Genomic DNA, 57,671 nt, shown 5'->3' on the forward strand with positions numbered 1-57,671 from the left:
ATGGCCGCCGTATTGCTTTGTGCCGGGCATGAGGGAAAACGAAGTGGATTGACCCATTCACGGGTAATGATACATCAACCCCTTTCTGGAGCACAAGGCCAGGCCAGCGATATTGAAATTGCGGCCAAAGAGGTACTTAAGATAAAAGAGGAGTTATATCAGATCATATCCAAACATTCCGGTCAGTCTTACGACAAAGTATACGAAGACAGTGACCGAGACTACTGGATGAAGGCGGAAGAAGCCAAAAAATACGGTATGATCGATGAAATTTTGGTTAGGGAAAAACCTTAATCTTAGTACAATTAACAAGGTATCAACTACTGGTAATTAGACCAAATTCGTTTTTTTTGCGTTATTAGTGGTTGAAGAATCATGAGTTAGAGATATATGGCAAAGGAAAACTTGGAATGTTCATTTTGTGGAAGAAAGAAGCCAGAGACCAATTTATTGATTGCAGGCCTTGATGCCCACATCTGTGACAGATGTATAGAGCAAGCCCACAGTATTGTTGCGGAAGAGTCCAAACAATCTAAAAATCAAGATCTTTCATCGGAATTGGTCCTCAAAAAGCCTGTGGAAATCCGGGATTTCTTGGACACTTTTGTCATAGGACAAGAACGCACCAAAAAGGTGATGTCCGTAGCAGTGTACAATCACTACAAAAGACTTCTACAGCCCAAAAGCAAGGAGGATGATGTAGAGATTCAAAAAAGTAACATTGTCATGGTTGGGCAAACAGGCACAGGTAAGACTTTGATTGCCAAAACTATAGCCAGAATGCTCAACGTACCACTTGCCATTGTTGATGCTACCGTACTTACCGAAGCTGGTTATGTTGGGGAAGATGTGGAAAGTATCCTAACACGATTGTTACAAGCTGCTGACTACAATCTTGAAAAAGCCGAAAGGGGGATTGTTTTTATTGATGAAATCGATAAGATTGCCCGTAAAAGCGACAATCCATCCATTACCCGTGATGTATCCGGTGAAGGTGTACAACAAGGCCTTTTAAAACTTTTGGAAGGAACCACAGTAAATGTTCCACCCAAAGGCGGCCGTAAGCATCCCGATCAAAAATTCATCGAGGTCAATACAGAAAATATTCTTTTTGTGGCCGGAGGTGCCTTTGACGGCATTGAACGTATCATAACCAAACGTTTGAACATGCAGGCCGTAGGATACGCCGCCTCAAAAGCTGAGGATAAACTGGACAACCAGAACATTCTTCAGTATATCATTCCAAAAGACTTAAAGGAGTTCGGATTGATTCCCGAAATCATCGGTAGACTCCCGGTACTCACCCACATGAATCCTTTGGATGCCAAAACTTTGCGCGCAATCCTTACGGAGCCTAAAAATGCCATCATAAAACAATACGAAAAGCTTTTTGCCATGGACGGTATCACGTTTACCATTACCGAACAGGCTTTAAACTTTATCGTGGAGAAAGCAGTGGAGTATAAATTGGGTGCCCGAGGGCTTCGTTCGCTTTGTGAAGCAGTTTTCACCGATGCGATGTTCGAACTGCCCAGCAGCGACGAGAACGAATTCAAGGTTACCAAGGCCTATGCCGAAGAAAAACTCTCCTACGAGACCATCAAAAAATTAAAAGTGGTATCCTAAAGTTTACACTGCTTTTTTGGTGACTTTTTCCAAAAGACCTAAGCATACTTGAGAAATAATTTTCTCGTCAGTGTACAAATGGTGACCAAAATTAGGGACAATATTCAAGTCGACGCCTAAAGATTTTGCCCATTCCATTTCTGGTTTAAACGTATCGTGCTCACCGTAAATTAACTTTAATGGGATGTTGGGCTTTTGATCTTCCAAACGTATTCTTGTTGAAGATACAGCGGTTAAAGATTTCGCGGGAAGGCCCTTTAAAGCAGCTTTATAAGCAACTGTTCCACCTGTGCTAAAAGCCAGATAGTGGCTAGGTTTTTTTTCTATTTTGAGCAAATGGGCCACAGCAGTATCAATACCTCCATTTACAAAGGCATTATGAATATTTTCCTCAGTGGAAACAGGTACGTCCACATTGCCCAATTGTTGGCAATCGTAAAAAGCGATGTCATAGTATTGCTGTAAGTACCCAAAGTAAGACGCAATCCAGAGACCTTTCTTAACGCCCCACATGTCTGAGATAACAACTAATTTTTCTGCCATTGTTTATTGGTTTAGTGTTTATTAAAAGATTTGATGAGGGAAATTTCAGTATTAAAGCCGGAACTACAACTTTTTTTTTGTTTAAAAGAAACGTTTGTTCGATAAAGCGTTCAAACCTACGAAAACGTTTTCGTTAAATTTTGTTCAATTGTACAAAATGCACAATAATCCTTATAAATGGTTGATTTGTAAGGTGTAACAAACACACTAGTTTAGTGCTAATTCATTTGAAGAAGTTCATCGATATAGTCTCGATTATTGGACAATCTTGGGATTTTATGCTGCCCGCCCAATTTGTTCTTGGACTTTAACCAATCATGAAAAAGATTTTTCCGGGCCACATGTACTTTAGGCATCTTTAGGGTGATATTATTATAACGCTTCGCCTCATAATCAGAGTTGAGCGATTTTAAGGCATTGTCCAAAAACTCCGTAAAATAGGCCACATCCTCGGGTGGCTTCCTAAATTCTATAATCCACTCGTGCCCTCCTTTTTCGCTCCCGTTCATAAAAATGGGTGCCGCTGTATAGTCCATAATCTCTGCATCGGTCTTTTGGCAAATCTGTTTTAAGGCTTCCTCCGCATTTTCAATAATCAGCTCTTCGCCAAAAACATTGATATGGTGTTTGGTCCTTCCCGTAATCCGAATTCTATAAGGGTCTTTTGAGGTAAAACGGATGGTATCCCCAATCTTATACCGCCACAAACCAGCGTTGGTGGTGATTACCATGGCATAATTAACACCGGTCTGCACATCCCAAAGTGGAATGGCTTGTTGTTCCTCATCTTCTGCATCCATCGGGATGAACTCATAAAAAATACCATAGTCCAACATCAACAAGAGCTCATCTGAATCATTCCGATCCTGAATACCAAAAAATCCTTCGGAGGCGTTGTAGGTCTCGTAGTAATTGAACCGTTTTCTGGGCAACAACTTTTTATACTGATTTTTATAGGGTGTAAAGCTCACCCCTCCGTGAAAATAGACCTCCAAATTCTCCCAAATCTCAAAAAGGTGATTCTTTCCTGTTTTCTCCAACACTTGGTTTAGCAAAACCAACATCCATGAAGGCACTCCTGCTAAACTGGTCACATTCTCACGAATACTTTCCTCAATGATGGCCTCCAATTTGGACTCCCATTCACTCATTAAAGAGACTTTGTTACTGGGTGTACTGCTATATTCGGCCCAAAGCGGCATATTATCAATTAAAATGGCAGAAAGGTCTCCGAAAAAAGTACCATTGTCCTCATAAAGCTCTTTACTCCCCCCCAACCGAAGGCTCTTGCCCGTAAACAATTGCGAATTCTCATTGTTGTTCAGGTAAAGACACAACAAATCCTTACTGGATTTGTAATGGCAGTCCTCCAACGCCTCCATACTCACAGGAATGAACTTGCTCTTTGCATTGGTGGTTCCGCTACTTTTGGCAAACCATTTTATAGCGGTGGGCCAAAATAGGTTCTGCTCACCCCTACGGGTACGCTCTATAAGGGGTGCAATATCTTCATAGCTTACAATGGGCACACGGTTTCGGAATTCTTCGTATTTGGGAACATCATGAAATCCGTATTGTTTACCGATCATGGTGTCCTTGGAAAAATCAATCAAATGCCGCAATACCTCATCCTGAACATCCAACGGATACTTCAAAAAGAGCTCAATTTGATGATACCGCTTTCGTAAAAGCCAAGAAGCGATGGAGTTGAATAATGGTATTGGCATTTTAGGTATATTTAACCAAGAAATTTAGTTGGGTGTTATAGCTAAAATAGCTTTTCTCGCATTCATTTTCAAATCCATAAAAAACAATAATTCCAATATGCTTTACGAAGGAGTACTGCGCAAGATGCAAACTGAAAATGGCAATCCCATTCAGTATTTTATGATTTTTGACAACGGCTTTTTGAATGTCAACCAAGCTCTGAACAAGGAACTCCATATCGATTTCATTAAATACCAATGTCTTAATTGTGGTCAAGACAGACCCATTTATCGACAAGGATTTTGTAAAACTTGCTTCTATGAAACGCCACACGCGGGTGATTGGATCATGAAACCTGAATTGAGTACCGCCCATTTGGACAAGGAAGACCGGGATTTAGAGTATGAAAAGAAGATGCAGCTACAACCCCATATTGTATATTTGGCCAATTCCAGCAATGTAAAGGTGGGGGTTACCCGAAAATCACAGGTCCCAACCCGATGGATAGACCAAGGAGCCCACGAAGCCATTGAAATTGTGGAAGTGCCCAATCGCTATTTGGCGGGAATTACCGAAGTAGCCCTAAAAGAGCATGTAAGTGATAAGACCAGCTGGCAAAAAATGCTCAAAAATGATATTGAGGACCTAGATCTCACCGAATGGAGAGCCAAACTAAAACCTTACATCCCTGACGAAGCAGCCCAATATTTTATAGAGAATAATACCGAGACCAATTTGGAATTCCCGGTATTGCAATATCCAGAGAAAGTTAAAAGCCTTAATTTGGAAAAAATTCCAAGTTACAAGGGAGTACTTAAAGGGATAAAAGGACAGTATTTGATTTTTGAGGACAATACGGTTTTTAATGTTCGTGGCAGCGAAGGCTATTACGTTGGGGTAAACGTGCAATAAAGGTCTTAGTCAATTTATTGTAACCAACTCTTATGTTAAAACTCTTTAGAAAAGTCAGAAAACAACTGATCGCCGAGAAAAAATTCAGCAACTACCTCATTTACGCCATCGGTGAAATTTTTTTGGTGGTCATCGGTATATTGATTGCCTTGGCCATTGATAATGCCAACGACAACCGCATCAAACGAGAGAAAGAGCAAGTGTATCTGAAGGGCTTAAAGGAAGAATTTGATATCAGTAAAATAAAGCTGGAGGAACTCATTAAGGTCAACCGGAAAAGTTACGAAGCTGCTCAAGAGATTGTTTTGTTGATGGACAAAAAAAGTTTTCCTTCTGAAGAAAAGTTTTCGCAACTGTTCGCCACAGCCTTTAATTACGATATCTTCTTCAATCCCAACAATTCCTTGTTGAATGAAATGATAAACTCGGGCAGCTTAAAAGATATTTCCAACGACACGCTACGGATTCGGCTCACCAATTGGATATCCACCATAGATGATATTGCCAACCAGGAAAAAATGCTCGGTGAGGAGCGAAATAACACCGTCAATATTTTTAGAAGTGAGGGTTATAGCATACGAACGCTCTTGGACAACACAGGTATGTCCAAAGAAGTGGGCATCCCTAACAATCAAAACCCAGTGAGTAATTTAGGCGCATTGGAATCCTTAGCCTTTGAGAACAACATCTTGTTGTTTATCATAACTAGCCAGTCTACCGAAACTGAACATTATGCCCCTTTGATGATGAGCTTGAATTCTATTTTGGAAACCATCAATAATGAGTTGGAGCAATAAAAAAGAGGTTGTCTGAAAAGTGTTGGAATACGTCATTCTGAATTCATTTCAGAATCCCACAACAATTAAAACAAAGGATTATGGGAACCTGAAACTAGTTCAGGTTGACGTAAATCATCTTTTTAGACACTCCTTATTTTTCAGTTTACCGTGTCCTTCTTCTTGTTCAACAAGCCCCCCAGAATTTTTTTCGCGGCGCTTTTTACGGGTTCATCCTCGGTTTTGGTGGCCGTGGTATCCTTCTTCTTATCACCACCCAACAAACCACCTATCGTTTCTTTTACCCCATCAGATTTTGTGGACGTTGAATCTTTTTCATCCTTCTTGAAAACATCAGACAACAAGTCCTTGGCCTTATCCTTGCCTTGGTTGACCAATTTTTGCTTTTGGATCTCGACCAACTGGGTGGTCAATTTCTTTACGCCTGAGGTTAAATCCGTAGTCACGGTAGGGTTGGTATAATTGCCCCCAATGTTTGCGATAACAGGAATAGTAAGATCTTTTATGCTATCATCGTTCATTTGGGCGATAAGTTTATTTACCTCAGTTCCCAAATATTTCGCAGGCACATCCAACGTGGCACTATATTGTAGTTGCTTGTCAAACGTGTGACTCCCATCTACGTTTATGGCGATGTCCTTGTACTTTAATGTAAAAGGTTTCACTTTAACAGCACCATTATCAAAGGTCAACGCAGTCTTAAGGTCTTCCAAATTGATGTCTTTGCTATCCAAAAAATTCAATTTACTGTCTAAAGCAGAAAGCAAAGGGGCCTTTTCTGTGTTCACTTTAGTGGAGAGCAGTTCGGCCAACAAGTTTCCGGAAATTGTGGCCAGATTTGGCGTGAAGTCATCCTTCAGGTTCCCTGAAATCTTGACAGTGGAATTTAATTTCCCTTGCAATGCATTTGCCAATGGCGCCAAGGCCTGAAACATATCCAAAGCCGCAAAGGATTCACTGATGCCAAAATTGCTCATCCCCAAATCCATATCAAAAGTGGAAGCTTCGTCTTTAGTGGAAACTGAACCTGTTAGACCAAGGGTGCCCCCAAAAAGGTCAGAGGTCAGGTTTTTCACCGTAGCTGTTTCATCTTTTATGGTCAAGGTACCCTTTACATTCTTTAAAGTTAGATTATCATACAAAACGGTACCAGCTGCTGCTTCAATGGTACAATCCAAAAAAGATGGAATCTTGATACGTTCTTCCCCTCCAGAAGTTTGGGTTTGAGTCTCATCATCTACAGTTTCTGGAGTCTCCTCCATCATAAAGTCATTCAGCGCAAAGGTGTTGGATGTCAGTGTAAATCTACCTTCCACATTTTCTTTGTTGAACATGAACCCAAGCAAGTTGGTCAAGGTGCCCTTGGCATCAAAATCGGTATTTCCGGTTTTTCCCTTAAACGAATCCAAGGTGACTGTGTTGGGGTTGAACGATACCGCAGCTGTATTAATGGCAACGGGATTTTTCAGTTCTTCCGAAGCATATTCAAACCCAGAAACGGATGCTTTACCCGTAGTTTTGGTATTTTGGTACTGCTTTTTCTCCAACGATTCCATATCGAAGGAAGTGGTGATATCGGCATTCAAAATTCCTTTTAGGTTATAATCGGCGGGTACGGGATAGGCTTGTGAAATATTGGCCAGATTAATTCGACCATCCATATCGGCATCCACTTTGGTATTGCCCATCAAATCCCGTATTCTAGACGTAAGGTTGAATTTATCTTGATCAATGGTAAACGACAGTCGTTTGATGTCCACAAAAGTGTCTTCTGTAATTCCTGTAGTGTTTTTGATTTCAGTGTCTATGAACACATTTTGCACCGATTTGGGTAGATCAGGATACTTAAAGGAAGCATTCTCGGAGTTGATGGCAATGTGGAACGTTGGGATGTGCTCCTCATCCACAATGCCCTTAAACTCGCCACTGACCTCAAAATTACCAGTGGTCTGAACGGTTTCAATATTTTTGGAATAGACTTCGGGAATCACGGCCAAAAAGTTCTTGAAGTCTGATGAAGGTGTCTTAAAAGTAATATCCACTTCCTGATTATCCTCGTTGACCTTTACAAATCCATCAAAAACCAAGGGCAATTGATTGATCAGTGCCCTGTTTTCCAAAAAAGTGTATTTATTCTCCTTCAGGTCGATACCTATCAGGGCATCCAAGGAAATTTTGTTGTTGTTCAGATATTTGGTGCTGTCCATCTCAAAGGAAATCATGGCATCGGTCAATGTCTTTAGCTCTGATTGCTCCAAGGAAAGGTCACCCGTACCGGAGTGGTTCATTTCCGACAGGACCAAATGCATGCCACTCGATATATCATCATAGATGATTTCCGAATTGGTAATAGCATAGGAATCCATGTTGAGCGTGAAATTGTCGTTGGATGCCTCCACAGTTTCCGTAGTGGTAGTCTCATCTTCCTTGGCAATGTCGTAATTGGCATTCTCATTTTCATCGACCAAGACGTGCAGTTTGGCCTTGTCAATATTCAACCGTTGGATCACAATGGGCTCATCGGCGGATTTAAAAAGCTCCTTGATGGACATGGTCAATTCAATATCCGAAGAAGAAAACAAGGTATCTCCCTCAAAAGGGGCCTTGTTCACCAAGGATAGTTTTGTGAGCTTTACATTGGCATTGGGAAAACTTTTGAGCAAGCTTAGGTCAACATCCTCAAAATCCAATGTGGCATTGATGCTGTTGTTCACCTTGTTTTTAATGATCTCTTCAATTTTACCTTGAAGGAACAAGGGTATGGCAATCAGCAGGCCAATTAGTACAAGTAGGGTTATTCCAGTAATCTTTAGGACTTTTCTCTTCATAAATAGATGTTTTACAACAAATTAAAGGAGAAGTCATCAATCCAAAGCTATCTCTTCCCCTATTTTTAAGTTAAATCTTTTACGTATTATATATACGAAAAGATAGAGCAAAGGGGTGTCAAAAAGTGCTATAATTATCTTAAAAATAAAGCCACTGATAACCAATCCGTAGAATTTATCCCAAGGTAGTACGCCAAAAATACACAACAGCCCCACCACGGTAAAGGTGTCCACAAACTGCGAGGAAAAGGTAGAAAAATTGTTTCGGAGCCAAAGCATTTTGCCTTTGGTTACCCGTTTCCAAAAGTGGTAAATGGAAATATCAATATACTGTGCAGCCAAATACGCCAACATGGAAGCGAGCACGCCCAAAGGAAATAGCCCAAAGACGTTGGTGAACAGAACATCGTCCACCGGCGAGGTAGGTATGGCCGGCGCATAATTGGCCACCAAAATGATTCCCATGGAGAAAAAAGAGGCAAAAATACCTGCGGTAACGACTTGGTTGGCTTTTTTCTTTCCATAGATTTCCGAAATGAGGTCGGTGACCAAAAAGGTAATGGGATAGGGCAAAATACCCACAGAAAGTTCAAACAACGGTGCTCCAAAAACGGTGACTTCCCCAAAGGGTTCCCAATAAAAGAATTTCTGAAAGATAAGATTGGACACCACCAGCGAGGTGATGAACAAGGCGCCCATGTAGAGATACAGGGAAAACGCTTTTTTCCTATCGTTCTGCGTCATTCTTATTTAATATTTAGACTAAAGGGCATCTTGGCTTGAATTCCCTTTTGTTCGGAAAGCTTTTTGAACTCGGAAAATACTTGATAGGCTTCCGTACCTAGTTGTTCCTTGATGGCCTCTTCTCCTATTTTAGACTTTACACCTCCCAAATCTTCCATAAATCGCTCAAAATCCGATTTGTATTTCGGGTATTTTCGGATACTGTACTCGTCCAAACCTGCCATTTCAGCAGCTGCTTCGATGGCATCGTCCAAGTTACCGAGTTCATCCACCAAACCGTTTGCCTTGGCATCCACACCGCTCCATACCCTTCCTTGGGCGAGGGCATCCACTTGGTCAATCGTCATATTTCGGCCTGCGGCAACGCGTTCCAGAAAAATCTGGTAGGTGTCTTCAATTCCTTCCTGGATGGTACTTCTAAATGTATCGTCCAAGGGTTCAAACAAAGAGTAATCCACCGAATTTTTGTTGGTACCCACTTGTTCTGCATTAACACCGATGTTTCCGGCCAGTTCGTGCACATTGGGAATGGTTCCAAAAACCCCGATAGAGCCCGTGATAGTGGTAGGTTCTGCAAAGATTTTATCGCCTCCTACTCCAATGTAATAACCTCCAGATGCCGCCACATTTCCAAAGGAAACCACCACGGGTTTTTCTTCCTTGGTCAGTTCAATTTCCCGCCAAATAATGTCCGAAACCAAGGCACTCCCTCCGGGAGAATCTACCCGCAACACAATGGCTTTTATGTTTTCATCATCTTTGGCTTTGCGCAATGCATCCACCATAACGCCCTGTCCGATAAAATCTTTGCCACCCTCTCCATAGAAAATTTCACCTTGGGCATAAATCACAGCGATTTTGTCCGCACCCGTATGTATTTTCTTCCGATTTGCACTAAAGGCATAATCTTCAAAACTGATGTAATTGAGGTCATCATCCGTACCTACCCCCATTTTATCCTTTAAAAGCGCTTCGTACTGATCAAAATGCAGGTTTCCATCCACTAGTCCAGATGCCAACGCATATTTTGGGGTTCGTCCACCAAGCGTATCGGCAATTACATTCAAATGCTCCGCGCTAATGCTTCGTGATTGGGAAATATCGTCAATAATCACATTCCAAATAGACGAAATCAATTCCTGTATCTGCAACCGATTTTCATCGCTCATGGTATTGGAAAGAAATGGTTCCACGGCACTTTTGTACTTTCCATGGCGAATTACTTCCATTTTTACCCCTGTTTTTTCCTGAAAATCCTTGAAGTAGAGTATTTCGGTGGAAAGTCCCTTAAAATCCAAAGCTCCCACAGGGTTCAAATAGACCTCATCGGCCACGCTGGCGAGATAATAGTCTTTCTGGGAGAAAAAATCGGAATACGCATAAACAAACTTTCCCGAAGATTTAAAATCCAGCAGCGCTTCCCTTATTTCCCGGGTCTGCGCTATTCCAGCCTGAAGAAAATTGGTGGTCAAGCTAATCCCCTCAATATTGGTATCTGTTTTGGCAATTGCAATGGCATGTAAAATCTCATCCAAACCAATTTCATTGTTCCACAACCCCAAAAACGGGTCGGTATCATCCTTGCCCGTATAATCCTTTACCGGTGCCATAAATCCAAACTCCAAAACGGAGTTACGCTTCACCACCACTCCATCATCCACATTACTGACAAGGGCAATGAAGATAAAGAACATGCCCATCAGTATTCCAAAGGCTACAAGAGACCCCAAGATAGAGGCCAGTAGGTTTCTCAAAAAGTTCATTCAATAAAAATTAATTCGACTTCAAAGATAACCATTGTTGCATTGTTTTGTTACTTTGTTCTTTTCATCATGAGCCAATCTCAACACGTATATCTTTCACTGGGGAGCAATTTGGGGAATCGGTATGCCACGCTCCAAAAGGCTATTCTTCATATTGAAAAAAAGGTAGGGAAGGTTTTAATGGTTTCCGCAGTATATGAAAACCCGGCTGTGGGTTTTGAGGGCGATGACTTTTTGAATATCTGTTTGGCAACCCTGACCAAGCTATCACCAACGGATTTGCTTGAGGCAATTCTTGAAATTGAACGCCATTTTGGTCGAGATCGCTCTGGAGGTGAAGGCTACAGATCCCGTACCCTTGATATTGACATCATTTTCTATGGAAAAGAAATAATAGACCTACCCCTTTTAAAGATTCCACATCCTCACATGCAGGATCGGAATTTTGTACTAAAACCCTTGGCCAATATTGCGCCACAGTTTTACCATCCGGTGTTCAACAAAGACATCCGAAACCTACTGCAAGAATGCAAGGACCGTAGCAATATGAAAAAAACAACCTATACGTTGTTTCGAAACCGAACCGAGCTTTTCGCCAAGTTGCAGTTCATTGCCATTGAGGGCAACATTGGTGCGGGAAAAACCACGTTATCCAAAATGATTGCGGAGGAGTTCAATGCCAAATTGGTATTGGAACGCTTTGCGGACAACCCCTTTCTACCGAAATTCTATGAGGACCAGTCCCGCTACGCCTTTCCACTCGAAATGTCCTTTTTGGCAGACCGTTACCAACAATTTACTGACGATACCTCCCAGTTTGACCTGTTCAAAAACTTTATGGTGAGCGATTATGACATTTTTAAATCGCTGATCTTTGCCAAGGTCACCCTTCAGAAAGATGAGTTTAATTTGTACCGAAAGGTTTTCAATTTCATGTACAAAGAGGTGAAAAAGCCTGAAATTTATCTGTACCTCTATCAAAATACAGAGCGATTACTTGAGAACATCAAGAAACGGGGAAGGGATTATGAGCAAAAAATACCGCCTGAATATTTGGAGAAAATCAACCGCGGTTATTTGGATTTCATCAAGGATCATCCTGAGCAAAACAGCTTGATTCTGGATATGAGCGAATTGGATTTTGTAAATAATCCAAAGGATTACGAAACCATTTTAGAGCGATTGGAAAACACGATTATTTCAACCAGTATTTAAGAGAATTTTCACAAAATGTTTGGATATAACGAATGGTTTTATTTTATTAGAGCCCTCTAATGGAGGAACTAACTAACTCAAACTATATATCCAGCCCTGTTTTTACAGGGCTTTTTTAGTTTTTAGGGTTCAATTTCGTCCAGATATCCCAGACCACTACCCCCGCACTTACTGAGATATTTAACGAATGTTTGGTTCCAAATTGGGGAATTTCCACAACTGCATCACTGGCCGAAACAACCTCTTGGGAAACGCCTTTTACCTCGTTACCAAAAATTAAAGCGATGGTTTCTTTGGGGTCGGTGATAAAATCGTTGAGCATAACAGCATTTTCCGCCTGTTCCACAGAAACAGTTCTTACACCAGCTTTTTTCAATTCCTCCAAGAGTTCCAATGTATCTTTTCGGTATTCCCATGCCACACTTTCGGTGGCGCCCAAAGCAGTTTTCCGGATGTCTTTGTGTGGTGGGGTGGCCGTAATACCACAGAGATAAATTTTCTGAATTAAAAAAGCATCTGCGGTACGGAACACGGAACCTATATTGTTCAGGCTACGGATGTTATCCAAAATGATGATAATGGGCGATTTTTCGGTCTGCTTGAACGCTTCCACATCCAATCGCTCCAATTCGCTGTTTTCCAGTTTCCGGTTCATTTTTTTAACCATTGGGCCTAAAATATCAACAATCGTTCTGCGTGTATGGGGAAAACAATATATTCGTCTTCCTCCCATTTTGGGACAAAAGTAAAAGATTAATTCGCCTAATGATTGTCATTCCTGTGAAAAAAGGAATCCACTCAGGTAAGATTAGATAGATTCCGCATCAAGTGCGGAATGACAAACTGTTCTAAACTTTTGTTTGAACGCAATTATGCAATTGATTTTGGAACTTATAATTTTCAAATAAATCGCTTTGGCAGCCAATAAAAAGACAAAGAAGGTAACTCCGTTGATGCAACAGTACAATACCATCAAGACCAAGCATCCTGATGCTTTGTTGCTCTTCCGTGTGGGGGATTTTTACGAAACCTTCGGAGACGATGCCGTCAAGGCAGCCAAAATTCTGGGCATTATCCTTACCCACCGAAATAATGGAGGCGATAAGACGGAACTGGCGGGATTTCCACATCATTCCCTAAACACCTATTTGCCAAAATTGGTCAAGGCCGGTCAACGGGTGGCCATTTGCGACCAGTTGGAAGACCCAAAACAGACCAAGAGCATTGTGAAACGTGGGGTAACAGAACTGGTAACCCCCGGGGTGGCTCTAAACGATGATATCCTTTCCGCCAAGAGCAATAATTTTTTGTGTGCTGTCCATTTTGGGCGAAACAAACTGGGAATTTCCTTTTTGGACATTTCCACGGGTGAGTTTTTGACTTCGGAAGGTTCGTCGGAACAAATCGATAAGCTGCTCCAAAATTTTGCGCCGAATGAGGTGTTGGTCTCTAAAAGTCATCGGAAAGAATTTATTGAGCTTTTTGGCAACCAATTCCATAGTTTCTTTTTGGAAGATTGGATTTTTCAGGAAGACTATGCCGATGAAAGCTTGAATAACCATTTTAGCACCAAAACCCTAAAGGGTTTCGGCATTGAGCACCTGAATCACGGCATTGTTGCTTCTGGGGCTGTGCTCCATTATCTGTCCGAAACGCAGCACAGCCGACTCCAGCATATCAACAAAATTCAACGTATTGCGGAAGAGGAATATGTATGGATGGACCGATTTACCATCCGAAATTTGGAGCTCTATCAATCTCCCCACCAGAATGCAGTGACTTTGTTGGATGTCATCGACAATACTTTATCCCCTATGGGTGGGAGATTGTTAAAACGATGGTTGGCGCTTCCCCTAAAAAATATCGACAAAATCCGGCAGCGCCATCAGGTGGTTTCCTATTTGAGGGATAAAGGGGAGCAACTGGAAAAGACCCAGCACTGGATTAAGCAGATGGGCGACCTTGAGCGACTCATTTCCAAATTGGCCACGGGAAAAATCAATCCGAAGGAGGTTATTCAACTAAAAAACTCTTTGGAAGCGATTGTTCCCATCAAAAAATTAGCTCAAGAAAGCTCCAATGCTTCGCTGCAATCCATTGGGGAGCGATTGGATGCCTGTGATGCCCTTCGGAACAAAATCAAGGAAACGCTGAACGAAGAAGCTCCTGTCAACCTTGCCAAAGGCAATACCATTGCAGAAGGCTACTCGGAGGAGTTGGATGAGCTTCGAAACCTTGCTTTTTCCGGAAAGGATTATTTGGACAAAATGCTGGAGCGCGAAACGAAAATCACTGGGATTACTTCGCTCAAAATTGCTTCCAACAATGTGTTCGGTTATTACATTGAAGTCCGCAATACGCATAAGGATAAAGTCCCCGATACTTGGATTCGCAAGCAGACCTTGGTCAATGCGGAACGCTATATCACCGAAGAACTTAAAGAGTACGAAGCCAAGATTTTGGGGGCCGAGGAGCGCATCCACCTATTGGAACAGCAATTGTTTGAGCAGTTATTGGTCTGGATGCAGGAATATATTTCACCTGTACAACAAAATGCCCATCGTATTGCACAGTTGGACTGCCTCTGCGGATTTGCCCAGCTCGCCAAAGAAAACCACTACGTTGAACCTACTGTGGATGAATCCACGAGTTTGGACATTAAAGAAGGACGGCACCCAGTCATTGAAAAACAATTGCCCTTGGGCGATAGTTTTGTGACCAATGATGTGCTTTTGAATCGCGAGGAACAGCAAATCATTATGATCACCGGACCCAATATGAGCGGTAAATCAGCTTTGCTACGACAAACCGCCCTTATTGTGCTTTTGGCACAAATGGGCAGTTTTGTTCCTGCATCTGAAGCTAAAATTGGGGTGGTCGACAAGATTTTCACCCGAGTTGGGGCCAGCGACAACATTTCCATGGGTGAATCCACGTTTATGGTGGAGATGAACGAAACGGCTTCCATTCTCAATAACCTTTCTGAACGTAGTTTGGTGCTGCTCGATGAAATTGGCCGTGGAACCAGTACGTATGATGGGATTTCCATTGCATGGGCCATTTCCGAATATCTGCACGAACATCCTGCACGGGCCAAAACGCTGTTTGCCACCCACTACCACGAACTCAATGAAATGACCACCACCTTCCCACGCATTAAAAACTACAACGTTTCGGTGAAGGAGTTGGAAGACAATGTACTTTTCCTCCGAAAGTTGGTACCTGGTGGAAGTGAGCACAGCTTTGGCATCCATGTGGCCAAAATGGCGGGTATGCCCCAACAGGTCATTCAAAAGGCAAACAAAATCCTCAAAAAACTGGAGAAATCCCATTCCAGCGAGGAGATGACGGACAAATTACAGTCTTCCCAAAATGAGATGCAACTCAGCTTCTTCAATCTGGATGACCCACTTCTTGAAGAAATCAAAGAGGAAATCCTGCATTTGGACATCGACATCCTTACGCCAGTGGAGGCCTTGATGAAACTCAATGAAATAAAACGCTTGTTGAGCAAAAAGAAAAAAGCGACTTCCTGAAAAAATTCTTTCTATTTTACAGAAATATTTTAAATTTGCACCTGCCTAAGCCGGAAGGCAGGTCTGCGCCTTAAAAAGGTGTTGGTTCTTTAAAATGCGAAAATAGCTCAGTTGGTAGAGCATCACCTTGCCAAGGTGGAGGTCGCGGGTTCGAATCCCGTTTTTCGCTCGACATCGACTCCGCTCAGTCACCAAGGGTGGAGTTTTTTGTTTTTTTACAAGTCCAGTATGCTCGAGTGGTGGAATTGGTAGACACGCCGGACTTAAAATCCTGTGGGCATTTTGCCCGTGCGGGTTCAAGTCCCGCCTCGAGTACGTTTAAACCCTGTTAATCAGTTGATTTTCAGGGTTTTTTGTTTTTTATAATAACAAAATAGTAACACAATTTCAATTTTAGTATTGAAATATAAATCATACCGGGCTTGGCAAATAGCTTCTCAGAAAGGTTTTCATCTTTAATAGAGACGTATTTAATATCAGGTTTGACTTATAGTAGATTAACCCATCCCATCAATAAAAGTCTCGATAAAGTTTTTAATTTTATTCAGTATCCTCTCTGATGAGGTTGCTCTATCTCTTAGGCTTGGCCTTTCGTTCATTACAGCAATGATCTCATCTCGCAATGGTTCTTTTTCTGTAAACAGATAATTACTTACTAGATCGACTAACTTTTTGTAGTCTAAGTTTTCTTCTTTAGCCAATTTAAGAATGGCTTTTTTCTTCTCCACTGTCCAATAGGATTCAAACTCGTTGGCTACCAGTTCTGAATCCGTTATCAATGGTAAGTTCTCTTCTATAAATTTCTCAATCAGTTCTTTTTTGCTTCTTAATTGAGTTTCCGATGCTAATATATCAGAAATCGCTTTTCGCTGTTCTTCTTGCTCTTTTGGTTTTGAATCGTGAAGTTTGGCCAACAAGGTTAAAATGTATGTGACATTTATTTCATCCCTTCGTATCAGTTCCAGTTCAAAATCAATGTCGTTTAATATGGACACCTTTTCCTTTTGGGTTTCTGATTTTATGGTGTCGTAGAGATCTAAATACTTGCTTTTGTAATTCTCAAAGGTTTGCTCATCCATTCCCAAATCGTCAAAACTAAATTCGGTGAATGTCCCAAGGACATTTTTAACTCGCATCAATTCTCTAAAGGCCTTTACAAATTCCAGTTCTTCAGCTTCAGACACCAAATCATTTACGCTGTCAAAGGTTGGAGCAATAGCTCTAACACGCTCTACTGCTTCATCAAACTTTTCAATATAGTCCTCATAGGGCTGTACTATGATTTCCTCAATGGCTTCTTTATTGGAAAATAGGGTTATGGCCTCGTCAGTGGCTTCTTTTAAGTTTCTAAAGGCCACAACGTTTCCCTGGGATTTAACCTCATCCAATATTCTGTTTGTACGGGAATAAGCTTGAATCAACCCATGATACTTTAAGTTTTTATCAACGTATATGGTATTGAGCAGTTTACTATCAAATCCTGTCAAAAACATATTGACCACCAACAAAATATCCACCTGTCTGTTTTTTACCCGCTTCCCAATATCCTTGTAGTAGGAATAAAACTCATTGGTGGAATAATTGGTTTTAAACATCCGATTATAGTGACCAATAAATTCCTCCAATTTATCTCTTGTATGCTTCGTATCATATTGCGAGGAGGGTTCAGCTGCAAAATCCTCATAATCCTCATCTGGAATAAAGCCTTGGGCATCCTCATCTAATTGATTGGCTTGGTAGGAGTATATCGTAGCCACTTTTAAATCATGCTCTCCTGCTTCTTTTTTAGCTTGGAATAACTCATAATACTTTATAAGGGTCTTTACATTCTGAACGCAAAGAATGGCTGTATAACGCCTGTTATGTGTTTTACGGTTGTGATTATTGATTATAAAATCAACGTTGTTCTCCAATCGCTCAGGAGCCTCTAACACCTCAGCGGTATTGATGTCTTCCACTTTTATATCAATAACCTCATCCTTAAGCTTTACGGTATTCATGTATTCAATGGAAAACTTCAGAACGTTCCTGTCCCGTATGGCATCGGTTATAACATATTTATGCAAACACTCTTCAAACAAATCCTTGGTGGTTCGCCTTCCCAACTTATTCTTAACTGAATTATCGGCAAAAATAGGAGTACCCGTAAAACCGAACATTTGGGCATTTTCAAAGTAGTCTTTGATAGCGTTGTGGGTGTCACCAAATTGGCTACGATGGCATTCATCAAAAATAAATACAATACGTTCGTTCTTTAGCTTATCCACTTTTGCCATGTGCTTTGGCTTTGAAATCGCTGTATTTAATTTTTGTATCGTGGTTACAATGAGTTTGGTTTCATCGGATAACTGCTTCACCAATGTACTAGTATTGCTGGTAGCATCTATACTACCTTCACTGAAGCTATTGAACTCTTTGATGGTTTGGTAGTCCAAATCCTTACGATCAACCACAAAGACAACTTTAAGCACATCCTCTAAATTGGTTAATATTTGTGCCGCTTTAAAGGATGTCAAAGTTTTACCCGAACCTGTAGTATGCCATATATACCCAAACTTATTGCTGTTTTTTACTCGTTCTACAATGGCCTCTGTTGCATAATACTGATATGGCCGCAATACCATTAAGGTGTTAGCGGTATTCAGCACAATGTATTTGGTTATCATTTTGGAGAGATGACAGGGCTCCAAAAATGCTTTGGCAAACTCACTTAATTGCGTGATGATATTGTTCTCCCTATCCGCCCAAAAGAAGGTTTGTTTAAATGAACGTGCCTTTACAGGGTTGTTTGCGAAATACTTTGTATTTACCCCATTGCTTATGACAAATAACTGCACGTATTGGAACAGTCCAATACCTGAGCTGAACGAATGCCTCTCATAGCGGTTGATTTGATTGAAAGCCTCTTTCATTTCCAAACCACGCTTTTTCAGCTCTATTTGAACCAGTGGCAAACCGTTAATGAGAATAGTAACATCATAACGGTTTTTATAGGAGCCTTCCATGGTGACTTGGTGGGTAACTTGGTACTGATTTTTGCACCAATGCACTTGGTTAATCAACTCAACATAACCTGTTTCTCCATTGTCTTTGGTATAGGTAATACGATCACGAAGTGTTTTAGCCTTTTCATAAATGTTGCCCTTAGACAGTTGATTAAGAATTTGTCTAAATTCTGCCGCTGAAAAATTGGCTTTGTTATGCTTTTCCAACTGCTTCTTTAAGTTGGCAACTAAATCAACCTCATCTTTTATACTGACTTTTTTATAGCCTAACACTTCTAATTGACCAACTAGGTTTTCTTCTAATATGTATTCTGGCTGGGTGGTCATTTATGATTGATTTCTTCTTCTCTCAAAATGTTCCAATTCAAATTGAGCTAAAGTCTGGTTAGTAAGAAAATTACCTCTAATGTATTCAATGATAGCCATATAATCATCACTTTTGGTTATTTGAGTCCAGCTAACAATGCCTCTAGGCAAAACACCTGACTTATTGGCCAAATCAATTAATGACTCCTGAATACGTCTATCCAGAGGGAAATGGGGTGGCTCAGGGTAATCAAAAAGGCACCACAGGTATTTCAACAATAGATTGAGCAGTTTTTGACTGATACCAAAATTTAACTCTTGGTTTGAGAGTATTCTTCCATACTCATTAGAAGCATAAGAAATTCTCGTTATGTGGTTTAAATGTGTTTCATCATCAGTTACCTTGTTGTCGTGATACACTGGCAATATGTTCGTTTCAATATATTCTTGAAGGTGCTTTTTAAACTCCTTTTTCTCATGGTCTTTGGCACCCTTCACATAAACATTTGCCCTTTGAAACGCTGCACCAAAAGTGAGTGTCCAAATCTCATTGTAAATAAATTTGTTTTGGTACTTATCCATTCTGAATAATCATGTGTTTCAAATTTATTTCTTTAACGATGCCAAAGGAGCCTCACTAATCTTACATATCTCCAAAAGTTTCTCTTTAACAATCTTAATCAAATCCTCCCTTAGCTGGGAATTGAACAACTTAGACCGCTCACTTACATTATTGAAATCCAAAATATACCTGTAATATGGCCAAACCTTGCTTTCCCTAAAATCTGACTGAAAATATTCAAGCTGTCCTAAGACTACTTTTATGGAAGCCCTGTCCACTTTATCTTTGGCTCCTATTATTCCATAGACGGATTTTTGCCAAGGTATTTTGGAGTCCCCTTCGAGTTTGACAGCAATGTTTTCTGGCCATTTGTCACTGGTAATTGTAATTCCCGTCCATGAGTCACTTAAATCATTGTCCACCTCAACGCTCCAATTGTTGTTCAATTCATTTATGAGTCTTGCCGCTATCTCATCAATAAACTGCCTAGTAAATTCTAATTCTACATCCCAGATGGCACTACTTATGGTCTGGGCTGCATTGTAGTTTTCCCTTACAAGCTTGTACATTTCTTTTTCCATGGCCTTATCGGATAATTGGTTGGTTAGTTTTTTTAATAAAATAATGTATTGCCTTATCGATTCTCTAAGGATCGGTTCTTCAGCTGATTCCTTTAAACAGGCTTCCAGCCAATCCACAATGTCCGTTTTATACGAAAGACAATAATAATCTTTGTCTAAAGCCAGGTTGCTTTTACTCTCGGGTGAAGCATCTGAACCACCAAGCGTTAAATAGTACACTGTGTTATTCTCCTTGTTATGGTTGCAATAGCGTTGTAGTTGAACATTTTGGTCAGATGCATAGATTTTATTCTCTATGCAAATGCTATTGACTTGGTCGGTGATGTAAATATCCACCCTGCCCCCTATAAGCTTGGCATCGTCACGATTTCCTATATATTTCTCCAAGACAACATTGGCCTTATCTAAGTCGATGGTGTTGTTATTAACGGCTTTCAAGAACAATTGTAAAAACAAGCTGCCTTTAGAATGCGAACCCTTTGGATTGAGCAATTCCCCTAAAAAAGCAGAATGGGTGCCGTTCTCTTTATGCTCCATGTTGAGAATGGAAAAAACATTAAAGTTTTCACCTTTTAACCTAGAAATCTCATTATGGTGGGCAATGATTCTTTTGGCATCCTTTATTAGTTTTTTTTCGTTGGTGTACATCATTCTCAATGGGTCTAAACAAACATCTGCTGCAACAAACCCTTTTTAAAGGTTTGGGTTTGCGCTATTTGGGTCTGTACCACCGCTATTTTTGTATCTATGGTACTTAAAAAATTGGCGATTTGGGTTTGTTCTTCTATAGAAGGCAAGGGAACTTCAACATCTTTGATATCTTTCCCGCTTACTGCTGTAAACGTACTACCCTGCTCCAATCGAGACCATTTGGCTTCATAATCCAATAGGAATTGATAAAGAAACTCAATATTGCTGTTTGATTTATTTTTTATCGAACAAACCCCTCTACCTATGCAAGCATTATGAATTGATTTAGCAATTGCCCCAACTGGTGCTCTAACAGTCAATATCAAATCTCCAATTTCACATCTTTTAGTTGGGTCTGTTGTCCAACTTCTTGGGCTTGTTTTTCTATCTTTTATATCTGCATTGCCTTGAATTAAATATAACCCTTCTCCATTAGAATTATATGAGTTTGAGCTAGGTGACTGACCCATATTTATTATAGCAACCTCCCCCAACCGTTTCTCCTCCCAATCAGGAAATTCACCGCCTCTCTCTCTCGTAAACCGTAGTTTCTGAGAGAAAATTTGCTGCATCACACCCTTTTTGTAGTCTTCCAACAATTTTTGCTTTTCACGCAATTGGGTTATTTTTTTTTCAACGGACGAAAGGAATGAAGCTATTTTTTGTTGTTCTGGAAGAGAAGGAAAGGTGACATCTATACTTCTTAAATTATCATTGTAAAGTCTGGCGATAGTTGTATTTTCAGTGTTCCAGTTAACATTTTCATATAGATAACCCAATAAATTATTTAAAACAATTAATTCGTTATTATCAATCCATACAATGTTGGAGTCTTGAAAATAAGCTGGTTCCCCATCATAAATTACCGTTCTTCCGATAGTTCCAGATGCAGATATTAGAATATCTCCTTTCTTAGGAAATGAATATTTACTTTTATAATTTTCGTAAAGATTCTTATCAATGAAAGCATCAGGTGTTTTCCCAAACGTGCCAATTTTAAAGAATGGGATGTCTCCAATTTCTGAAGTTTGGTCTTTCATAATTCTTTTACACATAGAAACACTACCAATTTCTCCTAATGTTTTTGTTTGCCATTCCTTAGAAAACTCAGCAAACCGCAATTTCGGCACCCGTTCGCATTCTTTCATCATTAAAACGGTGTTTTAATATTGAGTTGCTTACAGAAATCGGCTATCAAAGCATCTGTTTCGGCAATATCTTTTTCCAATCCTTGCAAATCGGCAGATACTTGTTCTAAATTTACGGGTTCTTCCTCCTCGAAGGTGTCCACATAACGTGGTATGTTGAGGTTATAATCGTTTTCGGCCACCTCTTCTAATGTTGCCACATAGCTAAACTTATCTTTTGCGCTTCTAGTGCGGTAGGTGTCTATTATGGCATCAATATGGGCTTCGCCCAATTTATTTTTATTGCCATCCTTCTCAAAACCTTGTGAAGCATCAATAAATAAAATGTCATCGCTATGCACCCTACATTTGCTCAACACCAAGATACAGGTGGGTATGCTTGTTCCATAAAACACATTGGCAGGCAGGCCAATAACGGCATCCAGATAATTAAGTTCTTTTATGAGATATTCCCTGATTGTTCCCTCGGCACTTCCCCTAAACAACACCCCATGGGGCAATACACAGGCCATAGTGCCATTTTCTGCCAACTGGTAGAGCATGTGCTGCACAAAGGCAAAATCCGCCTTGCTAGTGGGTGCTAAACGCCCATATTGGCTAAAACGCTCATCATTTTCATTCAATGGGTTGTTCTTCCCTTTCCATTTCGCTGAAAATGGTGGATTGGCCACAATAGCCTCAAATCGCATATCCAAATGCTGAGGTTGTTCCAAGGTGTCTTCTTGTCTAATATCAAAATGCCTAAAGTGAACATCATGCAAAATCATGTTCATTCGAGCCAAATTGTAGGTGGTTCGGTTAAGTTCCTGCCCAAAAAAATCATCCACTGGCACTTCCCTACTAACCCGTAATAGCAACGAACCTGAGCCACAGGTAGGATCATACACACTTTTAAGGCGTTTTTTGCCTGTGGTCACAATTTTCGCCAGTATTTTTGAAACTTGCTGCGGGGTATAAAACTCCCCCGCCTTTTTGCCAGCTCCACTTGCAAACTGTGAAATCAGGTACTCGTAGGCATCGCCCAACACATCGGCATCCGCATCCTCCAAGGCAAAATCTATTTTATCCAAATGAAACAGTACTTTGGAGATAAGACTGTTTCTGGCGTCTGTGCTTCTACCTAATTTGGTACTGTTGAGGTCTAAATCTTCAAAAAGCTTGTTGAAATCATCCTCGCTTTCCGTACCCATGGTACTTTGCTCAATACTGTTTAGAATACTTTCCAAATCGGCAAGGATAAAATTGCTTTCATTCTCTGTATTGGCATTCCCCTTTTTGGCGATGGAGCTAAATAGTTCTTTTGGTTTTAAAAAGTAGCCTAACTTTAAAAGCGATTCCTCTTTAATGGCTTCCAAATCGCCTGCATCGGTAACCAAAAGGTAATCCTTTATTGCTTCGGTTTCCAATAAGGTGTTAGCGTACAGATATTGTTTTTCGGAAAGGTATTTATAGAAAATAAAGCCTAGTATGTAATCTCTAAACTCATCGGCATCCATTTTGCCTCTCAACTCGTTGGCAATATTCCATAATTGCGTTTCGAGCAGTTTCTTTTGTTCTTCGGACATGAATATTTTTGGTTAGTTCCAATTCAAATATAAGGCTTTATGAAAGTGTTTTGTTTATGTTATTCTCAAGTAAGGCGATAAGGTGAGATGGGGGTTTGTAATCAGCCAATTTTTCCAACGAGTTGACATTAACCCAATCAGCTAATTCTGAATCATACTCCCATTGTTTGAAGTTGGTCAATATTTTTTGTGATGGTTTAGATTCCTCAAGTTCAGGTGGAAGATTAAAACCAAAGCGGTCAAAAATCCGCTGCCCCTTCATCGCTTTAAAAATAGTGTCTAGTCCTTTGGCATAAATGATATGTGAATCCGTTTCTTTTGCCTTTGTCTTTATGTGAGGTTCTGTGAAAATTTTACTGCCATACTTAATTATTTCAATAAGATTCCTTTCTAAGTCCCATACTTTTTTGATTTTTTGACCTCTAAGACTCACTTTGTTTGGCTTGGCTCTCATACCCCATTCCTTTACAATTATTTCAGCCATATTTTTGTTCGCAACCAAAATATGAAAATGTGGATTATAGGTTTTTTTGTTCGGATTAAAATTGGCCTCCATTGATTTTATGCCAATTAATTTCTCTCCCGTACCTCGCTGTTCCCTTTTCTTGTGCTTATTGACAATTTTAGTGAATGTCGTCTTTATACTTTTAAAGTATGCTCTCAGTTGGTGTTCCTTACAAGACTTTACCGTGATTGTTACAAAATGAGGGTCATCCCAATTTGCAATTACTGGATAGTACTTGTTTATTATTTCCGCTTTTCTGATACTTAGGCAGATTGTGCAATACCTATTTTTACAATAGTTCCCATAGAGTTTTCCATTGGAGGACACCAAGTTGCTTTGACAATGGTATGTATTCCAATAAGCCTTTTCCCTTTCTCTATCTTCCTCGGCCTTTGCAATATCAATCATCCTAAGAATTGTTTGACGAGTGATAAGTTTACGTTTTGCCCTAGAATGAACTACTTTCAAATCGGTTAGGTCTGTGCCTTTACCATTAACCAATAAAGTATGTCCCGGTTTATTTGTCCCGTTTTCCGCTAATGTATTGAATATCATTCCCCAAAGCCTTTATCCAGTATATAATTTGCAACCTCTGTTTCCATTTCCAAAACAGGCTTTGCCTCTCTTTTTCCTCTAAGCATATAGGCCTCCAAATCTGCCTTCTTGAAGAAGATATTTTTGCCATTTGGCTTATAATGGTCAATCTTTCTATAATGAGTTAACTTATATAAATGGCTTTTACTGAATCCTGTATACTCGCAAGCCTCTTTAAGATTTAAGATGTTCTTTTCCATCCTTTATTTTTTAAATTTATAAATGATGGATTAGCTAATCCGAATTTGTAATTACGATGTAAAGAAAGTAAGGAAAGGAAAGAAAATAGGTTTACAGTAGGTTGACCGTCAACTCTAAATATCCAATTTTCGCTCTATTGTTTTCTTTAGGTTGTTGAGCATTTCGTAATAAGTTTGAGAATATGGAGTGCCTTTATTCTCCTTATTTGCTTTAATTGTTTTAGCACTTTTAGGATTGATTGATTTGCCCTTTGCAGTAAAGTATTTAGCCAGTTTACCATAGAATCCGCCTTTCGTTTTGTGGACTTCATTCTCAGGCTCCTTAATCACATCTGCGTCAACTAATAAGTCGAAGAAATGAACCAAATCAGTTTGGTTTAGATTAAATTCTAATGGCTCTAAATTATCATAAATATCATCTGTAACTAGCTCCCCACTTAGTATCTGTTCCTTTCTCGTATGCAACCACTTGCAAAATTTAGCCAAAGATTTAACAGCATTAATCCACTCTCTTCTTTCAAACAAAATATTACCGTCTTCAGTATAGAAATACGAATTGAGAACAAAATCAATTTCTTCAGATTGGAAATTTTTAGTTTGCTCATCAAAACTTTGGACAGCATCCAAAATGTCATCCTTTGAAACCTTACAGTTATTAAGGTAAATTAGTTTTAACTGAAGTCTGTGCATACGGGCGGCGTTTTCCCTAACTTCAAAATATTGGGTTTGTTGACTCTTTACTATATCAACAAAATCTTTATTCAAAGTAGAAACTTGAAGGGCATAAATATATCCTCCTAATTGGGGAATAAGAAAGTCTATCTCTTCATCTCCTGACTCATCACCACCATTTAAAAACTCATTTAAGTCTTTAAAATAATTATCAATCCGCTGTTTGTATGTAGCATTTTCTATTTTAATCATAGGAGGTTTGAAGTTGCATCGTCCTTAATATTGTTCACATAGTTTAAATACTTTACTGTATGGGCGGTACTACTATGCCCTAAAGCATCTGCGACGGTTTTTAAATTTGCTCCATTTGTGAGCAATCTTACTGCAAATGTATGTCTGCCACAATAGAAGGTAATATTCTTGTCTATTTTTGCTCGCTTCATCATTGTCGTGAGATTCTTTTTTATAGCTACTTCAGATAAAAATTTACCCTTATGCTTCAGGTTAAAAATTAATTCACCCCTACCTCTTTCCTCTCCCAATAATTGTATAGCTGAATCACTAAGTTGAATATTAATTTCAGAACTATCAACTTTGCTCCTGTTTATAATAAGTCTATTGTTTATAATATGATGCCACTTCAACCTCTTAAACTCTGAATATCCCAAACCGGAATAACACGCAAATAAAAAAGCCCTTTTCACCTCATCATTCCCGCAATATGTATTTTTTAGTGTTTGAATCTCCTCTTCTGTGAGAATTTGTTTTACAAGCGTTTTTTCTGCTTTCTTATTCTTAGATTCCCATTTTACTCCCTTATAAACCGATTCCTTTAAATAACCCTGCTTTTCAGCATAGATTAAAACCTTCTTAAACCGTTTCCAATAACTGTAAGGTGTTTCACCATTCAATCCAGCCCTATAAAGAAGATACTCCCTAAAACCCTCTATATAAAGTTTATTTAAACCGCTCATTGGAAGATTGGGCTTTCCTTTTTCCTCTCTTAAATACTGTTGAAATTTGTTTAAAGCATTCTTGATACTTCTAATATCTCTTAACTTGTAGTTAGCCAAGTAAGTTTCAATGTATTTAGGGATTGTTACCTTTTTTTTATGTCTTGGAATAAAGTTTGTTCCTTCACTCTCCAATTCCAAAGCTCTTGCAGCCCTAATATTCTGAGCCAACTCTCTTTTTTGGATTTTATCATCTCCTTTTTCAACAACGTGCAACCACTCATAACTCCTAACCCCATTCTGATAAATATCTAAATAATACCTTTTACGACCTTTGGCCAAATTCCTTTCCCTTAGCTTAACACTCATTGCAAATTCAATTTCAGATTTAGTTAGTTTATCCAACTAGTAACAAAATAGTAACAAATACTAATGCTAAAATAAGAAAATTAAAGATTTAAAAGGAAACTAAGTAATATGTATCTTACTGATTATCTTTACATTTAAGTAGTATATTTTTTCTTATGTTTTCAGGGTTATGTACCCGCCTCGAGTACTTAATGCAAAAGCCGAATCGAAAGATTCGGTTTTTGCATTTAAACCATTTTCTAGTATGTCAATCTGTAATAATCGGCTACTTGATAAAAGTCTGAGATATCCACTCCCGCCTGTTTCAATTCTTGCTCTACACTTGTTACCTTCGAGGCCGAACCATCCGTTCCTTCGATTACGACAAACCTAAAATCCACATCGCTTGCGGCTACTGTTGAGCGTATTGTCAGTTGTTGTAACGCAATCGAATAGATAAATACATGAAAATCTTGTGTGGAACGATAGGGCAATGCGTACCAAAAATCTTCTGAACTAGTCTGAAAATAACCAAGGACAACACCATAATCCATAATATCTTGGGTAATCGCCGGTATCGTAAACAATGTATTTCCATCAACAAGAGTTTGATTTTCAAATAAATAACTTCTTACGTTGGCATTCCCATCTTCTCCTGGTTCACCTTGTATCCCTTGCTCACCCTGTGGTCCAACCGCACCATCTTCCCCATCACTGCAAGCAGCAAGTAACATTAGGCCGGATATTAAAAAAACAACTTTTGATAATCTTAGTTTTTTCATTGGTTTGAGGTTTTGATTCTATTAAACAACGACAAGACCCTACTCTTTATTATCAATTATCGACTGTATTCCAAACAGTTATAATTCAATTTCACACTAACTTTGAACCAATTGTACATTCTATAGTTTCTCGGTCAACAATTATTGTTTTTCGAGCAATCTTCCGATACAAAAAACATTAGATTCCCTTCCAAAGATTTCTTAACATCTAGTACACTATCTTTTGAAAAAAGGTCATACATATGCTAAAAAATTCAGGCTAAAAGATTTTCCATACCTTTTTTGGGACACTTTTAAAGCTTGGAGCAAAGCCAATCCATGGCGATTGAGTGCTGTAGTGGCCTATTATGCTGTATTGTCCCTACCTGCACTCTTGGTGATTATCATCAATATTGTGGGTTCCATTTGGGGTGTGGATATTGTTCAAGGCAGACTCACTAACGAGTTTTCCATTGCCCTGGGCCCTGATGCCGCGCAAACTATCGAGGGAATCATTCAGGATACCCAAAACAAGGACAAAAATTTAATCTCCACTATTATTGGTGTTGCCACGCTGCTTTTTGGTGCCACGGGTGTGTTTTATCAATTAAAGATTTCCTTAAATGAAATATGGCGAATAAAAGGTCCCACAAAATTTAATTTCTGGAAATTGGTATCAGAACGGGCACGAAGCTTTGCTTTTATCCTTGTCATCGGTTTTCTATTGCTTATCAGTTTTATCATCACCGCTGCCATTGCCGCACTTAACGATTATCTGCGTAGGTTGATGCCCGATATTGTGGTCTATTTGGCCTACACGGTTGACATTCTTTCTTCCATTGTCATAATCACCTTAATGTTTGCCCTTATGTTCAGGTTCCTACCAGATGCCAAGATAAAATGGAGAGCCGTTTGGTTTGGGGCCATAATCACTTCCGTGTTGTTTGTCATTGGCAAATTCTTATTGGGACTCTATTTTGGAGAGGCTGAACCTGGTTCCACCTACGGTGCTGCTGGTGCCATTGTCTTGGTTTTGCTTTGGGTGTCCTATTCATGCCTTATTCTTTTCTTCGGGGCACAGTTTACCTATATCTATGCCAAAACTTATAATATCTTGTTTGTTCCCTACAATGAACTTCAAGAACAGACCAACTGACTCTCTTTTCTCCCAAAACCACTTTAAAATATTGCCTTTGCATTACCAAAAAACAGCATAAAAGAATACCTTTAGTCTATCCTAATGCTATGGTATGAATCTATTTGATGGAGTTAAAACCGCCGAACTCAAAGTCTCTTCAGAAACCAAGGAACTCAGTGCCTTTATCAAGGACAAAAACAAATCCTTGGTGGATAGACTCGAAAGTTTTGAGGATATCATCAACATAGAAGTGGGAGATACCTCAATGACCCGTGCCAAATCCTTGGAACGCGAGTTCGATATTCGACAACTGTACATCAAATATGAAGGTGATAATCCATCGGGCACCCAAAAAGACCGAATTGCTTTTGCGCAAGTCTACGATGCCCTCCGACGTGGGTTCGATACTATCTGTTTGGCCACCTGTGGAAATTACGGCGTTGCCGTGGCATTGGCCGCAGATTTGGCGGGATTGGAATGTATCATTGCCATTCCCTCCAGCTATCATACCGAACGCATCAAGGAAATGGAGTCCCTTTCGGCAACCATTCTACGACTGGATGGCAGTTATGAGGATGTAGTGACCCAAGCAAGTGAAATGGCTGCGGAACGGGAATGGTACGATGCCAACCCAGGAGGTGCCAACACCCCATTACAAATTGCTTCCTATGCCCAAATTGCCACTGAAATTGTAGATGACTTGGGCGATGCACCAGAATATTGTGCGGTACCCGTTTCCAATGGAACGCTCCTAGCAGGTATTTATCGCGGGTTCAGTAGCCTCTACAAACGGGGAAAGACCACGAAAATCCCCAAAATGATTGCCGCCTCATCTACCCATAAAAATCCCATTATCCAATCGTTCAAAAAAGGGTTGAACCATTGTCAGGACCTTCAACCTGAAAAAGTCAAGGAAACTAAATACAATGAGCCACTCATCAACTGGCATAGTTTTGATGGCGAGGAAGCACTGTATGCCTTACATCAGTCTGATGGCGAGGCATTCAATATAAGTGATAAAAAAATGCGGGACATGAGCACGTTGCTGCTCAAAAAAGAAGGACTACGGATTCTTCCTGCCTCCACAGCTGGATTAATTGCACTTTTAGAACTGGATGAACAACTAAATTTTGAACCCAATCGGTTTGTTGCCGTGCTTACCGCCAAATATTGACACTATGAAAAAAATTGACGGAAAGGCCCTTGTCTATTGCGAAGGGGCATTCAATACACCCAATGGAAAAACAGCCCACGGACTCGTCCGTTTTACGGAGCGTTATCAAGTAGTGGGAGTTTTGGACCACACCTATGCCGGAAAAGATGCAGGCATGGTACTGGATGGCAAACCCAATGCTATTCCCATTTTTTCAACGATTGAAGAAGCAACCCAAACGCTATCCGCGAAAAATCTAGCACCAGATTATTTGGTCATTGGCTTGGCTCCAGATGGTGGTCGATTGCCGAAATCTGCGAAAAATACAATTAAGAAAGCCCTACAACTGGGTTGGAATGTAGACAGCGGCCTTCATGATTTTCTCACCAACGATGCAGAACTTGTTGAACTGGCAACAAAGAATGATTGCACTATTCGAGATGTGCGCAAAACTCCAGACCGTGACAAGCTTCACTTTTTTACAGGTGATATTGAAAAAGTGGATTGCTTAAAATTGGCCGTTTTAGGCACCGATTCCGCTTTGGGCAAACGAACCACTTCGTGGTTTTTGGTCCACGGGTTCAGGGATGCTGGCTACAAGGCTGAAATGATTGGAACTGGGCAGACCGCTTGGATGCAGGGTGCTAAATACAGCATGATCATGGACAGCTGCATCAACGATTTTGTATCCGGTGAAATTGAACACGCTGTGGTCAGTGCCTATCGTAACGAAAAACCCGATGTTATTGTCATTGAAGGCCAAGGAAGCTTGATGAATCCGGCGTATCCCGGTGGATTTGAAATTTTGGCCGCAGGCCGACCCGATTATGTTATTCTACAACATGCCCCCAAACGGTTGGAATATGATGGCTTTCCCGGGTACAAAATGCATTCCATCCAAGAACAAATCAACGCCATCCAAGTGATTTCAGGGAAAGAGGTGATTGCCATCACCGTAAATCACGAGAACATAGAACCATCTGAAATCCTTCCAGCCTGTAAAGCATTGGAGGAGGAAACTGGACTTCCCACTTTTGATGTTCTGGCCCATGGTGCACAAGACCTCATTGCGCTACTCAAAACCAAGTTGAAGCCATGATCATCACCAATATTGGGTATGAGCGATTGGAATTGGAGCTCCTTGTCCCCTATACCATTGCCTATGAAGAGATTTCAAAGGCTACCAATTTTATCCTTAAAATAGAAACGGATGAAAAAATCTTGGGGTTTGGTTGTGCGGCGCCCGATGTAGCGGTCACCCATGAGTCGCCGGATGATGTGGAACAGGCCATTAAAAATACCATCATCCCTATTTTAAAGGGGAAGAATCCCTTCATGGTTTCAAGTATTTTGGAGGAGCTTTCGCATCAATTATCGCAAAAATCGTCGGCATTGGCCATGGTTGATATGGCCCTTTTGGATATTTCAGCCAAGAAAATGAAAGTACCTTTATATCAATTTTTGGGTGGGTACCGACATGAAATTGCAACGAGCATCACCATTGGCATCCTTCCTCTGGAAGAGACCCTAAAACTGGCATCGGAATACGTAAAACAAAAGTTCTTTATTTTAAAAATAAAGGGCGGGCTTTCTTTGGAAGGGGACATTGAAAAACTGAAAAAACTTAGGGAGACCTTTCCCCATATTCAGCTTCGTTTTGATGGAAATCAAGGGTATTCCGTTTCTGAAACCCAAGCGTTTGATGAAGCCGTAAAAGAAATGAACATTGAAATCCTGGAGCAACCTACAAAACCGGGATTTGATGAGCACTTGGGAGCTGTAAAAAACACACTGGACCTACCCATTATGGCCGATGAAAGTCTAAAATCGGTCAAGGATGCCTTTCGATTGGCCAAAAACCAACGGATTGACATGGTAAATATTAAACTCATGAAAGTTGGGGGAATCCATGAGGGAATGCGTGTGAACACAGTGGCCAATGCCGCCAATCTGGAAGCCATGGTAGGCTGTTTGGACGAATGTGCCCTTGGTATTTCAGCGGGGCTGCACTTTGCTCTTTCACGATCCAACATAAAATATGCTGACTTAGATGGGCATTTAGAATTTAAAAAAGACCCTTTTTCTAACTTGTTCCATCTAAAGAACGGAATTCTAAGACCCAATCAAAACCCAGGACTGGGGCTCATGGATTGGTAGTATAAACCAACCTCTTCACAGAGGTTTTCATCTCCAGGGCACATTTTTAAGTCATCCAGTAAACTAAAATTTGAAAAAACCTTAAAGAAAAAATCTATGAAACTTTTAAAATTCATGGGGATAGCCCTATTATTATCAATCAACCAGCACAACTGAATTTTGTGAACTCTACTCAAATCCAATAAGGTTATGATTACCCATTTGATATAGTGCGTTTCCTCAGTACACCTGACAATGCTATCAAGAGAGCACATTCCATTTACGTATTAATGTTAGTAATCTTGGCACTGAACAGTTATATATATGCTGTTGTCGGATATGCAGCAATCGGAGATGACAACAAGTATTTCGTGGTAGATAGTAGTTATGGGAAAACATCCTCAATTTTGAGATATCAAACCTGTCCTATAATATGGAGACCAGACATCTAACATTTTCGTATTCATGGTCAGAGGCAGCCGCCGGAAATGGTACAGGACATGACCTAAACATGTCCGGGATGGTAGATGTTACTGTGCTTGAGCAGGTTGAAAATCCTCAGCAATTTTAGGATAAAATATAGAAATGGCGAATTAACCGTTGAGTCCAAGGCATTTTGCCTTGGCTTTTTTTTCGGTCAAAACGCTATTCTTCTTTTCTCTTCAATGAAAACACCACTCCCATAGCCAATGCTGCCGCAATGAATGCCAACGAAACCCATTCCGGTACCTCAACATGATGGGATAAAATCAACTTTACCCCCACAAAGAACAAGATTGCAGAAAGACTGTACTTTAAGTAATTGAACCGCGCTACCATATGGCTCAAGAAGAAATAAATGGAACGTAGGCCCATCACCGCCAAAATATTGGAACTGAACACCAAAAATGTATCCGATGTAATCGCCAATACGGCCGGAATACTATCCAATGCAAAAAGCACATCCGTGAACTCTATCACCACTAATGCCAATAAAAGTGGGGTAGCCATTAATATCCCGTCCTTGCGAACAAAGAATTTCTGGGACGTTATGGTATCCGAAACCGGAATAATCTTATTCACCAATCGAAACACAATAGAATCTTTTGGTTCATAGACTTTTTTACTTGACCGTAGTAATCGTAAGGCCGTAATCACCAGAAACCCACCAAAAACGTACGTAATCCATATAAACTTTTTAAGAAGGGCAACACCCAAATAAATAGCTGTAATCCGAAAAAAGATAGCGCCCACTATCCCCCAGAAAAGTACCCTATGCTGGTATTTTTCCGGTATGGCAAAGGATGAAAAAATCACTGCAATCACAAAAATATTATCCATGCTCAGAGACATTTCCACCAAATACCCAGTAATATATTTGAGGGTTGCATTCCATGCTGTTAAATCATTTGGATTTTCTATCCATTGATTTCGGTAAATAAAATAAACCAAAATTGAAAATACCAGTCCCAACCCTATCCAAAACATGCTCCAAGTAGTAGCTTCCTTTAAAGAAATAGCATGGGCCTTCCTATTAAGTACACCCAAATCAAAAATCAGCAATAGTGCAACGGCCGAAATAAAGAGTATCCAAACAATCATTAAAACATAGGATTTACAGTAATACAAAACTGTAAAAAACAGTTTTCAAAACCATACCCATTGTGAAATAATTAAGCAAATATTATAAATCAATCATGGATGCAGCTTTTTACGAAATGCCATAAATACACTACATTTAGCGCCATGCACTATTGACTATACATGACACAACTGAAAGCACTTATCAAAGTTTTAGGCCCTGGTCTACTATTTGCCAGCATGGCCATTGGCACATCCCACTTGGTACTGTCCACCAAAGCTGGAGCACAATATGGATGGATTATGGTCATTCCGATTGTATTGGCCAATCTTTTAAAATATCCTTTTTTTGAATTTGGGGTACGTTATACCACTGTTACTGAAAGAAGCTTGGTGGAAGGTTACTTGAATCTAGGAAAAACCTATTTGTGGATCTACGCCTTTGTGACGTTGATTTCCACGTTCACCATTTTGGCCGCGCTTTATGTGGTCACTGCTGGACTTTTTATGAATCTTTTCCAAATTACAAGCATGGGTGCAGGGGGAATTGCCCTTTGTCTTTTCATATTTATCAGTTTGCTCCTCATTATTGGGAAATACAAATTCTTGGAAAACTCTTTAAAAGCTGTCATAACCATATTGTTTGTTGCTCTTTTGGTAACAACGGTCCTCGTCATTCAAAAAGGGCCGGTACCCAGTGCAGAATCGTATCAACGTCCTGGGGTTTTTAATGAAGTCGGCATTTTATTTTTAATCGGATTGATTGGGTGGATGCCCACCGCTGTCGAGGCTTCGGGCTGGGTGAGCATGTGGAACATGGAAAATCTAAAGACCATGAAGGAAAAGCCCTCCCTGAAACTCGCCCTCCAAGAGTTTAATGTAGGCTACATTTTAACTGCAATCTTGGCGGTTTTCTTCTTGATCATTGGATGGATGACCCTGTATGGCACAGGTACGGAACTTAGCGGAAGCGCTGTGGTCTTCGCTGACCAATTGGTAAATCTATTTACCGTGCATATTGGGGATTGGGCCTATCTTTTTATTGCCGTAGCTGCCTTCGCCACCATGTTCAGTACGTGTATGACCGCCCATGATGCCGTTTCAAGGGTCAGTGTTGATGTTCTTGCCAAATTGTATCCCAATGCCGGAGCATTCAAGAATAAAAATGCTTTTGCCATTACCGTAATTATCATGGCCATCATCAATTGGCTCGTTATCAAAGTTTTTAGTGCCAATATGGCCAGTTTAGTCTCCTTGGCCACCTTTGTTTCTTTTGTACTGGCCCCGTTATTGGGTTGGATGAACCTTAAAACCGTAATGGGCAATGATATTCCCGACATCCACAAACCCAAAATAGGCTTACAGATTCTCACGTGGTGTGGAATGGTATTTCTTTCGTTATTTGCGCTGTATTATTGCTGGATGATTTGGTTCTAATTGAAAAGTACGTTGTCGTTCAACACTACAATCAAAGACCTTTGATTTTGTTTATGGAGCATTTCTAAACAGAAAACTCCGTTGGTGCAATTATTCAGAATTTTGTCTTCTCCATACCCAATGGAATATAGAATGTTGCTCGCAGGGACACCTTTTTGAATCAGATATCTTTTAATGGCATCAGAACGGCTCTGTGTCAACCTAAAATTGATGGAACTCCCTCCCCTACTGTCCGTATACGTTTCTATTCTTAATTGGGCCGATGGAAAACTTTTAATAAAATCCACTACTTTATCCAATTCAACTTCAATTTCTGGGGTCAGCTGGGTATCGTTGTTACCAAAGAAAAACTTTTTCATTTTTACAACCATTTGCCCCTCCTGTTCCTCCACCAAATCATCATAGAGTGAAATACCAATATCAAAATCTGTCTTTTCCAATCCTTCCAAATCATCTTCCTTAAAACGCTTGGTAAATCTGGAGTAATGGTCTTTGGTAGATTCTAATATTACCTCTTCTTCCCATGGAATTTCCATTCTGTAATTTCCATCTTCATCAGAATAGGTCTCAGCCAAAAGTTCACCACTGGGGCTTTTTAATCGAACTACAGCCTTGTCTACAACTTCAGAAGGGTTGTAAGGCTTCATAACTTTTCCCTTGATAGCGATTGTCTTCAGTCCTGGTTTTTCGTCCACCTTAAAGCCATAAATATCATCCTTGCCCTTTCCGCCGGGTCTATTGGACGCAAAATACCCCAATAGCCCTTCACCATCATTTCGCATAATAAGTCCAAAATCATCTTCAGGTGAATTGATGCCCATTCCCAAGTTTATAGGAATACTAAAGCCCTCTCCTTCCATATTCGATTTGTAAACATCCATTCCCCCTAACCCATAGAACACATCTGATGCAAAGTACAAACTCCCTTCAAACATAAAAGGTGCTATTTCGTTACCGGGGGTATTGATGCGGGGACCCAAATTAATTGGAGCCGACATCACCTGGCCATTGTTCGTATACACGTAATAAATATCGGTGCCACCGTAACCATCTTCAAAATTGGCCGAGAAATATAATTTTCCAGAGGCTTCATCATAATACGGGTAATAAAAAGACGTACTTAAATCCTTTAGAAGCAATTGAAATGAACCACCAATGGTCTGTTTTCCAATGGACAAGGCATTTTTTCCTGTATTGTCGAACGCAAGCTCACCATCTTGGGTATTGGACAATACATAGAATATGCTCTTTAAACTTTCGGAATAAAATGGAGTGGCCTTATGAAATCTTGAACTACCAATCTCGGAAAAAGGTGCTATGCTAGAAATCTGCCCATCGGTTTGCAGCCGTGCCGAATAAATATTGAAATAGTCTTCGTTACCAGGTTCGTATCTGTTGCCTTTTTGTTGAGGGCGCCCGCTGGTGAACAGCAGTTGGTCTTTGTAAAAAGCTGGAGCAAAATCGGTCTGTGGACTGTTTCCCAACAAGTTAAAGATTTGATAATCCAAGCCAGGGTCCGCCGCTTCGTTTCCCAATAACTGCTGATTAAACTCCATGTTTTCCATTAGTTCTTTTGAAAAACTTAAGGACATTGTGGACAAAAAAGCTTCTTTTCTCTCTTTATTGGTCGTCTTGGAGAAGCTCTGCAGCATTTTATTGAAATGATGGCTTCCCATCAAGGTGTCTTTCTTATAAAGCTCTAAATACATTTCAGAGGCCTTCTCAAAATTGTTGGTTTCGAAATAGGAATCCGCCAAATTCAAAAATTGCTGTTCGGACAAAACCCCTTCCCTTAATTGGTCTTCATACGCCGTTATGGCCTGCTGGTATTTATATTGAAAAAAAAGATTGTCTCCCTTAGACTTTTTCTGACCAAAGCAGAAAACCACGCCCAAAAGGGTTGCCAAAATTGTTAGCTGTATATTGTGCGCCTTGCTCATGTTAGAAAAATCTTGGGGAATCTATCTGTTTTCCTTTATCATTTGTCTTTTTGTTCTTGTTTCTTGATTTGGAACCTCCGGAACCAAAACCACCTCGACCAATATAGAATTTCAATATGGCCTCATGCGAGCCTCCGCTGTACTCGCCCAATCCGTTGGTATTGTAATCATACGCATAACCAATAAACATAGCATTGGATACCTGAAATCCTGCCAAACCGCTCACCGCATTGTCAAAACGGTACGAAGCGCCAATGGTAAGGGCATCTATAAACTGAAAGTTGGCCGATAGGTTCACATTTACAGGGGACCCTTGAAGGTAATTTACTAAAAAAGCCGGTTTAAACTTGGTCCTATCGGATATCTGGAACACATAACCCCCAATGGCATTGAACTGCATATTGTCCTCCACAATGGTGGCCACTTCATCATTATAAAGAGCATTGGTCAAAAAATTGGGAACCGAAACACCTAAATACCAATCCTCTTCATGGTACATAAAAAGCCCTGCACCTACGGTCGGATAAAAGTTGGTATACTCCCCACCCAAAATGGATTCATCCGATGGGTCAATAAAGGTACCCTTAGAGTAGTCGATATTCAAGGAAGAACCACCAGCATTCAATCCAAATGACAATTTGGTGTCTTCGGATAGTTGAATTTGATAGGAATAGGCGACATCAAAATAGGTTTGTGTGGACGGACCGAGTTGATCGCTCACAATATTGATCCCCAATCCCATTTTTTCGTTGCTGAACGGAATATTGGCCCCTCCACGTATAGTGGTCGGTGCACCTTCAATATCAACCCATTGCGCCCTGTACAGGCCAATGACCTCTGGACTCTCCACGGTACCGACATAGGCCGGATTAAAACTGCCAATGTTGTACATGTACTGGGTGTATTGGGGCTCTTTTTGGGCATTGGCCAAACCGATGGCCAAAAGCAGCACTAAAAGAACAATTCTGTATTTTGACAAACCTTTTTTATCTGGCATTTTAGTTGTTCCTTACAATTTGAATCCATCCCTTTACTACTTCCGTTCCATCTCCATTTAAATCAAGAATATAAAAATACGTCCCTTTGGGCAGATCACCATTTTTACCTGTTCCATCCCAAGAACTATCATACCCATCCATCTGGAATACACTGTTCCCATAGCGATCAAAAACCTCAAGAGTGTTATTTGAATATTGTTCGTGACCCACCAATATCAACCTATCATTCTTACCATCACCATTGGGTGAAAAGATATTGCAAATGGTTCCGGGGTCTTCACAAGCACTTCGATTTACCTGAACAGAAACGGTTGATGAATTGTTATCGGTTACGGTATTGTCTGAGGGAAGGGATGAAACCAATGCTGCCGTATTCTGGAAGGTCCCTGAAGCAGTGACAGCTACTGTAATCTCCAGAGTTGCCGTTGCCGTTGTCGCGTTCATTTCGGGAATGGACCATTCCCCAGTTTCTTCGTCATAGGTTCCTAACGAAGCCACATGGGAAACATATTCAAAAGCATCATCCAATACATCGGTCACAACGATATCCAAGACCCTTGCCATATCCACATTTTCGATAGTAATGACAAACTCGATTTGCTCACCCAAAAGAGGCTCATCTTCATCTACCACTTTTGTAATGGCCAAATCAATATCCATTGGATTACAATCCACGGTCAAGAACGGGTCACAAGCATCCAAGGGATCCGTAGCATTTTCGGGAACTGCGGTTGTACTTGGATCATCAACTACCAATACTTCCTCGCCATCCGTTAATCCATCACCATCTGTATCAGGGTTATTAATATCGGTACCCAAGGTATTTTCTTCTGAATCAGTTAGACCGTCACCATCCGTATCCACATTACAGTCGCTCACGGATATGGTCACTTGCACCGAATCATTAGTACAGGGGGCAATAGCGCCTGTAGTCGTGAACTCAAACACATAATCCCCAACGGGCAAACCGTCAAAATCAACCGTATTTCCGCTTCCAATGGCCAAAGAACCCCCAGATGGGTCGGTTATAATGGTCCATGCTCCAGCATCTGCGCCTGATAAGGTAGCATCCAAATCAATGATATTAGGCCCTCCAAGGCCTACCGTATTACAGGCAACCGTATTGGTTGGGGTACCGGTAGAAGGGGTATCATTTATAGTTGCCACTACTTCCACTCGGTCTGAAACACATCCATTGGCAGTGGCCTCCACATAAAATGAGGTGGTGGTTGAAATGGAAGGCGTAATGAACGTGCCACCGCTTCCTAGCATGGCGCCTCCAGTGGGCGCATCAAACCAGTTGATAACCCCATTACTGGCTGTGGCCGTCAAGGTCAATGTACCTTCACCACAGCGTTCAGCACCAGTAGTGTTTGTTATGGTAGGAGTTGGAAAAAGCTCTAAAGTAACTGTAACCACAGCACTGGGGCAATTGTTTATGGCATCCCAAAAAAATCCGAAATAAGAAGCTGGATTGGTAACCTGACTATTTCGATGCTGATCCGTCTGTAAAGGGTCTGGATCTGTACTCCATCTCAATTCAGTTCCTGGAGGAGCAGCATTGGTCACATAATCATCCAAATCCACTAAAAGCTCCTCCCCACAGAAAGTTGTGGGCTGGGTCAAATCAAGCGAAGGTGTAGCACCATCGGCATTACAAGGAGCCGTATTCTTGGCAACACTATCATCGGCAATTGGACCAACCCCATTGCCATTGCTAAGTGTAACTGCAAGCGTAACATTTCCGTCTTCAACACCACTAACATTGATTCCCGTAACGCTTTGAGTTGGAGAACTAATCAATCCTGAGCCCATCACTGGAGTTCCGCCTGCATCACTTGTAAAGGTATAATCGTATATCGCGCCGACTACCGCATTTGTAAAAGTAAAGCTAACAGCTGTCTGGTTACCATCATCTATGGGATCTTGGTTTATCTCAACAGTATATCCTGAGGGAACTACCGTATTTTTAACAGCCATATCTGATGTTGGAGGCCCCTCATTTCCTAAAGCATTGGTAACAGTTACTGTTAGCGTAATGATTCCATCAGGCAAACTGCTAAGATCTATACCTGTTATTGTATTATTAGGACTTCCAACAGGTCCAGTTCCTGTAACCGGAGTACCTCCACCATCACTAGTAAAGGCATAGTCATATGTTGTTAGAAACGATGGAGCTCCAGAAAAAGAGAAACTTACATCATCTTCATTCGTCAAATTTATGGGATCTTGGTTGATGGTTACTGTGTATCCATCCGGAGGTGTATTGTCCTCACTTACGATGGTTACATCGGCACTGGCTGGAATGCCGACGGTATAACCGGCACCTGAATTAAGAGTGACTGTTACCGTTTCATCCAATTCGACAAGGGAATCGTCTATTGGGGTTACTAATATTGTGGCGGTTTGCTGGCCATTGTCAATAGATACAGTACCCGAAAGCGTGTTATAGTCACTCCCAGGAGTTGCATCCCCACCAACTGTATATCCTACAATAATTGCAGAGCCCGTATTGTTGATTGCGCCAAGGTTCACCTCAAAAGAACCGGTTTCCGTTCCCAATTCTGTAGCGGTATCATCACTTGCTGTAACCGTGGCAATACCCGTATCATCATTATTAATTGTCCCCAATCCCGTACCATCGTTAATCGTTGCATTGGAAACTAAACTCAGTTGTAGATTGAATGTTTCGTTTAGTTCAATATCGGTATCACCATTAACCACAACGGTAATAGTTGTGCTTGATTCACCTACGTTAATCTGTCCCGTACCAGATGTAGCCACATAATCTGTTCCTGCTGTAGCTGTGCCGTTAGACGTTACATAGGAAAAACCTATGTTCCCGGCCGCGTTACCGCCGCCGTCAACGCTCACCGTGAAGATGAAGTCCGTCGTCCCGGCGTCGCCCTCCGCCAAGGTCACGTCCCCGATGCTTATCGAATCCGTATCGTCATTGGTGATCGTGCCGTCACCGGTATCGTCCGTTATCGTGGCATTGGTCGGGTTGCTCAGCACGACCGTGAAGCCCTCGTCAAGCTCAACATCGGTGTCACCGTTCACCTGTACCGTTATCGTAGTGCTGGGGGTGCCCGCGGCTATCGTGCCAGTACCGCCCACTATCGCGACGTAGTCCGTGCCCGCCGTGGCGGTCCCGTCAGAGGTGTCCACATCAAAGTCTATCTGGGCGGCCGCGTTACCGCCGCCGTCAACGCTCACCGTGAAGATGAAGTCCGTCGTCCCGGCGTCGCCCTCCGCCAAGGTCACGTCCCCGATGCTTATTGGATCTTGTCCATACCCTGATCCAATTCCAAATAACACAAGTGTCAACACCAACATTATTCCTTTACTGTAGTTTGTAAAGGACCGCTTTAAAGTTATCTGCCGGGAGGTTACCATCACCTGTAAATGCGTTTTCAGTTTAGTTCGTAAATGCCATGTTTAGGTTGGTGAGTTGGGAAAATCAATATTACAAAAAAGGGTAACAATCCCCATAACCAATCGGTTCAAATCTTGGTTAAATCGGATAAACTGCCTGAGTTATCTAGGAGAGTGCCGCGGAACTAGTTTCGGAATCTGGGTTTATCTTTTTCACCAAACCTTGCAATACTTTGCCTGGGCCCACTTCCACAAAGGTTTTAGCACCATCCTTCACCATTTGTTGTACGCTTTGGGTCCATTTTACGGGGGCCGTTAATTGTAAGATTAGGTTCTTTTTGATTTCGTCAGCACTTGAAATTGCAGTAGTAGTCACATTTTGATAAATAGGACAGCTGGGAACGCTAAACTCTGTAGTTTCAATGGCTGCAGCCAATTCTTCTCGGGCAGGTTCCATCAATGGGGAGTGAAATGCACCGCCCACGGGCAACAACAAAGCTCTTCTTGCTCCGGCCTCTTTTAATTTTTCACAGGCAATGTTCACTGCATCCACTTCACCTGAAATTACCAATTGACCGGGACAGTTGTAGTTGGCAGGAACGACCACACCTTCCACCTCTGCACATATTTTTTCCACAATAGCATCGTCCAATCCCAAAACGGCAGCCATGGTGCTGGGCTTTAGCTCGCAGGCTTTTTGCATAGCAAGTGCACGTTGGGATACCAGTTTTAGTCCATCCTCAAAATTTAAGGTGCCGTTGGCTACCAAGGCGGAAAATTCACCTAGGGAATGCCCCGCGACCATATCGGGTTTAAAATCGTCACCCAATACCTTGCTCAAAATCACAGAGTGTAAAAAAATGGCTGGCTGGGTTACTTTCGTTTGTTTTAAATCCTCAGCGGTACCTTCGAACATGGTATCGGTAATGGAAAAACCTAAAATTTCGTTTGCCAGCTCAAACAGTTCTTGTGCTTGGGAGTGATTCTCATAAAGATCTAATCCCATTCCAACAAATTGCGCGCCTTGTCCTGGAAAAATATATGCGTTCATAATAGTCGAGTTTTTTGAGTGCGTAAAAATAGGGATAATTTAGACTCTTAGATGTTTGGACAACTTGGATTAATGGATTATTGAGTTCTTAATCTTCCTTGAACCAACTGGAATACATTACATAATTGTTGGCAATTCGGTCTATCTCCCCAGAACTCAACTCTGGACTGATATCTTTGATCTTTTTGGCAGGCATTCCGGCATAAATACTGCCAGCCTCTACATGGGTTCCTTGGGTCACAACAGCACCAGCGGCGATAATGGAATTGCTTTCCACCACGCAATCATCCATAATAATACTACCCATGCCCACCAATATATTATCTTTTAGGGTACAACCATGCACAATGGCATTATGGCCAATGGAAACGTTGTTTCCTATAATTGTGGGTGATTTTTGATAGGTACAATGAATCACGGCGCCGTCCTGCACGTTTACCTTATTCCCCATTTTAATGTAATGCACATCGCCACGGATTACGGCATTGAACCACACACTGCACTGGTCGCCCATGGTCACATCACCCACAATGGTGGCATTTTCGGCAATAAAGCAATCTTTTCCTATTTCTGGGGATTTACCTTTTACGGATTTCAGTATCATATTTTTATTATTCGAATCAATTCATTTATTCTGCTTTAAGCCATTCTAAACCGTTCCTTCGACTTCGCTCAGGAACCTGTTTTATGGCCTACTGAAAATACGACAATAGTTCAGCTTTTTTGGAGGCAGAAACGGACAATTCCTTACCATTTGAAAGTATCACGCTGCCGCCCTTGCCTTTCTTATATTTGACCACTTCAGCCACATTTACCAAATAGGATTTGTGTATTCTGGCAAAGGCATAGCCTTGAAGGGCTTCTTCAAAATATTTTAGTGTCTTGCTCACCAAAATCTTTTTGTGCTCCAAATAGATTTCTGTGTAATTGTCATCAGCCTTACAGAAAAAAATATCACCTACATCCAACACTTGAAACCCATCTTGTTGTGGTAATGTTATTTTCCCTTCAGCCTTAAAGGGCGTAGTTTTTAACACCTGACCTTCCAACGCATTTTCTTTTTCCTTGACGGTCTTTACGTAATCCACCGCTTTGATCAATTCATCAATATTGATGGGTTTCATCAAATAATAAGCGGCGTGATGGTTAAGGGCATCCATGGCGTATTGATTGTATGCCGTTACAAAAATAGCCTCAAACGTTCGGTCTGGAATCTTGTCCAACAAATCAAACGCGTTACCAAAAGGCATTTCCACATCCAAAAATACCACATCGGGCCGGTGCTTTTTAATCAATGTGATTCCTTCTTCAATGTGCGCGGCTTCACCCAACAATTTGAGACCATTACAATATTTGCTGATATAATTTCGAAGGATTTCCCGGCTATTGGCCTCATCCTCCACTATAATCACCCGCAGTTCCATTAGTCTTTTTTTAGCTTTAGGGTCACCTTGGTCCCTGTTTGGTCTTCGTTTAGGTTTGCAATGGACACATCCACCTTATTTTTGTACATATTGTTGAGGATTTGTATGCGCTTTTTTATGTTGCCCATTCCTTTGGATTTTTGTTTTTTCTGATTGCTGGTCTTCAACTCAGCCGATTTTTTTCTCCCGATACCATTGTCCATAATTGTAATCTCCAATAAGGTGTCGGTGAGTTGTTTTAGGTTGATTTTCAAGAATCCCTTTTCTTCCTTATATCGCAACCCGTGCCAAATAGCGTTTTCAATATAGGGCTGCAGAAGCATTGGCGGAATCTGAAATGCATCCACATCCACTTGCTCATCAATATTGATACTGTAATCGAACTTGTCCGAAAAACGGGAATGTTCCAGTTTTACATATAACTCCAAAAGTTCCAATTCTTTTGAGAGCAGAATAAAATCCTCCTCTGAATTTTCCAACACGCTGCGCATCAACACAGAGAATTCACTTAAAAACCGATTAGCGCTTCTTTCATCGCTCTTGGCAATAAAATTGTTCACTGAATTGAGTGCATTGAAAATAAAATGTGGGTTCATTTGGGTTCGCAGGGACTTCAAGGCCAAAAGGTTGTTAGCCAACTTTTGTTGTCGATTGCTGCGATAGTACAACAAAGCGGTCAATGCAGTGAGTAAAATCCCGAAGACCAAGGAATAGATTATCCATTTTTGACGTTTGCTGGTCTCTTCAAAAAGTTGCTGTTCAGTAACCGCCAAACTATATTTACTTTGGTTGAGTTCACGCTCTTGTTCCAAGCTTGAAATTCGATTTTGTGTGTTGGCAATTTCTCTATTAAAACGAGCTGCTTGTGAAAGCTCCTGTTCCTTTCTAACATATAGGCTGTCCACCACGGCAACGTAATCTTGATAAGATTCCAGGGCCTTTGTAAAATCCCCTTTGTTTCTATAGACTTCTGAGAGTTGCCTAGTGGCATCCTTTTGCACAATCAAATCGTCCTCTTCATCGGCTTCCACAATACTTTTTTCCAAATAAGGTATGGCCTCATCCAGCTTATCTTGTGCAATGTAGGCATTGGCTATTTTGTAATTGATACGCTGGGAAGTGATCGTATCCGATACTGAAACCCCTCGACTTTCCACACTTACCTTGGATTGGGGCAACTGTTGTAACTCGTTCAGGCTTTTTTTGCGCAATTGAATTTCATCATCATACCGGTTCTTTTGATTATAGAAATCTGCGACTCGCTCACTTTCTTGAATCAATCGCTCCGGAGCTACCCTTTTGGAAAGGTTTAGACTATTTTGATAAAAACCCTCCGCTTCAACCACCCTATTTTCACTGGCATAGGTATCGGCTATCTTTGAGTTGAGGTCGATGACCTTTGGAGATATCTGGTTTTTTTCCGCTACTCGTAGCCCTTCTTGGTAAAATTCCTGTGCCCGTCTTGGATTGGACATACCAATGTTCGCATCGCCCATGGCTTCATAAAGTTCCACCCGCCGATAGGGCACCATGTTCTTTACGTCGAGCAAAGGAGACAAAGTGGTCTCGGCCTTTTCAAACTCCCCGTGCAACACATAGGTTTTGCCCAAAAGGAGTTTTGTTTTGTTGGAAGGACTGGCAGCAAGCGCATCCTTAAAATTGGTGATGGCCAAGTCATATTGCTTGTGATACATGTAGATCTCTCCCAACACCGTGAGTGAACTGGACAATTCTCTCTTATTACCCAACGCATCCAAGGATTCCATTGACTGGGCAATAAAATCGATGCTTTTTTCCAAATCTGACTTTTTGTAAATGTTGGCGGAGTCCAAGAATCGTTGATGAGCCTGTGCTGTACTTAAACCGGCTCTATTCTCTTTCTTTGCAGTTCCCAAGACTTTATTTGAGGTACGCTTGCCCTCTTCCTGAGCAACACCTGTATATGCCAGAATCAAAAAAAAGAATGCTATGAGTTTTCCTTTGGCCATATATTCCTATACTACATAGTAAACTTACTTCATCCCAAGCGTATTAAAAAATGGTGCAGCTTCAAATAACGGGCCAAAACAACTCTTTTTTCCGCCTTTACACAATCAATTGTACCACTTGCTCACTGTAGATGACCGTTCCCTCATTTTGGATTTTTATTGAAAAAAGTTGCAGGTACTTTTAGCACATCATTCTAAAAAATTGAACCATGAAATATTTGAAACATCTATTCGGAACAGTACTTTTTATAATCGTAACGGGAACATCCTACGGTTGTAATCTAAAAGCCAAAGAACCCAATAACACAGCCTTGATTTCTAAACCCATTTCTGAAAAACCAGCAAAACAATATGTGAAGATTGCCTTATTGTTGGACACCAGTAACAGCATGGATGGACTCATAAATCAAGCGAAAGCGCAACTTTGGGATATTGTAAATGAATTCACCCATGCTAAATGTGGCAATGACGTTAGACCATCTCTTGAAATTGCCCTTTATGAATATGGAAACGACAATCTTTCCTCTCGCGAAGGGTATATAAGACAGGTCATAGGTTTTAGCAATGATTTGGATGAGATTTCTGAAAAATTGTTTTCCCTGACCACCAATGGCGGTGAAGAATATTGTGGTGAGGTGATTCAAACCTCCCTGAAACAGTTGGATTGGGGTAAAAATGCCGATGACCTTAAAATGATCTTTATTGCGGGCAATGAACCCTTTACCCAAGGCAAACTCAACTATAAGGATGCCGCACACAACGCCAAGGAAAAGGATGTCATTGTAAATACCATTTTCTGTGGGAATTACGAACAAGGCATTTCCACCATGTGGAAAAATGGAGCGACATTGACCGGTGGGGACTATATGGCCATTGACCACAACAGACAGGTGGTCCACATCAACACTCCCTATGATGACGTCATCATTCGTTTGAACTCCAAATTGAACAACACCTATATTTCCTACGGAAGTTTGGGGAGGCAAAAGAAAGCCCTGCAAAGTGTTCAGGATAGCAATGCAGCAGAAATGGAAGCCGCTGTAGCGGTAAAAAGGTCGGTCAGCAAAAGTTCAAGATTGTATAAGAACTCACAGTGGGATTTAGTGGATGCCATTGAAGACGACGAGGAAATCCTGTCAGAATTGAAGGAAGAGGAACTTCCCCAAGAACTCCAAGGAAAATCGGAAAGTGAGATAAAGACCTATGTAAACAAGAAAAAAGCGGAGCGCGAGGATATTCAAAATCAAATCCAAGAGCTAAATGTCAAGCGCGAAGCCTATATTGCCAAGCATCAAAAAGAAGAAACGGGAGAATTGGAAAATGCCTTGTTGAGTGCCATAAAAACACAGGCTTCCAAGAAAAATTACACCTGGGATTAGACTTAGGTTGTTGTGTTGAACAGTGAAAGATGGTCCATCCCAAACGATGGGCCATTTTTAGTTGTTGGCAGCCGGACAATAACAATCGTAACGTTTGCCTTGATCGCTCTGTCCAAAATCGTACCCCAAGGTAATCTGATGGAAACCACCATTATCAAAACGGATGTCCCCAGATTGGTAGGAATAGTTATAGGAAAACAAAAATCGATTGACGTTAACACCAATGATTGGGGTGAACAATTGCAATCGCTGCTCCCCAAAACCACCATTGGTCTGAAATTGGGCTCCATCAAAACTTCTTCGGTAGGATAATCCTCCCCAAACCGTCCCAAAACTTACGTCTTTATATACCTTCGCATTCAAATCGATGGTCTTTTCTTTGGTAAAATCAGTCATTTGAAACAAAATGGAGGGCTCAATCCGAGTGCTCCTCCCAAATACATATCCTACTGACAGCAAATACCTCCTTAAATTGTCAAACTCGGCAGCGGTGTACAAATCTCGCCCACTTCCCAGAACGTTCAAGATGGCGGCATGGGCGTAAAACTCGAAAAGGTTATATGAAGCTCCCAGGTCCACGTTAAAATAACTGGTCGTGTTTTTTACTCCAGTTACTGCCGGGTCGGGAATGACCGACCTGAACTCGGTTTCATCCAAACTGCTCAGAATGACACCTGCACTCAAACCAAAAGATAACTGGTTCAAGGTTCTAAAATCTCCAGCCAGCTGCAAATGGTGTGCATACGTCGCCTTAAATCCGGTTTGCGAATGATACCCATTGGCGTCGTTGAAAATAATACCTCCAACCCCGCTCCGTGAGCCTACACGAGAATTCATGTTAAACGTCTGCAAACTGGGCGCTTCGTCCACGTTGAACCACTGTTTTCTGGCAGTAAGACGAATTTTGGTTCCTTCGGCAATCCCTGCCATGGATGGGTACACCAAGTAATAGTTGTCCGACAGGTAATCAAAATAAACCGGAATACCTTCTTGAGCCTTGGCTGCTAGCCCAAAAAACAGGCTGATGATGATTGAGGTTAGGTAGCGTCTCATGTGACGATTTTGGGCTATGATTGAGGTTTAAGTACAATTAAACAATAAGATAACGGTTGATGCACCACATTATTATATTTTTTGCAACGCATCCTAACTATTGGTATTTTTGCAGGAAAGATTAGCCATGAAAGAATATAATATCACCATAGTTGCCACCAACAATCCAAAAATAATAAAATTGGAAGCCAACCATTTCTTGGTAAAGGGCAATTATGAATACAAAAATATAGATGAAGCCAAGAACTCCCCCTTGGCGCAACAGCTCTTTTACCTACCGTTCATTAAAACGGTTTACATCTCTGGAAACTTCATTGCTCTGGAGCGATATGATATTGTGGAATGGGAAGACGTAAAGGATGAAGTTGCCCAGCAATTGGTAGAATATCTCAATGCCGGTGAACCTGTGGTTCATGAGGAATTGACCCAGAAAAAGGAACCTGTTACCGTATACGCCGAGGTCACCCCCAACCCGGCCGCCATGAAATTTGTGTGCAACAAACGCATTGTACCCAGTACGTACGAGTTTAAAAATATTGATGAGGCCAAGGATTCACCTTTGGCCCAAGCACTTTTCCAGTTTCCCTTTGTGAAAGAGGTGTTTTTTGATGAAAACTACATCTCCGTTCTAAAATACGAAGTGGCCGAATGGGAGGAAATTACTATGCAAGTTCGTGAGTTTATCCGAGATTTTCTAGGGGATGGCAAAGAAGTGATTTCTGCTGAGGCCATTCAAAAAACCAAAGAAAGTGCAGAAAAAAGTGCTACGCAGATACAGTACGATGACACCTCACAACAGATCATTGATATTTTGGAGGAATATGTAAAGCCTGCCGTGGCCAGTGATGGTGGAAATATCATGTTCCAATCGTATGAAGAAGAAAGCCGAACGGTTAGTGTCATACTCCAAGGTGCCTGTAGCGGTTGTCCATCATCAACCTTTACCCTAAAAAATGGCATTGAGACTATGCTTAAAAATATGATGGGTGATAAAATTAGAGAAGTTGTTGCGCTCAACGGCTGATTTTTAAGGTATTCTTACCACTATTGTGGTCAATTTTTGTTAAATTGAATAAATTTAAAAATCACTACCCATGGCAGTTTTAAAAGTAATTGAAGTATTGGCAAATTCCGATAAAAGCTGGGAAGATGCAACTAAAAATGCATTGGACCAAGCCACTAAATCGGTTAAAAATATTCGTTCCGTCTATATCAACGAGCAGAGTGCCACGGTTAAGGACGGAAAAATCGATAATTATCGAGTTAACGTTAAAATTACCTTTGAGGTGAAATAACCCAAGGGCAATGCCAAGATAGCGCCCTTATTGGGCGCTTTTTTTATGTTCAAAAAGAAAACTATGCTGAAAAGAACCATCATTTTATTGGTTTTACCCTTTTTCTTCCTTGGTTGTAACCAAAAACCCGACAAAGTGACCCACAAACATACCAACGCTTTAATCAACGAGACAAGTCCTTACCTTTTACAACATGCCCATAATCCTGTAAACTGGGAAGCATGGAGCCCAGAAGTGCTTGAACGTGCCCAAAAGGAGGACAAACCCCTTCTTATCAGTATTGGTTATGCGGCCTGCCATTGGTGTCATGTTATGGAAAAAGAGTGCTTTGAAGACGAGGAAGTGGCCCAAATGATGAACGAGAATTTCATCAATATAAAAATAGATCGTGAAGAACGTCCCGATGTGGACCAAATCTATATGGATGCTATCCAGATGATGTCCGGCAACGGGGGCTGGCCCCTTAATATTGTGGCATTGCCCGACGGAAGGCCTTTCTGGGGCGCAACCTATGTCCCTAAGGACAATTGGGTAAAATCCCTTCAACAATTGACGGAGCTCTACAAAAATGATAGGTCGAGGGTCACCCAGTATGCCGCTGACCTTGCCAATGGCATTCATGCCATCAACTTAGTGGAAAATGCAACGGATTCTGATTTTTATAATCTGGACCAATTGGGCGCTGCCGTTACCAACTGGTCGCAATATTTTGACTCGTTTTTAGGAGGATATAAACGTGCCCCTAAATTTATGATGCCCAATAATTGGGACTTTTTGCTGCACTACGCCACCGCAAACAACAAACCTGAGCTTTTAGAGCAAGTCAATACCACTCTGCAAAGAATGGCCTATGGAGGTATCTACGATCATGTGGGTGGCGGCTTTTCCAGATATGCCGTGGATACTACCTGGCACGTGCCCCATTTTGAAAAGATGCTCTATGACAATGGGCAATTGGCCAGTTTGTATGCAAAAGCCTATGCCGTTACTAAAAATGAAATGTACAAGGAGGTGGTTGATGAGACCATCGGATTTGTACAAGAAGAACTTTGGGATGAAAATGGAGGTTTTTATTCGTCATTGGATGCCGACAGTTTAAACGACGAAGGCGAACTGGAAGAGGGTGCCTATTACGTTTGGACCAAAGAAGAATTACAGCTGCTTTTGGGCGAGGATTACAGCATTTTTGAGGCTTATTTCAATATCAATTCCTATGGTTTATGGGAAGAAGGTAATTATGTGCTCATCAAGGATAAGTCCGATGCAGAAATCGCTGAAAAATTCAATATTTCGGTTTCCGAACTGAAGACCAAAATGGAAAATGCCCTTGGTATTTTGAAAAAAGAACGAGCAAAACGTGCCAAACCCAGATTGGATGATAAAATCCTGACCTCTTGGAATGGATTGATGCTTAAAGGGTTGGTAGATGCCCATCGATATTTGGGCAATGATGAATACCTTGACATGGCCCTGAAAAATGCAAAATTCATTGAAACAGAAATGATCAAGGATGACCATTCACTTTTTCGAAATCATAAAGAAGGAAAAAGTAGCATCAATGCCTTTTTGGAGGATTACGCCTCTGTCATTGAAGCGTATTTGGCGCTTTACGAGGTGACTTTTGATGAAAAATGGCTCAACCATTCCAAAAAACTGTTGGATTATACCAAGGTTCATTTTATGGATTCAGAATCAGGGATGTTCTTCTTTACTTCGGATGAGGACCACTCCTTGATTCGAAGAAGCATTGAAACCAATGATAATGTCATATCGGCTTCGAATTCCATTATGGCCAAAAACTTGCTGAAATTTCATAAACTATACCCTGATGAGGATTATGGGGACATTGCAAAGCAAATGGTCATTAACGTGCAAAAGGATTTTGACACGAGTGCGCAAGGGTTTGCCAATTGGCTGCATGTGGTTTTGTATGAAAATCAAAACTTTTACGAAGTTGCCATAGTGGGTGAAAATTATAAAGAACTCGGCAAACAAGTTGCCCGTAATTATTTGCCCAACAGTATTTTGGTGGGCTCCAAAGAGAAAGGCAAACTTGAGCTTTTGGAAAATAGATATGTGCCTGGTGCCACTTTGGCTTACGTCTGTATTGAAGGTACCTGTAAATTGCCCGTGACTACTGCAGAGGAGGTTTTACAGCAAATTAAATCATTCAAGTAAAGGTTAACATTTGTTTAAATAGGTATTCTTGAATTTTATAAAATTTTCAATTAAGTTATCACAAAACAAAAAAGAGTTATGGACGAATTTAAAAATTACGAAGAGTATATTGATAAAGGTATTGAATTGGTCATAGGGGTTTTGCCGAATATTGTTTTGGCCATCCTTACTTTTTTTATTGGTTTATGGGTCATTCGATTTATAAATAAACTGATTAAAAGGTTTTTCGAGAAAAAGGATTATGACGAAACCTTGGAAACCTTTTTACAAAGTTTCTTTAGTATTGCCTTAAAAGCATTGCTCTTTGTACTTGTAATTACCCAACTTGGTGTACAGGCTTCTTCACTCGTGGCCATAGTGGGTGCTGCCGGTTTGGCCATTGGTTTGGCCCTGCAAGGTTCTCTCGCCAATTTCGCCGGAGGGGTGCTTATTTTAATTTTCAAACCTTTTAAAGTTGGGGATTGGATATCCGCACAAGGGGTTGACGGAGCCGTAAAGGAAATCTCCATTTTTAACACTAGGATAAATACTTTTGGCAATCAAGTGGCCATTATACCAAACGGGCAGTTGTCCAACGGGAATATTATCAATTATAACATGGAGAACAATCGCCGGGACAAAATTGATATAGGGATTGGCTACGGCTCAAATATAAAAGAGGCGAAAGACATTCTTCTACAAATCTGTGCGGATAATGAAAACATCCTTAAAGAGCCTGCTCCAGAAGTGTACGTAGGCGCTTTGGCGGACAGCTCGGTTAATTTGACCTTACGGTTTTGGGCGGCCAATGAAGTATTTTGGCCTGCACATTTTTATGTAATGGAACAGACAAAATTACGCTTTGATGCTGCTGGAATTGAGATTCCTTTCCCACAACGGGTTATGCATCAAGTTAAAAACTAGGCTTTTTTTTAGATTGGATTACAAAATCCTTTAGGTAATACGGTTCAAAATACGCCACATCTTCAAACTGGCCCTTCTTGTACTTTTCAAAGGCAATTGGGGCCATTTCTTTTGCAGATGGCACTATGGACGCATCAAATTTAAATTTGGGGTGTGTGAGCACATCTTTGCACTTTGCAGCACCACTACCTACCACATGTACTTTATGTTCGGAAACATAGTCGGCAAAAGAATTTTCATCGATAATTTCCGCTCGCGTCTCACTGATTTTTTCGAACTGATGATTGAATACAGTTGAATAGACCTCCATTCTTCGGGCATCCAAAACCGGAATGACCAACTCCCCTTCTTCCAATTGCACCTGATGCGCCATACTTTCCAAGGTAGGTATCGAAATCAATGGTACATCCAACGAAAAACACAATCCCTTGGCTGCGGAAACCCCTATCCGAAGCCCGGTATAGGAACCTGGCCCTTTACTAATGGCAATGGCATTCAGGTCTGAAAATGACAAAGAAGCCTCTTGTAAGACTTCTTTGATAAATACGTGTAATTGCTCGGAGTGGGAATAGTTTACCGCATTGTTTTCCTTTAGGAGAATAACTTCACTTCCTTTGGAAATACATACCGAACAATTGGTTGTTGCTGTTTCTAAATTGAGTAATAGGGCCATAGTGGCCACAAATATACTAGTTTAAAGAAATGGGAAGACCAAAGTAAAACTCCAAAATTTTCAATCGGAAGATATAATCATATTTGGTACGGATTACATCGGCCTGCGCATTGTCCACCCTTGCTTGTGCCTGGCTAAAATCAAAAGCGTTCATTAAGCCTACATCATAACGTTCCTTGGCATATTCATAGGCCAATCTACGTGCCTCCAAAGTCTTTTCCGCGGCTTCATAGGCTTTTTCAAAAGTGTTTACATCCACATAGGCCTGCTGAATATTGGTTTCCAAATCCAGTTTTGTCTGTTCCAACTGCAATTTGGCTCTTTCCAAACTTATTTGGGACCGTTTAACATTGTTCTTGGTGCTCCATCCATTAAAAACAGGCACATTTAATTGCGCTCCGTAGGAGATACCATCAAAAATCCAAAGTTGATCCGTGAAATTGGGGGTATAGGGCCCATTGGCCCCTGGAATCTGGGTCACATCGGAATACCGTGTTCCATATTGGAAAAAGGCAGATAGTGTAGGATAATACGCTCCCTTTGCAATTTTTAGGTCTTCTTCGGCCAAATCCACATTGGACTCTGAAAACTTGATATCATTTCTAAAAGACAGTGCCTTATCAAAAATTACTTTTGCGGAATTATCCAAAATGTCTGAAGGTGGAATCAAAAACTCTTCTTCAGCTATATCAAAATTCTCGTAATCGGTTATTTGAAGCAATTGCGCCAAATTTACTCGGGATATAAGTACCATTCCCTCCCCATTCACAATCTGTTGTTGTTGTGTGGCCGCAGTCGCTTCGATCTCCAGTAAATCCCCTCGGGGCAGTACGCCGGATTCCACCAACTCCTTGGTACGGTTGAGTTCTTGCTCCGTAACTGCGTATTGCGCCCTGAAGGTCTTTAATTGTTCTTTGCTTGAAAGCACCTGCAAGTACGCATTGGCCACGCTCAACCGAATATCATCTTTTAGATCATCCAACCGATATTGGTTGGCTATGGCGTTGATTTTGGCCCTATTTATCTGGTGCAAATTTCGCAAACCATCGAACAGGGTAACGTTGGAACTAAGTCCCATGTTAACGTTTAAGGCTGTTTGGTTTGTGGGCAGGTTATTCGTTGGATTAATGGAGAAACCCGTATTGCTCGATATGGATGTTGACCCATTGAGATTGGGAAGTAAATTTCCCAACGCATCTGACTTATCGATTATGGCATTCTCTAAATCCAATTCAAACTGCTCTATTGTTAAATTGTTCTCCACTGCATATTCCACACATTCCTGCAGGGTCCATTTGCGCATTTGCGCATTGGAAATACAAATGGCGAAAAGCAATAGAAAGGTCGTAATACTACGTTTCATTCGTTTTTTGATTTGTCGTTTTTTGATTTCGGTTTCTGGTTGATTCATTAGCTATTGGAATCTTCATCGCCTTTCTTAATAGGCTCGGTTTTGTTCCAATGTTTTACTTTATCTTCCTTAGTAAGTCCAGATAAAACTTCCACATTCACTCCATCTGAAATGCCAGTCTCAATATCCCTTCTTTCAAACTTTTGCTCTTCCACTGAACCAACCGCTACTTCTACATAAGGCTTATCCGTTTCCTTGTCGAATTGCAATACTGCTTCGGGTATCACAAGAATGCTATCTTTCTTCTCCAAAACAATGGAGGCGTTGGCACTATAGCCCGCGCGAATGAACACATCATCTTTTTCCTCTACATCGCCTTCAATCTTAAATTGAACAGCTCCTGTCTCTTCTATACCTTTTGGTGCAATAAACTTTAATTTGGCATCTAACTCCACATCTTCAACGGCTCCCAAACTTATTTTTAATGGGGTTCCTACTTTTAGTTTTCCTACCTCTCCTTCATCTACTTTTCCTTCAAAAATCATTTTACCCAAATCCGCAATGGAAGCGATGGTAGTGCCATCATTAAAGTTATTACTTTGGATTACTTGGTCTCCTTCTTCCACAGGAATCTCCAGAATTGTACCATCAACAGTGGCCCTGATATTGGTGTTTGCACTTGAAGAACCTCCAGCCGACCCCCTACGTATAATTTGGTAGTCTGCCCTGGCATTTTCCAATTCTTGTTTAGCTTGATTATACGTCAGTTGTTGGTTGTTAAAATCCTGACTGGATATAACCCCTTTATCAAAAAGTGCTTTGTTTCTGTCGTACTCAATTTTGGCATTATTCAAGGCGAGCTCCGCATTTCTTACTCTACCACTGGCTTGATTCAATGATTGTTCATTGGGAACCACCTTAATTACTGCAATGAGGTCACCAGCCTGAACCTTGGCCCCTTCTTCCAAATAAATCTTTTCTATGATTCCTGAAATTTGAGGTTTTATTTCAATTTCATCTTCTGGAACAACCTTACCCGTAGCCACTGTCTTCTTTTCAATGCTGGAAACGAAGGGTTGACTAGTCTCATATGTAATAGCAGATTTACTGTTCGATTTAATAAAGAAAACAGCGGCCCAAAGTGCACCTAGCACCAATACTCCTATTAAAATATATTTTACAATTTTGTTCATTATAAGTGTTTATTAAACGGTTGTTATTCTTCTCTTAATGCATCTATTGGTCTTATGCTAACTGCGCGTTGCGCTGGAATTAATCCAATCAAGGTTCCTAACACCACCATTATCAAAAGTGCACCCAGAACATAAGGAATTGGTACTGTGGGATTGGCATATGGGAAATCTAAATCCTTGGTGAGATTGTTTATTATAGACAATACACCTGCACCCAAAATTATACCCATAATCCCTGCAACCATGGTAAGAAAAACAGATTCCAAAATAATCTGGGAACGTACTTCCCTGGGAGTTGCTCCAAGGGCTCTTCTCACACCCAACTCCTTGGTTCGCTCCTTTACTGATATCAGCAAGATATTTCCAATACCAATTACCCCTGCCAATATGGTTGCAATACCCACAATTAAGCTCAAGAATGTCATTCCCTTGGCAAAACCCGAAACCCTGGTAAACATCTCCCCCAGATTAAAGGAACCAAATGCTCTTTCATCCTCTGGATTAACCCTATGAATGTTTCTAAGCAAGGCCTTTACATCTTTTTCTACTTGAACCACGTCTACATCGTCATAAGCGGCTATACAGAAATAATCTACATTGTCACCAGTATTATATAGTTTCCTAAACGTTGAGAAAGGAATAAAAATAGCAGCATCACTGTCAAAGCTTACACCTTGCGATAGTTTATGAATTCCTACCACTTGAAAATAAACGTCCCCAATTCTAATGAATTCACCAATTGGGTCTTCATCCTTTTCAAAAAGCTCTTGAACGTTTCGTTCTCCAATAACACAGACTTTCCTGGCTTGTTTAATATCCTCATCATTAATGAACCTTCCGCCATCAAAAATTTGTTTTGTTGCTATTCTGGTATAAACTGGATAATCACCATTAACAGGATATGAACCGGACTTTTGTCCTCGTACCGTAAAAACGGGATCGGTCCCAAAATTTCCTAAAGTAATCCTAGGAGCAATATTGTTGATCTCAGGTATTCTATTTTCCAATTTAGCAACATCCCCCAATTTTAACTGCATGGGTCGGCCCGTCTTAAACCCTTCGTAGGGCATGCTTGTACTTTGCCCCCAAACGAACATGCTGTTCATGGAAACACTTTCAAAGACTTTTTCAAAACCATTGTCCATTCCCTTGGCTGCACCTGACAATGCTATGTAGATAAAGATTCCCCATAATACACCTATGATAGTGATAATGGTCCTTGTCCTATTCTTACCGATAGAACCGAATATTTCTTGCCAAGTATTTCTGTCGAAAATAAACTTCATATCATTCGTCCCTTAGCGCTACGATTGGTTTTATTCTAGCTGCCCTTCTAGCAGGTATGTATCCGGCCAATCCGCCAAAAAAAACCAATACTATGGTGGCGAAGACAGCAGTGCCCATATTTATGAAAGGATTCGTGATAAAATAGTCCTTTAGCGTATCACCCAAGGAACTTAACATCCCTACACCAATAACCATACCTACAACTCCAGATATTGTAGTTATGAAAATAGACTCTAAAAGTATAGTTCCTATTACGGATTTAGGTGTAGCGCCCAAAGCCTTTCGTATCCCTATCTCCTTGGTGCGCTCCTTCACTACAAATACCATGATATTGCTGATACCAATAATACCTGCAATTATGGTCCCAAAAGCCACAAAAGCCACAATTATCTGCAAAACTCCAGCAAACTGTTGGTTTTGCTTTAGTTGATCGGCTACATTTCTAATAAAGAAACCCCGTTGATCATTGGGATCAATAAATTTCTTTTCCCGTATAAAGTCTCCGAGCTTTTTCTCAAAAGCCATGGCCCCGTTATATCCTATTTCAGGTTTAAACCCTATTACAATTTGATCTATCTTATCCGTATTCTTTTCTATT

The 57,671-nt window shown here is 40.8% G+C and carries 47 protein-coding genes and 2 tRNA genes (2 of these 49 only partly in view); 19 read left to right on the forward strand and 30 right to left on the reverse strand.

Annotated elements, in window-relative coordinates; all coding sequences use genetic code 11:
• On the forward strand, window positions 1–294 hold the 3' portion of the coding sequence (gene clpP / locus AB1A65_RS01435; RefSeq protein ID WP_366584884.1) for an ATP-dependent Clp endopeptidase proteolytic subunit ClpP. It extends 387 nt beyond the left edge of the window; the window shows 294 of its 681 coding nt (coding positions 388–681); the start codon falls outside the window, past its left edge; the stop codon is at window positions 292–294.
• Between the two features lie 96 nt (window positions 295–390).
• Window positions 391–1,626, forward strand: coding sequence for an ATP-dependent Clp protease ATP-binding subunit ClpX (clpX, locus tag AB1A65_RS01440; RefSeq protein WP_366584886.1), 1,236 nt, complete (start codon window positions 391–393; stop codon window positions 1,624–1,626).
• Window positions 1,627–1,629: 3 nt separating this feature from the next.
• On the opposite strand, the gene AB1A65_RS01445 is transcribed toward clpX, so the two are convergent.
• Both AB1A65_RS01445 and AB1A65_RS01450 read right to left on the reverse strand, forming a co-directional pair.
• Window positions 1,630–2,169 (reverse strand): hypothetical protein, encoded by a 540-nt coding sequence (locus AB1A65_RS01445; protein ID WP_366584888.1) that lies wholly within the window; start codon window positions 2,167–2,169, stop codon window positions 1,630–1,632.
• Window positions 2,170–2,387: 218 nt separating this feature from the next.
• Window positions 2,388–3,896, reverse strand: a complete 1,509-nt coding sequence (locus tag AB1A65_RS01450; protein WP_366584890.1) for a GH3 auxin-responsive promoter family protein — start codon at window positions 3,894–3,896, stop codon at window positions 2,388–2,390.
• Between the two features lie 97 nt (window positions 3,897–3,993).
• On the opposite strand from AB1A65_RS01450, the gene AB1A65_RS01455 reads away from it, so the two are divergent.
• Both AB1A65_RS01455 and AB1A65_RS01460 read left to right on the forward strand, forming a co-directional pair.
• Complete coding sequence (locus AB1A65_RS01455) at window positions 3,994–4,788, forward strand: DUF2797 domain-containing protein (RefSeq protein WP_366584892.1); 795 nt, start codon at window positions 3,994–3,996, stop codon at window positions 4,786–4,788.
• Window positions 4,789–4,820: 32 nt separating this feature from the next.
• Window positions 4,821–5,585: a DUF6090 family protein gene (locus AB1A65_RS01460; protein WP_366584894.1), complete on the forward strand. Its 765-nt coding sequence runs from the start codon at window positions 4,821–4,823 to the stop codon at window positions 5,583–5,585.
• A 140-nt stretch (window positions 5,586–5,725) separates the two neighbouring features.
• On the opposite strand, the gene AB1A65_RS01465 is transcribed toward AB1A65_RS01460, so the two are convergent.
• From AB1A65_RS01465 to sppA, 3 genes are read right to left on the reverse strand one after another with little or no spacing between them, the layout of a single operon-like run.
• Window positions 5,726–8,413: an AsmA-like C-terminal region-containing protein gene (locus AB1A65_RS01465; RefSeq protein WP_366584896.1), complete on the reverse strand. Its 2,688-nt coding sequence runs from the start codon at window positions 8,411–8,413 to the stop codon at window positions 5,726–5,728.
• A gap of 36 nt (window positions 8,414–8,449) precedes the next feature.
• Window positions 8,450–9,157, reverse strand: a complete 708-nt coding sequence (locus tag AB1A65_RS01470; RefSeq protein ID WP_366584898.1) for a queuosine precursor transporter — start codon at window positions 9,155–9,157, stop codon at window positions 8,450–8,452.
• Window positions 9,158–9,159: 2 nt separating this feature from the next.
• The gene (gene sppA / locus AB1A65_RS01475; protein WP_366584900.1) at window positions 9,160–10,920 is read right to left on the reverse strand and encodes a signal peptide peptidase SppA; all 1,761 of its coding nucleotides are present in this window, start codon (window positions 10,918–10,920) and stop codon (window positions 9,160–9,162) included.
• A gap of 69 nt (window positions 10,921–10,989) precedes the next feature.
• Here sppA and folK point away from each other — a divergent pair, with 69 nt between their 5' ends.
• Window positions 10,990–12,135 (forward strand): 2-amino-4-hydroxy-6-hydroxymethyldihydropteridine diphosphokinase, encoded by a 1,146-nt coding sequence (gene folK, locus AB1A65_RS01480; protein ID WP_366584902.1) that lies wholly within the window; start codon window positions 10,990–10,992, stop codon window positions 12,133–12,135.
• Window positions 12,136–12,250: 115 nt separating this feature from the next.
• On the opposite strand, the gene AB1A65_RS01485 is transcribed toward folK, so the two are convergent.
• Window positions 12,251–12,790: an RNA methyltransferase gene (locus AB1A65_RS01485; protein ID WP_366584904.1), complete on the reverse strand. Its 540-nt coding sequence runs from the start codon at window positions 12,788–12,790 to the stop codon at window positions 12,251–12,253.
• A 298-nt stretch (window positions 12,791–13,088) separates the two neighbouring features.
• Between AB1A65_RS01485 and mutS the strand changes: the two genes are divergently transcribed.
• From mutS to AB1A65_RS01500, 3 genes are all read left to right on the forward strand, one after another.
• Window positions 13,089–15,671: a DNA mismatch repair protein MutS gene (gene mutS / locus AB1A65_RS01490; protein ID WP_366585236.1), complete on the forward strand. Its 2,583-nt coding sequence runs from the start codon at window positions 13,089–13,091 to the stop codon at window positions 15,669–15,671.
• 96 nt (window positions 15,672–15,767) lie between these two features.
• Window positions 15,768–15,840: transfer RNA gene (locus AB1A65_RS01495), tRNA-Gly, on the forward strand.
• A gap of 61 nt (window positions 15,841–15,901) precedes the next feature.
• Window positions 15,902–15,986, forward strand: a tRNA-Leu gene (locus AB1A65_RS01500).
• A gap of 182 nt (window positions 15,987–16,168) precedes the next feature.
• Here AB1A65_RS01500 and AB1A65_RS01505 read toward each other — a convergent pair.
• The 10 genes from AB1A65_RS01505 to AB1A65_RS01550 form a co-directional block, all read right to left on the reverse strand.
• Window positions 16,169–19,003 (reverse strand): type I restriction endonuclease subunit R, encoded by a 2,835-nt coding sequence (locus AB1A65_RS01505; protein ID WP_366584906.1) that lies wholly within the window; start codon window positions 19,001–19,003, stop codon window positions 16,169–16,171.
• Window positions 19,004–19,564 (reverse strand): hypothetical protein, encoded by a 561-nt coding sequence (locus AB1A65_RS01510; protein ID WP_366584908.1) that lies wholly within the window; start codon window positions 19,562–19,564, stop codon window positions 19,004–19,006. It abuts the gene before it with no gap.
• Between the two features lie 24 nt (window positions 19,565–19,588).
• Window positions 19,589–20,776, reverse strand: a complete 1,188-nt coding sequence (locus tag AB1A65_RS01515) for a PD-(D/E)XK nuclease family protein (protein ID WP_366584910.1) — start codon at window positions 20,774–20,776, stop codon at window positions 19,589–19,591.
• Between the two features lie 11 nt (window positions 20,777–20,787).
• Window positions 20,788–21,966 carry a restriction endonuclease subunit S gene (locus AB1A65_RS01520; RefSeq protein WP_366584912.1) on the reverse strand — a complete coding sequence of 393 codons (1,179 nt, stop codon included), beginning with the start codon at window positions 21,964–21,966 and terminating at the stop codon, window positions 20,788–20,790.
• The gene (locus AB1A65_RS01525; RefSeq protein WP_366584914.1) at window positions 21,966–23,528 is read right to left on the reverse strand and encodes a type I restriction-modification system subunit M; all 1,563 of its coding nucleotides are present in this window, start codon (window positions 23,526–23,528) and stop codon (window positions 21,966–21,968) included. Before AB1A65_RS01525 ends, AB1A65_RS01520 begins: the two co-directional genes overlap by 1 nt.
• A 37-nt stretch (window positions 23,529–23,565) precedes the next feature.
• Window positions 23,566–24,441 (reverse strand): protein rep, encoded by an 876-nt coding sequence (locus AB1A65_RS01530; RefSeq protein WP_366584916.1) that lies wholly within the window; start codon window positions 24,439–24,441, stop codon window positions 23,566–23,568.
• A 143-nt stretch (window positions 24,442–24,584) separates the two neighbouring features.
• The gene (locus AB1A65_RS01535; RefSeq protein WP_366584918.1) at window positions 24,585–24,827 is read right to left on the reverse strand and encodes a helix-turn-helix domain-containing protein; all 243 of its coding nucleotides are present in this window, start codon (window positions 24,825–24,827) and stop codon (window positions 24,585–24,587) included.
• A 114-nt stretch (window positions 24,828–24,941) separates the two neighbouring features.
• Window positions 24,942–25,751, reverse strand: a complete 810-nt coding sequence (locus tag AB1A65_RS01540; protein WP_366584920.1) for a hypothetical protein — start codon at window positions 25,749–25,751, stop codon at window positions 24,942–24,944.
• Window positions 25,748–26,857, reverse strand: coding sequence for a site-specific integrase (locus tag AB1A65_RS01545; protein ID WP_366584922.1), 1,110 nt, complete (start codon window positions 26,855–26,857; stop codon window positions 25,748–25,750). Before AB1A65_RS01545 ends, AB1A65_RS01540 begins: the two co-directional genes overlap by 4 nt.
• A 203-nt stretch (window positions 26,858–27,060) precedes the next feature.
• Entirely contained in the window at window positions 27,061–27,582 is a 522-nt protein-coding gene (locus tag AB1A65_RS01550; protein WP_366584924.1) for a collagen-like protein, read from the reverse strand.
• Window positions 27,583–27,805: 223 nt separating this feature from the next.
• On the opposite strand from AB1A65_RS01550, the gene AB1A65_RS01555 reads away from it, so the two are divergent.
• The 5 genes from AB1A65_RS01555 (at window position 27,806) to AB1A65_RS01575 (ending at window position 32,559) form a co-directional block, all read left to right on the forward strand.
• The gene (locus AB1A65_RS01555; RefSeq protein WP_366584926.1) at window positions 27,806–28,717 is read left to right on the forward strand and encodes a YihY/virulence factor BrkB family protein; all 912 of its coding nucleotides are present in this window, start codon (window positions 27,806–27,808) and stop codon (window positions 28,715–28,717) included.
• Window positions 28,718–28,811: 94 nt separating this feature from the next.
• Window positions 28,812–29,873 carry a pyridoxal-phosphate dependent enzyme gene (locus AB1A65_RS01560; protein ID WP_366584928.1) on the forward strand — a complete coding sequence of 354 codons (1,062 nt, stop codon included), beginning with the start codon at window positions 28,812–28,814 and terminating at the stop codon, window positions 29,871–29,873.
• Between the two features lie 4 nt (window positions 29,874–29,877).
• Window positions 29,878–30,951, forward strand: a complete 1,074-nt coding sequence (locus tag AB1A65_RS01565; protein ID WP_366584930.1) for a DUF1611 domain-containing protein — start codon at window positions 29,878–29,880, stop codon at window positions 30,949–30,951.
• A complete protein-coding gene (locus tag AB1A65_RS01570) occupies window positions 30,948–32,009 on the forward strand; it encodes a dipeptide epimerase (protein WP_366584932.1) in 1,062 nt (353 codons plus the stop codon). The genes AB1A65_RS01565 and AB1A65_RS01570 overlap by 4 nt, the downstream gene beginning before the upstream one ends.
• Window positions 32,010–32,421: 412 nt before the next feature.
• Window positions 32,422–32,559, forward strand: a complete 138-nt coding sequence (locus tag AB1A65_RS01575) for a hypothetical protein (protein ID WP_366584934.1) — start codon at window positions 32,422–32,424, stop codon at window positions 32,557–32,559.
• Between the two features lie 74 nt (window positions 32,560–32,633).
• On the opposite strand, the gene AB1A65_RS01580 is transcribed toward AB1A65_RS01575, so the two are convergent.
• Window positions 32,634–33,569, reverse strand: coding sequence for a TerC/Alx family metal homeostasis membrane protein (locus tag AB1A65_RS01580; protein ID WP_366584936.1), 936 nt, complete (start codon window positions 33,567–33,569; stop codon window positions 32,634–32,636).
• A gap of 162 nt (window positions 33,570–33,731) precedes the next feature.
• Here AB1A65_RS01580 and AB1A65_RS01585 point away from each other — a divergent pair, with 162 nt between their 5' ends.
• On the forward strand, window positions 33,732–34,985 hold the full coding sequence (locus tag AB1A65_RS01585; RefSeq protein WP_366584938.1) for a divalent metal cation transporter: 1,254 nt from the start codon (window positions 33,732–33,734) through the stop codon (window positions 34,983–34,985).
• Here AB1A65_RS01585 and AB1A65_RS01590 read toward each other — a convergent pair.
• The 7 genes from AB1A65_RS01590 to AB1A65_RS01620 form a co-directional block, all read right to left on the reverse strand.
• Complete coding sequence (locus AB1A65_RS01590) at window positions 34,982–36,925, reverse strand: OmpA family protein (RefSeq protein ID WP_366584940.1); 1,944 nt, start codon at window positions 36,923–36,925, stop codon at window positions 34,982–34,984. The genes AB1A65_RS01585 and AB1A65_RS01590 overlap by 4 nt on opposite strands.
• Window position 36,926: 1 nt before the next feature.
• Window positions 36,927–37,922, reverse strand: coding sequence for a type IX secretion system membrane protein PorP/SprF (locus AB1A65_RS01595; protein ID WP_366584942.1), 996 nt, complete (start codon window positions 37,920–37,922; stop codon window positions 36,927–36,929).
• 1 nt (window position 37,923) lies between these two features.
• Window positions 37,924–41,319, reverse strand: a complete 3,396-nt coding sequence (locus tag AB1A65_RS01600; RefSeq protein WP_366585238.1) for a Calx-beta domain-containing protein — start codon at window positions 41,317–41,319, stop codon at window positions 37,924–37,926.
• Between the two features lie 145 nt (window positions 41,320–41,464).
• On the reverse strand, window positions 41,465–42,349 hold the full coding sequence (fabD, locus tag AB1A65_RS01605; RefSeq protein ID WP_366584944.1) for an ACP S-malonyltransferase: 885 nt from the start codon (window positions 42,347–42,349) through the stop codon (window positions 41,465–41,467).
• Window positions 42,350–42,437: 88 nt separating this feature from the next.
• Window positions 42,438–42,953, reverse strand: a complete 516-nt coding sequence (locus tag AB1A65_RS01610; RefSeq protein WP_366584946.1) for a gamma carbonic anhydrase family protein — start codon at window positions 42,951–42,953, stop codon at window positions 42,438–42,440.
• 88 nt (window positions 42,954–43,041) lie between these two features.
• The gene (locus tag AB1A65_RS01615) at window positions 43,042–43,773 is read right to left on the reverse strand and encodes a LytTR family DNA-binding domain-containing protein (RefSeq protein WP_366584948.1); all 732 of its coding nucleotides are present in this window, start codon (window positions 43,771–43,773) and stop codon (window positions 43,042–43,044) included.
• On the reverse strand, window positions 43,773–45,761 hold the full coding sequence (locus AB1A65_RS01620; RefSeq protein WP_366584950.1) for a histidine kinase: 1,989 nt from the start codon (window positions 45,759–45,761) through the stop codon (window positions 43,773–43,775). The genes AB1A65_RS01615 and AB1A65_RS01620 overlap by 1 nt, the downstream gene beginning before the upstream one ends.
• 209 nt (window positions 45,762–45,970) lie before the next feature.
• Between AB1A65_RS01620 and AB1A65_RS01625 the strand changes: the two genes are divergently transcribed.
• Complete coding sequence (locus AB1A65_RS01625) at window positions 45,971–47,140, forward strand: VWA domain-containing protein (RefSeq protein WP_366584952.1); 1,170 nt, start codon at window positions 45,971–45,973, stop codon at window positions 47,138–47,140.
• A 57-nt stretch (window positions 47,141–47,197) separates the two neighbouring features.
• Here the strand turns inward: AB1A65_RS01625 and AB1A65_RS01630 are convergent, their stop codons facing one another.
• On the reverse strand, window positions 47,198–48,193 hold the full coding sequence (locus AB1A65_RS01630) for a type IX secretion system membrane protein PorP/SprF (RefSeq protein ID WP_366584954.1): 996 nt from the start codon (window positions 48,191–48,193) through the stop codon (window positions 47,198–47,200).
• Window positions 48,194–48,320: 127 nt separating this feature from the next.
• Here AB1A65_RS01630 and AB1A65_RS01635 point away from each other — a divergent pair, with 127 nt between their 5' ends.
• The 4 genes from AB1A65_RS01635 (at window position 48,321) to AB1A65_RS01650 (ending at window position 52,569) form a co-directional block, all read left to right on the forward strand.
• Window positions 48,321–49,217 (forward strand): NifU family protein, encoded by an 897-nt coding sequence (locus AB1A65_RS01635; protein WP_366585240.1) that lies wholly within the window; start codon window positions 48,321–48,323, stop codon window positions 49,215–49,217.
• Between the two features lie 70 nt (window positions 49,218–49,287).
• Window positions 49,288–49,488, forward strand: coding sequence for a dodecin family protein (locus tag AB1A65_RS01640; protein WP_366584956.1), 201 nt, complete (start codon window positions 49,288–49,290; stop codon window positions 49,486–49,488).
• Between the two features lie 63 nt (window positions 49,489–49,551).
• Window positions 49,552–51,666 (forward strand): thioredoxin domain-containing protein, encoded by a 2,115-nt coding sequence (locus AB1A65_RS01645; protein ID WP_366584958.1) that lies wholly within the window; start codon window positions 49,552–49,554, stop codon window positions 51,664–51,666.
• Between the two features lie 78 nt (window positions 51,667–51,744).
• Window positions 51,745–52,569: a mechanosensitive ion channel domain-containing protein gene (locus AB1A65_RS01650; protein ID WP_366584960.1), complete on the forward strand. Its 825-nt coding sequence runs from the start codon at window positions 51,745–51,747 to the stop codon at window positions 52,567–52,569.
• Here AB1A65_RS01650 and tsaB read toward each other — a convergent pair.
• The 5 genes in view from tsaB to AB1A65_RS01675 are tightly spaced (at most 47 nt apart) and all read right to left on the reverse strand, a layout consistent with a single transcriptional unit that may run on beyond the window.
• On the reverse strand, window positions 52,559–53,242 hold the full coding sequence (tsaB, locus tag AB1A65_RS01655; RefSeq protein WP_366584962.1) for a tRNA (adenosine(37)-N6)-threonylcarbamoyltransferase complex dimerization subunit type 1 TsaB: 684 nt from the start codon (window positions 53,240–53,242) through the stop codon (window positions 52,559–52,561). The two genes, AB1A65_RS01650 and tsaB, sit on opposite strands and share 11 nt — an antisense overlap.
• A 16-nt stretch (window positions 53,243–53,258) precedes the next feature.
• Window positions 53,259–54,605, reverse strand: a complete 1,347-nt coding sequence (locus tag AB1A65_RS01660; RefSeq protein ID WP_366584964.1) for a TolC family protein — start codon at window positions 54,603–54,605, stop codon at window positions 53,259–53,261.
• 47 nt (window positions 54,606–54,652) lie between these two features.
• Window positions 54,653–55,786: an efflux RND transporter periplasmic adaptor subunit gene (locus AB1A65_RS01665; RefSeq protein ID WP_366584966.1), complete on the reverse strand. Its 1,134-nt coding sequence runs from the start codon at window positions 55,784–55,786 to the stop codon at window positions 54,653–54,655.
• 23 nt (window positions 55,787–55,809) lie between these two features.
• Window positions 55,810–57,072: an ABC transporter permease gene (locus AB1A65_RS01670; protein ID WP_366584968.1), complete on the reverse strand. Its 1,263-nt coding sequence runs from the start codon at window positions 57,070–57,072 to the stop codon at window positions 55,810–55,812.
• Between the two features lies 1 nt (window position 57,073).
• Window positions 57,074–57,671, reverse strand: partial view of an ABC transporter permease gene (locus tag AB1A65_RS01675; protein ID WP_366584970.1) — the 3' portion only. It continues 632 nt past the right edge of the window; the window shows 598 of its 1,230 coding nt (coding positions 633–1,230); the start codon falls outside the window, past its right edge; it ends in the stop codon at window positions 57,074–57,076.

This window comes from Allomuricauda sp. ANG21 (assembly GCF_040705235.1).
GTDB lineage: Bacteria > Bacteroidota > Bacteroidia > Flavobacteriales > Flavobacteriaceae > Flagellimonas > Flagellimonas marina.

What these genes read in the sequence shown, in the direction of transcription:
- clpX (WP_366584886.1), top strand. Translation starts at nt 391, where the DNA reads ATGGCAAAGGAAAACTTGGAATGTTCATTTTGTGGAAGAAAGAAGCCA.
- AB1A65_RS01445 (WP_366584888.1), bottom strand. Translation starts at nt 2,169, where the DNA reads ATGGCAGAAAAATTAGTTGTTATCTCAGACATGTGGGGCGTTAAGAAA.
- AB1A65_RS01450 (WP_366584890.1), bottom strand. Translation starts at nt 3,896, where the DNA reads ATGCCAATACCATTATTCAACTCCATCGCTTCTTGGCTTTTACGAAAG.
- AB1A65_RS01455 (WP_366584892.1), top strand. Translation starts at nt 3,994, where the DNA reads ATGCTTTACGAAGGAGTACTGCGCAAGATGCAAACTGAAAATGGCAAT.
- AB1A65_RS01460 (WP_366584894.1), top strand. Translation starts at nt 4,821, where the DNA reads ATGTTAAAACTCTTTAGAAAAGTCAGAAAACAACTGATCGCCGAGAAA.
- AB1A65_RS01465 (WP_366584896.1), bottom strand. Translation starts at nt 8,413, where the DNA reads ATGAAGAGAAAAGTCCTAAAGATTACTGGAATAACCCTACTTGTACTA.
- AB1A65_RS01470 (WP_366584898.1), bottom strand. Translation starts at nt 9,157, where the DNA reads ATGACGCAGAACGATAGGAAAAAAGCGTTTTCCCTGTATCTCTACATG.
- sppA (WP_366584900.1), bottom strand. Translation starts at nt 10,920, where the DNA reads ATGAACTTTTTGAGAAACCTACTGGCCTCTATCTTGGGGTCTCTTGTA.
- folK (WP_366584902.1), top strand. Translation starts at nt 10,990, where the DNA reads ATGAGCCAATCTCAACACGTATATCTTTCACTGGGGAGCAATTTGGGG.
- AB1A65_RS01485 (WP_366584904.1), bottom strand. Translation starts at nt 12,790, where the DNA reads ATGAACCGGAAACTGGAAAACAGCGAATTGGAGCGATTGGATGTGGAA.
- mutS (WP_366585236.1), top strand. Translation starts at nt 13,089, where the DNA reads ATGCAACAGTACAATACCATCAAGACCAAGCATCCTGATGCTTTGTTG.
- AB1A65_RS01505 (WP_366584906.1), bottom strand. Translation starts at nt 19,003, where the DNA reads ATGACCACCCAGCCAGAATACATATTAGAAGAAAACCTAGTTGGTCAA.
- AB1A65_RS01510 (WP_366584908.1), bottom strand. Translation starts at nt 19,564, where the DNA reads ATGGATAAGTACCAAAACAAATTTATTTACAATGAGATTTGGACACTC.
- AB1A65_RS01515 (WP_366584910.1), bottom strand. Translation starts at nt 20,776, where the DNA reads ATGATGTACACCAACGAAAAAAAACTAATAAAGGATGCCAAAAGAATC.
- AB1A65_RS01520 (WP_366584912.1), bottom strand. Translation starts at nt 21,966, where the DNA reads ATGATGAAAGAATGCGAACGGGTGCCGAAATTGCGGTTTGCTGAGTTT.
- AB1A65_RS01525 (WP_366584914.1), bottom strand. Translation starts at nt 23,528, where the DNA reads ATGTCCGAAGAACAAAAGAAACTGCTCGAAACGCAATTATGGAATATT.
- AB1A65_RS01530 (WP_366584916.1), bottom strand. Translation starts at nt 24,441, where the DNA reads ATGATTGATATTGCAAAGGCCGAGGAAGATAGAGAAAGGGAAAAGGCT.
- AB1A65_RS01535 (WP_366584918.1), bottom strand. Translation starts at nt 24,827, where the DNA reads ATGGAAAAGAACATCTTAAATCTTAAAGAGGCTTGCGAGTATACAGGA.
- AB1A65_RS01540 (WP_366584920.1), bottom strand. Translation starts at nt 25,751, where the DNA reads ATGATTAAAATAGAAAATGCTACATACAAACAGCGGATTGATAATTAT.
- AB1A65_RS01550 (WP_366584924.1), bottom strand. Translation starts at nt 27,582, where the DNA reads ATGAAAAAACTAAGATTATCAAAAGTTGTTTTTTTAATATCCGGCCTA.
- AB1A65_RS01560 (WP_366584928.1), top strand. Translation starts at nt 28,812, where the DNA reads ATGAATCTATTTGATGGAGTTAAAACCGCCGAACTCAAAGTCTCTTCA.
- AB1A65_RS01565 (WP_366584930.1), top strand. Translation starts at nt 29,878, where the DNA reads ATGAAAAAAATTGACGGAAAGGCCCTTGTCTATTGCGAAGGGGCATTC.
- AB1A65_RS01570 (WP_366584932.1), top strand. Translation starts at nt 30,948, where the DNA reads ATGATCATCACCAATATTGGGTATGAGCGATTGGAATTGGAGCTCCTT.
- AB1A65_RS01575 (WP_366584934.1), top strand. Translation starts at nt 32,422, where the DNA reads ATGGAGACCAGACATCTAACATTTTCGTATTCATGGTCAGAGGCAGCC.
- AB1A65_RS01580 (WP_366584936.1), bottom strand. Translation starts at nt 33,569, where the DNA reads ATGATTGTTTGGATACTCTTTATTTCGGCCGTTGCACTATTGCTGATT.
- AB1A65_RS01585 (WP_366584938.1), top strand. Translation starts at nt 33,732, where the DNA reads ATGACACAACTGAAAGCACTTATCAAAGTTTTAGGCCCTGGTCTACTA.
- AB1A65_RS01590 (WP_366584940.1), bottom strand. Translation starts at nt 36,925, where the DNA reads ATGAGCAAGGCGCACAATATACAGCTAACAATTTTGGCAACCCTTTTG.
- AB1A65_RS01595 (WP_366584942.1), bottom strand. Translation starts at nt 37,922, where the DNA reads ATGCCAGATAAAAAAGGTTTGTCAAAATACAGAATTGTTCTTTTAGTG.
- AB1A65_RS01600 (WP_366585238.1), bottom strand. Translation starts at nt 41,319, where the DNA reads ATGGTAACCTCCCGGCAGATAACTTTAAAGCGGTCCTTTACAAACTAC.
- fabD (WP_366584944.1), bottom strand. Translation starts at nt 42,349, where the DNA reads ATGAACGCATATATTTTTCCAGGACAAGGCGCGCAATTTGTTGGAATG.
- AB1A65_RS01610 (WP_366584946.1), bottom strand. Translation starts at nt 42,953, where the DNA reads ATGATACTGAAATCCGTAAAAGGTAAATCCCCAGAAATAGGAAAAGAT.
- AB1A65_RS01615 (WP_366584948.1), bottom strand. Translation starts at nt 43,773, where the DNA reads ATGGAACTGCGGGTGATTATAGTGGAGGATGAGGCCAATAGCCGGGAA.
- AB1A65_RS01620 (WP_366584950.1), bottom strand. Translation starts at nt 45,761, where the DNA reads ATGGCCAAAGGAAAACTCATAGCATTCTTTTTTTTGATTCTGGCATAT.
- AB1A65_RS01625 (WP_366584952.1), top strand. Translation starts at nt 45,971, where the DNA reads ATGAAATATTTGAAACATCTATTCGGAACAGTACTTTTTATAATCGTA.
- AB1A65_RS01630 (WP_366584954.1), bottom strand. Translation starts at nt 48,193, where the DNA reads ATGAGACGCTACCTAACCTCAATCATCATCAGCCTGTTTTTTGGGCTA.
- AB1A65_RS01635 (WP_366585240.1), top strand. Translation starts at nt 48,321, where the DNA reads ATGAAAGAATATAATATCACCATAGTTGCCACCAACAATCCAAAAATA.
- AB1A65_RS01640 (WP_366584956.1), top strand. Translation starts at nt 49,288, where the DNA reads ATGGCAGTTTTAAAAGTAATTGAAGTATTGGCAAATTCCGATAAAAGC.
- AB1A65_RS01645 (WP_366584958.1), top strand. Translation starts at nt 49,552, where the DNA reads ATGCTGAAAAGAACCATCATTTTATTGGTTTTACCCTTTTTCTTCCTT.
- AB1A65_RS01650 (WP_366584960.1), top strand. Translation starts at nt 51,745, where the DNA reads ATGGACGAATTTAAAAATTACGAAGAGTATATTGATAAAGGTATTGAA.
- tsaB (WP_366584962.1), bottom strand. Translation starts at nt 53,242, where the DNA reads ATGGCCCTATTACTCAATTTAGAAACAGCAACAACCAATTGTTCGGTA.
- AB1A65_RS01660 (WP_366584964.1), bottom strand. Translation starts at nt 54,605, where the DNA reads ATGAAACGTAGTATTACGACCTTTCTATTGCTTTTCGCCATTTGTATT.
- AB1A65_RS01665 (WP_366584966.1), bottom strand. Translation starts at nt 55,786, where the DNA reads ATGAACAAAATTGTAAAATATATTTTAATAGGAGTATTGGTGCTAGGT.
- AB1A65_RS01670 (WP_366584968.1), bottom strand. Translation starts at nt 57,072, where the DNA reads ATGAAGTTTATTTTCGACAGAAATACTTGGCAAGAAATATTCGGTTCT.